14 protein-coding genes and 1 pseudogene (1 of these 15 running past the window's edge) are annotated in these 57,671 nt (G+C 68.9%); 2 read left to right on the top strand and 13 right to left on the bottom strand.

Translation table 11 applies throughout. The features are described from left to right. Positions 1–19 precede the first annotated feature (19 nt). From D456_RS0118270 to D456_RS0118340, 13 genes and pseudogenes are all read right to left on the bottom strand, one after another. The gene (locus D456_RS0118270; RefSeq protein ID WP_239643884.1) at positions 20–634 is read right to left on the bottom strand and encodes a DUF2637 domain-containing protein; all 615 of its coding nucleotides are present in this window, start codon (positions 632–634) and stop codon (positions 20–22) included. Between the two features lie 325 nt (positions 635–959). After that, positions 960–1,106: a hypothetical protein gene (locus D456_RS25830; protein WP_017577630.1), complete on the bottom strand. Its 147-nt coding sequence runs from the start codon at positions 1,104–1,106 to the stop codon at positions 960–962. A gap of 535 nt (positions 1,107–1,641) precedes the next feature. Then, positions 1,642–1,827: pseudogene (locus D456_RS27815) on the bottom strand (DUF2637 domain-containing protein); the annotation flags it as partial. Positions 1,828–2,035: 208 nt separating this feature from the next. Then, the gene (locus D456_RS0118295) at positions 2,036–3,565 is read right to left on the bottom strand and encodes a fluoroquinolone export ABC transporter permease subunit (protein WP_017577634.1); all 1,530 of its coding nucleotides are present in this window, start codon (positions 3,563–3,565) and stop codon (positions 2,036–2,038) included. Beyond that, positions 3,562–4,416 carry an ABC transporter ATP-binding protein gene (locus tag D456_RS0118300; RefSeq protein WP_017577635.1) on the bottom strand — a complete coding sequence of 285 codons (855 nt, stop codon included), beginning with the start codon at positions 4,414–4,416 and terminating at the stop codon, positions 3,562–3,564. The genes D456_RS0118295 and D456_RS0118300 overlap by 4 nt, the downstream gene beginning before the upstream one ends. Positions 4,417–4,450: 34 nt before the next feature. Further along, positions 4,451–5,029 carry a TetR/AcrR family transcriptional regulator gene (locus tag D456_RS0118305; RefSeq protein WP_017577636.1) on the bottom strand — a complete coding sequence of 193 codons (579 nt, stop codon included), beginning with the start codon at positions 5,027–5,029 and terminating at the stop codon, positions 4,451–4,453. 79 nt (positions 5,030–5,108) lie between these two features. Then, on the bottom strand, positions 5,109–16,400 hold the full coding sequence (locus D456_RS0118310; RefSeq protein WP_020480252.1) for an SDR family NAD(P)-dependent oxidoreductase: 11,292 nt from the start codon (positions 16,398–16,400) through the stop codon (positions 5,109–5,111). Further along, on the bottom strand, positions 16,393–29,403 hold the full coding sequence (locus D456_RS26675) for an SDR family NAD(P)-dependent oxidoreductase (RefSeq protein ID WP_017577637.1): 13,011 nt from the start codon (positions 29,401–29,403) through the stop codon (positions 16,393–16,395). Before D456_RS26675 ends, D456_RS0118310 begins: the two co-directional genes overlap by 8 nt. A gap of 148 nt (positions 29,404–29,551) precedes the next feature. Continuing rightward, complete coding sequence (locus D456_RS26680; protein ID WP_152442612.1) at positions 29,552–48,565, bottom strand: SDR family NAD(P)-dependent oxidoreductase; 19,014 nt, start codon at positions 48,563–48,565, stop codon at positions 29,552–29,554. Continuing rightward, on the bottom strand, positions 48,565–51,819 hold the full coding sequence (fabD, locus tag D456_RS0118325) for an ACP S-malonyltransferase (protein WP_017577639.1): 3,255 nt from the start codon (positions 51,817–51,819) through the stop codon (positions 48,565–48,567). Before fabD ends, D456_RS26680 begins: the two co-directional genes overlap by 1 nt. 1,578 nt (positions 51,820–53,397) lie before the next feature. Further along, positions 53,398–54,741 (bottom strand): DUF2252 domain-containing protein, encoded by a 1,344-nt coding sequence (locus D456_RS0118330; RefSeq protein ID WP_017577640.1) that lies wholly within the window; start codon positions 54,739–54,741, stop codon positions 53,398–53,400. A gap of 69 nt (positions 54,742–54,810) precedes the next feature. After that, positions 54,811–55,140: a branched-chain amino acid transporter permease gene (locus D456_RS0118335; RefSeq protein ID WP_017577641.1), complete on the bottom strand. Its 330-nt coding sequence runs from the start codon at positions 55,138–55,140 to the stop codon at positions 54,811–54,813. Continuing rightward, positions 55,133–55,825 carry an AzlC family ABC transporter permease gene (locus D456_RS0118340; protein WP_017577642.1) on the bottom strand — a complete coding sequence of 231 codons (693 nt, stop codon included), beginning with the start codon at positions 55,823–55,825 and terminating at the stop codon, positions 55,133–55,135. The genes D456_RS0118335 and D456_RS0118340 overlap by 8 nt, the downstream gene beginning before the upstream one ends. Positions 55,826–55,887: 62 nt before the next feature. Here D456_RS0118340 and D456_RS0118345 point away from each other — a divergent pair, with 62 nt between their 5' ends. Beyond that, positions 55,888–56,346: an Lrp/AsnC family transcriptional regulator gene (locus tag D456_RS0118345; protein WP_017577643.1), complete on the top strand. Its 459-nt coding sequence runs from the start codon at positions 55,888–55,890 to the stop codon at positions 56,344–56,346. Positions 56,347–56,512: 166 nt separating this feature from the next. Next, on the top strand, positions 56,513–57,671 hold the beginning of the coding sequence (locus D456_RS0118350) for an excinuclease ABC subunit UvrA (protein WP_017577644.1). 1,370 nt of this gene lie beyond the right edge of the window; only the first 1,159 of its 2,529 coding nucleotides appear in the window; its start codon is at positions 56,513–56,515; its stop codon lies beyond the right edge, outside the window.

Raw genomic sequence — 57,671 nt, forward strand, 5'->3', positions numbered from 1 at the left:
CGGTCAACCCTGGCATCGATCACTCACCCGGGTGAACGTTCCCGGCCACGGCACTAGGAAGCGAGCCGTCCTCTCGGCGGTTCTCCAGAGCCCACGCCCATGCTTCGCGCTGAACCTGTGGAACGAACGGATCATCATCCACCTTTTCCATGACCGCTTGGCCGGATGAGGAGTCCTGCGCAGGAACCACGTGCAGATGTGGCCGTTCCGAGCTTTCCTCCGAGGAGGCTATTGCCTGGTCTGTATCCTCTGGGCTCTCGTCGTCGTGCGTACGGTCTACGTGAGCACCGCGTACGCCCGCAGCGTTCGCGCGGAACTCACGCATGAGCAGCTCGTACGCACCGATCAGCGCGAACGAGGGCCAGGCGTGGATGATGCGCGACCACATGGTCGGATCCGCCACCGCGACGTTGGCCGCCAGGGAGGCGCCGGACCCGATGATCAACAGCGCCCAGGGCAGTACTCCGCCCTTGCGGCCGTTGCGAGCGTCGCTCAGCAGCGTCATGGAGGAGGCCACGATCATGCCGTCTACCGAGAGGGGGAACAGTGCCGCGCGCCACTCGGGTTCGCCGTGGCGCAGCGCCAGCTCATACATGTGCGAGTAGGACACGACGGCGGCAATTACAGCAAGCATGAGAACGGCGCTGATGGTTGTCCACCGGGACCAGCGGGAAGCATCCATCACCGGTCACCGCCCGTCCAAGATCAGATCGGTGGAGACCGTGAGGGGCATGTAGGTAACTGACGAGTCCGCCCTCGGACACGAACCATTTCCCCATAGGGGTGGTTGAGACTCTGGTGCGGGTCGAGGTTTACCTCGGCCCGCACAGTGTTGTGTGCAGGCTGGTAGCGCAACCGTAGACCGAGCCCCTTGTAGACCTCGGCCTTGTCGCGGGGTCGGCTCGGCGGAGTACGTCGGCGATGTGCCGAGCGCTTCGACGATGTTCATGATGTCGTCCTTACCCATCCGGCTTGATGTCTGCGGGCGCGACCAGATCGTCCAAGGAAGTCTTGCGCAGGCCGCGTGCGGTGAACAGGTCCTGCCCCGATTCCAGCAACCGGCTCCTGATGCGTTCCTTCTCCTGGTCCGAGAACCCCGGTGGCATGTGGCCCCTCTCCTCGTTCGCTGTGCTCCGGGTGGCCGAAGTGCCGCCTCGGCCGTCGCGCCCATCGAGCCCCTACGAACAAGAAAACGTATTGGATTTTTGTTTTCAACAGATGCCTTCCCCGCGTGCACTGCACACGTCTCCACGGGCCCAGCACCTCGGCCCACCTCCACGTGCGTGGGGCCTGCGCCAACATCCCCCTCAACATCCGGGGTTTCTGCAGGAGCCTCGGCCGTGACCACGCGCAAATGCGGCCCCTGGTTTTCTTCCGGAGGGTCCCGCCCTCGTCCTCTGGGCTCTCGTCGTCGTGTGTGCTCTGCGTGAACACTGCGTACGCCTGCGGCGTTCGCACGGAACTGGCGCATGAGCAACTCGTACGCACCGATCAGCGCGAAGCTCGGCCAGGCATGGATGATGCGCGACCACATGGTCGGATCCGCCACCGCGATGTTGGCCACCAAGGAAGCCCCGACCCGATGATCAACAACACCCACGGCAGTACACCGCCCTTACGGCCGCTGCGGGCGTCGCTCAGCAACGTCATGGGGGAAGCGACGAGCATGCCGTCGACCGACAGCGGGAACAGCGCAGCCCGCCACTCGGGTTCACCGTGGCACAGCACCAGCTCGTACATGTGGGAATAGCTGACGACGGCCGCGATCAGCGCCGGCATCAGAACCGGGATCATGGTGGTCCAGCGGGACCAGCGGGAAGGATCCATCGCAGGTCACCGCCCATCCAGCACCAGTTCGGTGGACAGGGTCAGGAGATTTGTCCCGTTTGGGGAATGTTCGGGTCCCCCTCGGACACCAACTTTCGGAACACGTTGTGGAGGTCCAGCTCGAGCTGGACCTCCATTTTTCGTGTTTCCGTTCGTCAGGTCAGGCGCGGCCCCGTCCGACCGTGGAGCTCAGGGCACCGGAAACGGTTCACCCGTCGCCGAGCCTGTCCACCGTGCGGCGCAGGAACGCGGCCGTTACGACAGCGGTCATCAGGAACCCCCCGAGCAGCAGCACCCACACGCCCAACGGCCCGGAGGTGTAACCGGGGAGCGCCAGAACCGGCCAAGTGGGAGGCAGCGGCAACAGCAGAAGGTTCCAGGGGGCCGGAAGGAGCCACGCAGCGACCGGGCTCAGGACCAGCAGGGCACCGATCCCCTTGACCACCACCATCGCCTCGACCTTGTTCGAGGCCAGGGCGGTCATTCCCGTCAGCAGGATCGGTGCCTGGAGCGCCGCCAGGAGCACGGCGACGGCCATTCCGGCCGACCACCCCCCGACCAGGAGACCGCTCAGAGGCAGAGCGATGGCCAGACCCAGGAGCGTGAGGACCCCGATGACGGCCATCCGGTAGGCGAGGTAGACGGGCAAGGAGAGGGGGGTGACCCGCAGGACCAGCAGGACGCTCTCGTCCATGTCCTCAACGGCACGCAATCCCCCCACCACTCCGAACATCATCGGCACGTGCAGCAGGACCAGCGCGGCCAGGATCACCGGGGAGTGCGGCTCCAGGTCGAACCCGTAGGAACTTCGGAGGAAATCCGTGGCCACGGGGAAGAAGAAACGGATGACCAGCGCCAACAGCACCGGTGCGCAGAGCATGAGCAACAGCAAGGGGTCCCGCCCCGCGCCGAAGAGGTCGATCCGTGCGAAACGCACGACCGCCGGAAGGTTGCCACGGCCCGTGACCGGGCCGACGGCGGAAGCTTCGCGCGAACCGCTGTCGGCACGTGGGGGCGCAACGGGGACCGGGCCGTTCTCGAAGGCGCGACGGGCCACGAAGACCGACGCCACCACCCATACCAGCGCGTAGATCGTGCCCAGTCCCAGCACCAGGGGATCCGCTTCCACGGACGCGGGAGCCGTGCCCAACCGGATGAGGTCGGCCCCCACCGTACTCGGCACCAGGTACAGCAGCGGGTGCTCGAAGAGCCCGGAGATGTGCACCAGGGGCATGATGATCAACGGGCCTACACCGAGAGGTGCGACCAACAGGAACCCTGAGAGGTCCCTCGTCCTGGCACCGGTGATCAGACACAGCGCGAGCAGCAACAACGAGGTCAACGCGACCCCGGCCATGACGGGGACCAGGACCTGGAGGAGGTCGCCGATCCGGTCGCGCGCGGCAACCACCGTCATGGGCAGAGCGATGAGCAGGGACAGCGCCGTGAGCATCGTGAGCTTGGCGGAGATCGCCTCGGTGTAGCGCAGCGGGGTGACGTTCAGCGCATCGCGTGCGCCCTCGGTCCGCTCGAACAACAGCAGGGCTGCCGCGAAGAGAGCACCGAAGGCCGCCGTGTCCAGGAACAGCAGATAGGGCGCCACGATCCCGGCTGTCCCCACCGGAACGGCGAACAGGAGCAGGGTCCAGACCACTCCGAGGGCCGCGGCGGCCGGGACGATGCCGTAGCGCAACTCGACCCGTGCTTCCAGAACCGTGGCGGCAAGAAGGCGGCTCACAGCTTCTCCCTGGTCACGGTGGCGAAAACATCGTCCAGGGATGCTTCTCTGGTGTGCAGGGTCTCCACCGCTCCCGCTCTGAGCAGTTCCAGCAGGTCGGTGTCGTCGGCGAGGGCTTCCATGGACAGCTCCTTGGGCTCCTCGCCCTTGACTTCGGCGACGAGTCCGGGGCTGCCGTAACGGAGCTTGAAGTCGCGCGGGGTGTCGATCGCCGAGATGCTCCCCCGGGTCACGAAGGCGAGTCGGTCGCAGAGCAGGTCGGCGGTGGACATGTCGTGTGTGGTGAGAAAGACCGTGCAGCCCGCATCGGCCGCCTCCCGGACGACCCCGCGCAGCAGTGCGGCACGTACCGGGTCCTGGCCCGAGGTGGGTTCGTCCAGGAAGAGGAGTTCGGGTCTGTTGACGAGCGCTCGTGCCAGGTTCAGCCGCATCTTCATGCCCTTGGACAGGTCGCTGACCCTACGATCGGCGGCGTCCCCCAGATCGACCCTTTCGAGCAGGGTGTCCGGGTCCTCGACCGGTCCTCGGTACAGGGAGGCGAAGGCGGCCAGGTTCTCGCGAGCGGTCAGTTTGCCGAAACCGGCCGGGAGCTCGAACCCCACTCCCACGCGCTCGAAGTATTCCGGACCCCAGTCGTGGAGAGGTCTGCCCAGTACGCTCACCTTCCCCTCGTAGCGGCGCAGGAGACGGGTGAGCACCCGCTGGGTGGTGGATTTGCCGGCCCCGCTTGGGCCGAGAAAGCCGAACACTTCTCCTTTCGCTACTGTGAAGTCCATTTCTCGGACCGCGAGGGCGTCGCTGCCCGGGTAGCGAACACAGAGTTTCTCGACGGTGATGACCGGTTCGGCCATGGGGGTCCTCAAGAGTGTCGGTGGTTTTCACATTTCATACCGCGCCCCGCAGCGCGCGGAAGGCTTCGTCGACGAGCCCGGCGAGGTCCTGTTCACCCTCGCCCTGGGCCCAGTCGACGACGGCTGCGGACAGGACGGCGGAGCAGGCGGCGGCCACCGCTCGCACGGCCAGCGAGGGCGTTCCGTCCTCCCCGTCGGCGGCCAACCCCCGTTCGAAGGCGGTCCGTGCGGAGGCGAGGTTCTCGTCGATCCGGGAACGCAGAGCGGGGATGGACAACAGCAACCCGACCCGGCGGAGGAGGGCGTACCGGTCGCTCTCGCCCAAGCGCTCCAAACCGGTCAGAACCGCTGCGTGGACCCTCTCCACACCGGAGACGGTGGCGGGCTGGCCGCGGATCAGCTCTTCGAGCAGGGGGTTGTACTCGTCCTCCAACACGACCTCTTCCTTGGACGGGAAGTGGCGGAAGAAAGTCATGTGGGAGACGCCGGCCTCCTGGGCGATCTGGGCGACGGACGTGGCTTCATACCCCTGCTCGTCGAAGAGCCGGAGAGCAATCTCCTGAAGGGTGGCACGGGTCCGCTGACTCTTCGACGGGCGCGAGCCTCCGCTCATGGCCACCTTCCTCTCACACCCAAAATGTTAGTAGATAACATTATTTCGTCAATGCCTCATGCCAGCCGTCCCTTCTCCATCATCTCTTGAGACCGACGATGACGCACTGACTGTGTTCATCGCATTCCAGGCCGGGCACTCCGTGGAACTCGACATCCGTGAAACCGGCCTCCTGGAGAGCCGCCTTCCAGCCGCTCGCCCGGAGGAGGGGCGTGCCCTGGATCCGCTCGTCCTCGAACGCCCACCAGCCGGGGGTGAGCCCGAAGGTGAGGGTGTTGTAGTCGAGTCGGTCCGTGAGCTCGTTGAGGATCAGGACGCCGCCGGTCTTGAGGAGGGCGGAGCACTGGCTCAGGGTGCGGTCGACACGCCTGGTGGTGTGCAGCACGTTGCTCGCGACCACCACGTCCATCGAACAGGGTTCGATCCCCTGGGGCTCGGGGGCCCCTTCGATGTCGTAGACGGTGAAGTCCAGGAAGCCCCCTTCGGTGCCGAACCGGTCCTCGGCCACCCGTAGGAAGGCCGGGCCGATGTCGGTGTAGAAGTACCGCAACCGCTCGGTGTCCTCGGACAAGGCCTCCAGGACCGCGGCACTGGTGGCGCCGGTTCCCGCCCCCACCTCGAAGACGTGGGCGGTGGACCGGGGGAACCTCCGCGCGAAAGAACGGACGTGTTCCCGCACCCGTTCGGCCACCAGCTTGTTGTGGTACTCGGACTGGAGGTTGCCCTTGTAGACCTCGGCAACCAGTTCCATCGATCCGTCCGGGAAGACCACGTCGGTCCCGGGGCGACTACCGGAGAGGACTTCGGGTATCGCTTCCTGGCATGCGAGGAGCAAGGGCAGGTAGTCGGCGGCCTCATGGTGCTCGGCCGCCAGCTCCTCGGCCCTTGCCCGGGCAGCGTCCCCCTCCGAGAGGCGTTCGACGGCATCGAGCTCGGGTGTGGCCATGAGCCGGTTCCCGTCGGGCCTCAGATAGCCCTCCCGCTCCAGGATGTCCACGCACGCGTGCAGCATGCCTTCGCGTTCGGGGCCCTCCACGCCGAGGTGGTCGGCCAGCTCCTCCCGGCTCGTGGAACCGCCCGCGGCGGGAAGCACGCCGGCGTCCCGCAACCGGTCGGCCAGAAGCTGGGCCCCGAACTCGGTGACCGCCTCGAACGCGCTACTGAAGTTCTCGTACCGCTCGGGGTCGAGGGCCGGCGGCTGCCTGAGAACCCCCTCGATCTGTCGGGCCGCGATCGGAAGAGTCGGGTTCTCCAGCATGTTGAGGTGATCGTTGTCCAGTTCGACGACGCGGAAATCGTCCTGGACGATCTCCTTCCAGGGTTCGAGGTAGTCGTACCCGTCGAGGATGCGGGTCGGCTCCCAGTAGAGGGCGCTGGCCCTGCCGGTGAACCCGTCGGTGGCTTGGAAGAAGAGAACGGGAGAGGCGTCGTAGGGGAGCATCTCGTACTGCTGGTAGATGCCCTCGGAGTGCGCCGAACAGGTGAGCCCGCCGCTCAGGTAGAAGTAGATGTCGTCGGCCGAGATCCTCTTCTGCCCGCGTTCCTTGGCCAGCTTGGCGAGTTCGGCTACACGCAGGCTCGCGGGCAGGTGGGCGATGTCCTCCTTGCGGATGGCCCGCTCCGGGTACCGGTCGACCTTGAGGAAGTAGTTGGTCAGGTAGGTCTGGAGGAAATCCTCGTCGTAGATCCCGACGTGGCGGTCGAAGACCTCCTGCGTCGCGGGATAGGTGTCGAACATGACCAGGTGGCGAATGGTCTCACCCTCCTCGCTGAGCTTCCGGGCCATGTTCATGGCGATGAGCCCGCCGAAGGAGTATCCGCCGAGGACGTAGGGGCCCTCCGGCTGGACCATGCGCACACACTCGACGTAGTGGTCCACCATCTCCTCCAGGGAGTGGGGCATGGAGCGGCCGTCGGTGCCCTTGGCCTGGAACGCGTACAAGGGGTAGTCCGGTCCGAGCATGTCCGACAGCTCCTGGAACCAGGTGGAGTAGCCGGTGGCTCCGTGTACCCAGAAAGAGGTCTGTCCCTCCCCCCGGGTGTTGATCGGCAAGATCTCGGGGGGCAGGGTGTTGCCCTGTTTGCGTGCGCTCGCGCCGGCCGCCCCCTGCCCGGCGGCCGCACCCGCCAGGTACTCGGGATCCCGACCTTCGAACTCCTCCTCGAAGATGTACCGGGCCAGGGAGCGAACCGTGGGATGGTCGACCAGTGCCGTCAAGGGTAGCTGTACGTCCAACTCCTCCTGAACGGTCTGCATAATCATCGCACTGAGCATGGAGTCGACGCCGAAGTCCTGGAGGTCGCGGTCGTCGTCCAGCTCTCCCTCCTCCAATTTGAGCTTTCCAACCAGGAGATTGTGCAGAACCCCTTGGACGAGTTCCTGTCCGCTGAGTCCCGGTTGGGGGACCGGCCCCTGTGCGTTGCCGGGCCCGGCGGCGCGCCCGACCTCGGCACCGGGGAATCCGTGCTTGGGGTGTTCGGGTTCGGGGAACCAGTAGCGCCGTCCCGCGAAGGGGTAGGTGGGCAGGGGGGTTCTCACCCCCGGCAGGGGAAGGACCGTGTCCCAGTCGACCTCGGCTCCCCGGACCCAGGCGCGGGCCAACGCGGGAGCGTCCTTCGCCTCCTCCGTGCCTGATGCCTCGGCGCGTCCCCTGTACACCCCGGCCCCCGGGTCCGCACCGTCGAGGAAATTCCCCAGTGCGGTCCGGAGCGAGGCCAGATCGGTTGCGACGACGGCGAGCCTCTCGGCCATCTCCTCGCGGCCGCTGCGCAGTGTGAAGGCCACGGCGCCGGCGGAAGGACGGTCTCCCTCCTCTTCCCAGCGCTCGGCTCGTTCGCGGAAACGCGTGAGGACCCCCTCCAGGGCTTCCTCGGTGTGGGCTGAGAACACGAAGACCAGATCACGGTCGTCCGGCTGCTCCTCCTCCCTCCTCTGAGGGGGAAGATGTTGTTCGACGACGGCGTGTGCGTTGACCCCGCCGAACCCGAACGAGCTCACGCCTGCACGCAGGGGCGTTCTCCCTCCGCGCCCATCCGCGAACGGTTCCCAGGGCATGGTCTCGCGAACGATCTGGAACGGGGTCCCCTCCAGATCCACATAGGGGTTGACCTGGTCGAGATGGACGATCCCCGGCAGGGTCCTGTGCCGGATGGACAGGACCAGTTTGAGTAGTCCCGCGATCCCGGAGGCCGGCTCCAGGTGCCCGATGTTGGTCTTGACCGACCCGATACCGCACGAGACGGGGCCGGCCCCGCTTCCGAAGGCGGACTTGATGCCGTTGATCTCCACTGGGTCTCCGAGCTCGGTCCCCGTTCCGTGGAGTTCGAGGTAACCGACGCTGTCGGAGGAAACACCGGCCTCCTCCCACGCCGACCGCAACAACCGTGCCTGGGCCTGGGGATTGGGGGACGTCAACGACGCGGACCGGCCGCCGTGGTTGACCGAAGTGCCGCGGATGACCGCGTGGACGTGGTCTCCGTCGGCCAGGGCCCGGGACAGGGGCTTGAGGAGAACCGTCCCCACGCCCTCGCCCTTGACGTATCCGTTGGCGCGGCTGTCCAGGGTCTTGCACCTGCCGTCGGAGGACAGCAGCCCCATCATCCCGGCCGCGACCGTGGAGTGGGATGAGAGGTTCAGCGCCACTCCTCCCGCGACCGCCATACTGCTCTCGCCGCTGCGCAGCGAACGGATCGCCCTGTGGACGGCGACCAGGGAACTGGAACAGGCAGTGTTGACGGGTTCACTCGGTCCGTGGAGGTCGAGCAGGTAGGAGATGCGGTTGACGGAGATGGAGTGCTCGTTGCCCAGGGCCGCCTGGGCGTTCAGCACACCGGCCTCGTGCATGAGGTGCTGGTAGTCGTTGAACTGGATGCCGGCGAACAGGCCGATGTCGCTCCCGCCCAATTCGGAGGGACGGTAACCGGCGTCCTCGAAGGTCGACCACACTGTTTCCAGGAGTACCCGCTGTTGGGGGTCCATCATCTCCGCTTCGGCCGGGGAGATACCGAAGAACAGGGGATCGAACCGGTCGGCCCCCTCGATGAAGGCGCCCCAGCGGAAGGGACAACGTTCCTCCGGCGGCAGCGACTCGCTGTCGAGCTCGCGCCAGTCCCAACGTTCCGAGGGGATCTCGGTGACGAGGTCGCGCTGGTCGCGAAGGTTCTCCCAGTACCGGTCGAGGCCGGGGGAACCGGGGAACCTCCCGCTCATACCGATGATGGCGATGGGTTCGGTCCCCTCGTCCTCCTGTCCCTGGTGGACGGCGAAGGTCTGCGACGGGTCGGACAGGGCCGTGCCCGCGCTCCCGGCCGATTCCGGGGGTCCGACGGGAACGGTGTCCGAGAGCCGGTCGCCGTGCTCCTCCACCAGCCACTGTGCGATCGCCTCGGGACTCGGCCGCTCGAAGAAGAGGGCGGGCGAGAAGTCGACCCCGTAGTGGTCGGAGATCCGGCCGGCGAGGTCCTTGAAGGACATGGAGTCGAACCCGTAATCGTTCAGGCCGACCGGGGCCTCCATCCGCTCCGGATCCAGGCCGATGGCCCGCGCCGCGAGCTCCACGACTTGTCGGCGTACAGAGGCCAGGAGCTCCTTCGGCGCCGGTGGAGCGGTCGGCTGCGGCGGTGTCTCGGATGTGCGCACGGATCGTTCCGTTCTCGGTGTGGAAGGGGTCTGTGGTACTGCCGGGGACTCCGAGATCCAGTGCCGGTCCGCAGTGAACGGGTAGCCGGGCAGGGAGACCGTCCTGCGGCGTCCGGAGTGCAGTGGTCGCCAGTCGATGTCCGTGCCGACCGTCCAGAGCCGGGCGAGTTCTTCCATTGCTTGCCCGTCGAGCGGTCCGGGTCCGGCCGTCGCAGGGTCACCGTTCCCGTCCGCCCCCGTCGATACGACCGGGTGAGCGGGCGCGGTACCGCGGAAGACCGGGACCGGGGCGGTACTTCCCTCCGCAAAGGCCGTGAGGGTGCGGACCGCGGTGGCGAGGTCGCGAGCCACGAAGGCCATCCTCTCCTGCATGGCCTCGCGTCCGCGTTGCAGGGTGTGGGCGATGTCCGCCAACCTCGGGCGTTCCCGCCGGAACGTCGGGGCAGGGCCCCCGTCCACGCCGAAGAAGGACCGTAGTGCGTCGCGGTGCAACTCCACCAGGTTCGCGGCGAGTTCGTCGACGGTGTCCGGAGCGGGGGGCAGGTCGTCTCCCCTCAGCCCGTAGACCGCGTCCAGCTCGGCGCCGAGGCGTGCACGCGCCACCTCGTCCAGCCCGCTCTCGGCCAAGGAGTCGTCGGAGTGGAGGTCACCGCTGCGCAGGCCCAGGATCCCGCCGATGCGCCCGGTCAGATCCTCCGCCAGCAACGGCAGCAGTTCGCGCGGTTCACCGGTGACGTGGCGCCCCAGGCGCTCGGCCGTGCGCCGCGCGGATTCCGCCAGTGCTTCTCGCGTTCTCGCCGAGAGCACCAGGATCTGGGGGCTCCCGTCCTGCTCGCTGTGCTCCTCCTGGTCGGGTCCGCCCCGGTGGTCGCTCAGGATCACGTGGGCGTTGGCTCCGCCCGCGCCGAAGGAACTCACCCCCGCAACACGCCCGTACTCCCCCTTGGGCTCCCAGGGGGAGAACTCCCGTTGCACTTGGAACGGCGAGTTCTCGAAGTCGATCTCGGGGTTGGGTCGATCGGCGTGCAGGGAAGGCACCAGTGCTCCGTGCCGCATCTGCAGGAGGACCTTGGTGACCGCCGCGATCCCCGCCGCCGACTCCAGGTGCCCGATCGAGGACTTCACGGAGCCGATCGGCACGGTGTCGACCTGCGCCCCTCCCGGGGCGAAGGCCCCGTCGAGTGCGGCGATCTCGATCGGGTCCCCGAGCGAGGTGCCCGTTCCGTGCGCCTCGACGTAACCGACCTCGGAGGGGTCGGTCCCTGAGCGCCGGAGCGCCTCGGTGACGGCGGCGCGCTGGGACCTCGGGTTCGGGACGGTGTATCCGTTCGTCCTGCCGCCGTGGTTGACCGCGCTGCCCCTGATGACCGCATGGACGGTGTCGCCGTCCGCCACCGCCGCGTCCAGGGGCTTGAGGAGGAGGGCTCCCACCCCCTCTCCCGGAACGTAACCGTCGCCGTCGGCACCGAAGCTGCGGCAGCGGCCGTCGGAGGAAGCGAAACCGGTCTGACTCAGTTGGAGGTACTTCCTCGGGTGCGGGCTGAGGTTGACCCCTCCGGCGATGGCCGTGGAGCACTCGCCCCTGCGCAGGCTCTCGCAAGCAAGGTGGATCGCCGTCAACGAGGACGAGCACATCGTGTCGAGCGCGAGACTGGGGCCGTGGAGGTCGAGGAAGTAGGAGACTCGGTTGGCCACGGAGGCGAAGGAGGAGACACCGGCTCGGCCGTCCTCGCCCTCCACGAGCTGATAGTGCCCGTACATGACGCCGACGAAGACTCCCGTGTCCCCGCCCGCTAGACGGCTGCGGGGGCAACCGGCGTCTTCGAGCAGGTGCCAGGCGCTCTCCAGGAACAGGCGTTCCTGGGGGTCCATCGCCTCGGCTTCCTTGGGGGAGATGTTGAAGAAGAGGGAATCGAACCGGTCGATCCCGTCGAGGAAACCTCCCCACTTGGAATAGCTGGTTCCAGGGCGCCCGTCCGGACTGTAGAACCCCGCCAAGGGCCAACGGTCCTCGGGAATCTCGGTCACGCCGTCACGGCCGTGTACGAGGTTGTCCCAGAAGGTGTCCAGATCGGGTGCCTGAGGATAGCGGCCACTGACCCCGATGACGGCGATCTCCCCGTTCTCGCCGGAGGACACCACCGGTACCACCGCCGTGGATGCGGAGTCCCCGGTGGCCGTACACCCGGTCGGCGGAGGCACCGCTTGCGAGGTTCCGGTGGAGGTCTCGGACACCGCTGGAGAAGGGGCCTTCGCGGCCAGGACGTCGGGGTGTCTCCTGACGAAGTACTCCGCGAGTTCTCCGATGCTCCGGTGCTCGAAGAACAGCGTCTTGGCCAGGGGGCCGAACTCCTTCTCCAGACGGCTGGTCAGGCGCACGACCATGACGGAGTCGAAACCATAGGAATCCAGGGGTTCATCGGGAGAGATCCGTTCCTCAGGGATCCGCAGGACCTCGGCGAGAACGCGTGCCAACAGACTCCGGGCCGCTTCCTGGAGTCCCCGTACGTCCTCAGCTGGTCCGGCGCCGGCCGGCTCCTTCCGGACCGTGCCTTCTCCGGACGAGGGTCCGGCCACCAGGACCGACCTGATCTCCTCGGGGTCCCCCTTGAAGAACGACAGCCGGGGGCCGTCGAAGGCCAAGGCCTCGTCGAAGAGCGAGGTCGCCTCGTCCCGGCCGAGCATCCACGCACCGGGGCCGTCCTCCGGCCTGTCCGAGGCCGTGGCCATCCCTCCGGCCCAGGCGGGCCAAGCCACAGAGACCGTACGGCCCTGGCGCTCTCCGCGTTCGCGCAGGAGTTCGCGCTCTTCGGCGAAGGCGTCCAGAGCGGCGTTGGCGTAGGCGTAGTCCACTTGGCCGACGTTGCCGACGGCCGCGGTGAGCGAGGAGCACAGGACCACGAAGTCCAGGGGGTCGCTCTCGGTGAGCCGGTCCAGGACACGGATCCCGCGGATCTTGGCACCGATCACCTCGTCCGCCTGTTCCGCGCTCTTGGCGGCCATGAGGCGGTCGCGAACGACGCCGGCCGCGTGCACGATCCCGTTGAGGGCTCCGAACTCCGCCCTGGCTCCGGCCAGGACCCGGGCCATCCCGACAGGATCGGCCGCATCGGCCCTGGCGTAGGACAGGCGCCGGTCCGAGCGGGCGGAGAGCTCCTCGCCGAATGCCCGGGACGGTTCGGATCTTCCGGTGAGCAGGACTCGCGCGCCGAGGGACAGGAGGTGGTCCGCCAGGATCCGGCCCGCGTGTCCTGCTCCACCCGTGATCAGGTAGAAGCCCGTGCTCCTGATGTCAGAACCGGCGGAGTCCCCCGGGGGCGGCAGTTCCCGGAAGGAGGGGCACAGCACCGTACCGTCCCGTAGCACCCGCAGTTCCGCCGGCTCCTCCCGGGAACCGGCCCCCAACAGGACGTCCCGGGCCACGGAGCCCGCGCCGCCGTCCCCGGGTCCCCCGGGGAGTCCGACTGCCTGGAGGTACAGGTCCGGCTCCTCCGACCGCACGGTCCTGGCGAAGGCACCCAGCGGGGAACTTGCCCCTTCGGCGCAGGCCACCCGCACGGTCAGGGGTTCCGTGCGTGCTCTCGCGCTGAACGCCTGGCACAGCGCCAAGAGCCGGTGGAAGGACCGGTCGGGATCGAGTCCCCCCGGGTCGTCTTCCCAGGCCGCCGCAGGAAGGTCCCAGAACACCAGGATGCGTTCCGGCCGGCTTCCCTGCGGCAAGGAGTCCATGAGCCGGGCATGGTCCTCCGGTGATTCAGGGTCGAGTTCGAAGTGCTCCTCGGTGATACGGCGGAGCGACCGGCCCGGTGTCACTAGGACGAACGTTCCGTCCTCCTCCGCACGCAACCGTTCGGCGTGCCCCCCGTCGGTGTCGAGCACGAGGGTGGCCCGTGCCGGCTCTCTGGCGGGGATCGTGGTCAGGGGCAGGAGTTCGGGGACGAAGCGGAGGATGCGTTCCCCGCTCTGCGGCGCGGGAAGCGGTACCGTGGTCAGACCGAGCAGGGAGACGAGGACCCTGCCCTCCTCGTCCATGATCCGGGCGTCGAACCCCCCGTCCGTTCCACGGACGAGATGGACCGCGCATGCCGCGGTCAAAGGGGCGTGGACGGTGACCTCGGCCAGCGTGTGGGGGACGCGCGGGGTCGCCGCCTCCCCGGAGTCCGGGTCGAGGCCGATCATCGCCTGTAGAGCGCCGTCCAGGAGGGCGGGGTGCAGAGGATGGCGGGTCGGGTCCGACGTGAGCCCGGTAGGGAGGCCGAGCCTGGCCACCACCTCGTCCCCGAGGCCATGGACGGATTCGAGCACCCGGAACCCGGGGCCGTAGTCGAACCCGATTTCTGAGAACCTGCGGTAACACTCGGTCGCGGACAGGCGACGGCCGGCCCCGTGGCGTTCGAGGTCAGCGCGGGGTTCCTCCGGAGGCCGGGAGCCGAAACGCAGGAGGCCGCTCACCCCGGGTGTCTGCGCGCCCGCGTCACGGATGTCGAACCGCGTCCCCTCCTCCACCGAGGTGAGTGCGATCTCGAGCCCTTCCGGGTGGTCGGCCGTCAGCGGCCGGTGCCACACCACGTTTTCCACGCGGTCGGCTGCGGTCCCACGGGAGAGGGTTCCGGCGGCTCTGGCCAACTCCAGGGAGGCCATGCCCGCCAGGATCTTCTTACCGCCGACAACGTGGTCGTCGACGAGGAACCCGGCGCCCTCGGGACGGAACAGGTAACGGGGTCCGTCGCCGTCGGAGAGGTCTTCCAGAACCAGCCCCGGCCCCTCCTCCGCGGGTGTTTCGTGGGTCTTGCCTTCTCCGTCACCATCGGCCTGCGGCTGGTCGATGCGGTAACGCTCCCGGGTGAAGGGGTAGGTCGGCAGGGGGACGCGGCTCTCGGAGCCATCGAAGAAGGACTCGGGGTCCGGGGTCAGACCCCGCTCGTAGAGACCCGCCGCCTCTTCGAGGACCCGGCGGCGCTCCCCTCCCCGGGCCGAACGTTCCAGTTCCTCGCGCAGCTTCAGTGCGCTCCGCCTCTTCTCTGCGGTGCCGAGCTTCGGCACCTCCCGGACACCTTCCCGGAGTTCGGCCTCGAGGGCTTCGGCGAGTTCGTCGGCGTCGCCGGCAACCACGGCCGCCCGGTACGGGAAGTGCATGCGTCCCGCGTGGAGGGTGAAGGCGACATCGGGCAGGTGGACCCCCGCGCCCGTGCCCCGTAGCAGGTCACGCATGTCGGTGATGCGGGCCTCCAGGGCTTCCCGAGTCTTGGCGGAGAACAGGAACAGCTGGTCGCCGGCCCCTTCCGTCCGTCGCGGAGCCACGGGCGGTTCCTCCACCACAAGGTGTGCGTTGGTGCCGCTGTAGCCGAAGGAGCTCAGTGCCGCCCTTCGCGGCGCGCCCGGTGTACGCGGCCAGGGGAGTGGTTCGGTGGGTACGTGGAAGGGGGTCTCGGAGAAGCCGATGCGCGGGTTCTCCTTGGAGAAGTGCAGGCTCGGCGGGATCGTCTCGTGCTCGAGGGCGAGCAGGACCTTGATGAGGCCGGCCACCCCCGCGGCCTGTCCGGTGTGTCCGATGTTGGTCTTTACCGAGCCGATGGCGCAGAAACCGGCGCGGTCGGTGAACCGGCGGAACGACCGGGTCAGGGCATCGACCTCGATCGGGTCGCCCAGCGGTGTGCCCGTGCCGTGCGCCTCGACCAGGGAGATGCTCTCCGGGCTGATACCGGCCCTGTGGTAGGTGGAGGCCTGCACGTCCGCCTGTGCCTTGGCGCTGGGGGCCGTGATCCCGTTGGTCTTGCCGTCCTGGTTGGTGTCCCCCGCCAGGACGACCCCGCGCACGTGGTCTCCGTCGCGCAGGGCCGCTTCCAGGTCCTTGAGTACGACGACCCCGGCCCCTTCCCCCGGGACAAAGCCGTCCGCTTCCTCGTCGAAGGTCCGGCACAGGCCTCGTGGGGAGAGCATCTGGGCCTTGCTCGCGGAGATGTAGAACCCGGGCCCGACGAACAGGCAGACCCCGCCCGCGAGCGCCATCTCGCACTGCCCGGACTCGATGGCCTGGCACGCGAGCTGGATTGCGACCAGGGACGACGAGCAGGCGGTGTTCAGAGCGATGCTCGGACCGCGCAGGTTGAGCAGGTAGGAGATCCTGGCGGGGAGGATGGCCGTGTCGTTTCCCATGAGGACCTGCGCGTCCGCATCGATCCCGGACCGTTGGGAATCGGACACGTAGTCACTCGCCGGCGCTCCGGCGAACACCCCGCAGTCGAGGCCGTCGGTCCCCCCGGTGGCGTATCCGGCGTCCTCCAGGGCCGTCCACGCCGTTTCCAGGAACAGGCGCTGCTGGGGGTCCATCCTCTCCGCCTCGTGCCCGGATATGTTGAAGAACAAGGGATCGAAGGAGTCGACGGAGTCGAGAAACCCTCCCCACCGCGAGTTGGTCCTGCCTGGCGCGGCCGGATCGGGATCGTAGTAGCGTTCGGCGTCCCACCGTTCGGCGGGGACCTCGCGGACGGAGCAGACACCCCCGCTCAGGTCGCGCCAGAACTCCCCGGGGTCCGCGGCACCGGAGAAGCGTCCGTCGAGGCCGATCACCGCCACACGCCGGACGTCCCCCTCTTCCGTGCCGCCCTCGGCGGCGGGTGTCACGGAGTGCGCCGGCGCGGAACGCAGTTCCGCCATACGCCGCCGTCCCTCCTCGGGCGAGATGCTCTTCGCCTCGACGAGTTCGAGAATGGTCCTGAGCTCGTTATTCACCGGACCGCTCCAGCCGTTCGTAGGTTTGGTCGAGCGTCAGCTCACCCGCAGCCAAGCGCTCGAGGTAGGAAAGTTCCTCCGGGACGTCCCGGTCGTCCACGGCGTCCGTGGGTGTGTCCGGCCCGTACTCGGCGCAGACGAACTCCGCCAGTTCTCCCAGAGTGGGGTGGTCGAAGAGAGCCGTCGTCCTCAGCTCGATCCCCAGTTGCCGATTGATGGTCTCCACCAGTTCGACGAGGATGATCGAATCGACCCCGTAGTCCGTGAAAGGGCGTTCCGGGTCGATGTCGGCATCCGCCCGTCCGAGCGTCCGAGCGATACTCCGGGCCAATTCGTCCTGGACACGGTCCCTGTCGCGGGTCTCGACACCGCCGGGCTCCTCCTCGCCCACCGCTCCGTCATCGGCGCGGGCAGGCACGGTCTCGGCCGTACCTGCCGAGGCCAGGTCGCTGATCAGGACCTTCTGGCCGATCTCCCGACCCGAGGACCGGGCCGGGGCGTGTGCGGAGATCCGGGTGAAGCCCTGCCGTTCCAACAACCGTGTCCACGTACGGACCGTTGCCAGGGGAGAACCCGGGATCCTCAGGTGGTCGTCGTCGAAGCGCCACCACCCTTCCAGCAGCCCGAAGGTCAGAGTGGCGAAAGGGCTGAAGGCCGTGGTCTCGCTGAGGATGAGCCGACCGTTCTCCCCGAGGAGTCGCCGAACGTGGGCCAGGGTCCGGTCCAGGTCCCGGGTGGCGTGCAGGACGTTCGCGGCCAGGACGATGTCGAAGGTTCCCGCCTCGAAACCCTGATCCGCGGGGTCCGACTCGATGTCGAGCCGGGAGAAGGCCACGAAGGGGTGTTCCTGGGCAAAGCGGCGCCGTCCGTGGCGCAAGAACCCGGCGGACAGGTCTGTGTAGACGTACTCGATGTCCGACGCATGCGGTTCCAGAGCTGCGAGGACTGCTTCGGTGGTTCCGCCCGTGCCTGCTCCCACCTCGAGGATCCGCAGGCGTCGCGGGCCACTCCGCTCGCGGGCGTAGGCCGCCACCGCATGAGCGGCGAGCGTGTTGAGGCGGTCCGCCAGGGGATCTCCCCTGTAGACGTTCTCGACCAGTTCCATCGAGGAGCCCGGGAAGAGCACCGACGTCGGATCGGTCGCGCCCCGCAGAAGATCCCGGTAGCGGGTCAGGCACGCCCTCAACAATTCTGTGTGTGCCGCGACCTCCGGGCGGTCGGCGGCCAGGGCCGCCAACCCCTCCTGCGGGTCGCCCTCCATCTCTCGCACCGATGTCAGGAGGCCGCCGTCCCTGGTCAGGAACCCCTCCCGGCACAGGATGTCGACGAGGGCAGGTACAAGACGCGCGTGCTCGCCGACCACGCCGAGTTCGGCCGGCAGACTCCGGGCCGAACGCTGCTCCCCCGGTTCCCGGAACACCCCGAGTTCACGGAACGAACGCATCAGCAGGGCCGCGCCCAGTGCGTCAAGGGCCGAATGCGCCTCGGCGAGCCTGTCTCCGTCGGGTTCGGGTCCCAACGGGCGTCCCGCGAGCGGGTCCCACCCGGATCCGGCTGAGGGCTCGGCGGAGGGTTCCGGGGCCCCGACGCGGTCCGTGGTCACACCGAACCTGTCCAGGACCCGGTCCTCGGCCTTGAGCACCAGGGTCTGGACGGTACGGCCCGAGAGGACGGTCTCCAGTGCGCGCATGCCCTCGGCGGTGTCTATGGAGTGCACACCGACCGCGCGCATCCTGCGCCGGTAGGCGGCCTTGGCCACGACGCCGACCTCACCCCAGTACCCCCAGTTGACGATACGCACTGGTACACCGGACTCGTACAGCGCCGCGGCGTAGGCGTCCTTGAAGGCGCAGCCCGCCGCATAGTTGGACTGGCCGGCGTTGCCGCTGAAGGACTGGGCGGAGGAGAAGAAGGCCAGGAAGTCCAGCTCTTCGCCGCGCAGAGCCCTGGCGAGGGTGACCGCCCCCCGGACCTTGGGCTCCAGGGCCGCCTCGAAAGCCGCCTCGTCCAGATCGGCGACACGTGCGTCGCGCAGGACCAGGGCCGAGTGGAACACGCCGTGGAGGACGCCGTGGCGCTCGCGCGCGAGCTCGACGGCCTCCCGCATCGACCGGTCGTCCGAGGCGTCGGCCTGGATGTAGAAGGCGCTGCCGCCGGCGTCGGTGACGGCTCGGATGCGCGCTTCGATGTCCGCGTCCTGCGGGCGGCGCCCCACCAGGGCGATCCTGGCCGAGAAGGAGCGAGCCAGGTGCAGGGCGAGCTCCGCGCCGATCCCTCCGGCTCCGCCGAGGACGAGGTAGCTGCCGCCCTGCCTGAGGGCCGGTCCGGAGGGCTCCTCGGTGCGGGATTCGACGAGGACCCGCTCCCACCTGTGGCCCCTGCGCAGGACGACTTCGTTGCCCAGAGGGTGTCCGGGTTCGTCCACCACCGACGCTGCCACGGTCCCGGGGTCGCGGACCAGCTGGTCGGGGCACACGTCCAGACAAGCGACGCGCCAGTCCGGGTACTCCTTCGCCAAGGACTTCGTCAGGCCTGACAGTCCGGCCGCGAAGGGGCGCCCGGGCCGCGTCCCGTCGATTGCGTGGACGCCGGCGGTCACGACCGTCAGGTGGGGCCGCAGCTCGGCCGAGCCGCGGGACAACAGCGCCTTGACCGCCCGGAAGAGGGAGCGTACCCCGCTCTCCTGGGCCCGTTCCAGGTCGGCCAGGGAATGGAGGTCGGTTCCGCCGGGACCGGCGGAACCGTCGTCGAGTCCTCCCAGGAAGTAGATCCGCTCCGGCCCGGGCAGAGGGGCGATCGCCTTCTCCAGGGCAGCGGGATCACCCGGGGCCGGCCGCACCACGTGTGTGTCGGCGTCCCGGTGCAGTTCGGCCAGTCGCCGGTCGAGGCCGTACGTCTCACCGGGTGCGATGATCAGTACGGGCCCTTCCGTGCGCCCGGCGTCCTCGACGGGGCCGAGAGCACGCCAGTGGGGTCGAAAGAGGCGCGTGGGTACTCGGGGCTTGAGCTCACGGTAGGAGAGCCCGTCGATGACGACGCAGGGGTTTCCGTCCACATCGACGATCTTCAGCGCGCACTCCCCGGGAGAAGCCTGGTGAACATGGGCGAAGCTCTTCTCCGGAACTGGGCGCAGCACGCGGATCCCGTTCATGGCGAAGGGGACGTGCGGCCGCTGGCCCGGCGTCTCGGGCTGCAACGCGGCCACCGATTGGATGGCGCCGTCCAGGACCCCGGCGGGCAGCCCTTCCTCCGGCCCCTCGTGCACGAGTGAGGCCAGAGCTTGCGACCGGTTCAGGGCGATCCCCTTCACCGTTCGGAACCTGGGCCCGTAGAGCACCCCGATCCTGGTGAAACGGTCGTAGTGTTCCCGTCCGGTGACCTCCCGGTCACAAGTTTCCTCGATGCGGGAAAGATCCACCCGTTCTCCGTGTCCGGTCCCGGCGGAGACCGTCCCCCTGCTGTGCACGGTGGGCTCCCCGGCGGAGTCGGCGGTCCGGACCTCGAAGGACAGTTCTCCCGACTCTTCCGCGCCCCTCGGGCGGAGGAGGACCTCGACCTCCTTTCCGTTCTCGACGAAGACCGGGCGCAGCCAGACACAGCGGGTGAGGGTGACCGGTTCGTCGCCGGCCAGGTCCCGCCAGGCCCGGTGGACCAGGGACAGGTGTCCGGCGGCGGGCAGGAGAGGACTCCCGTCGACGACGTGGTCACGGACGACGGGATCGTCCGCCGCGATCCAGTACTTCCTCGACGTCCCGTCCGAGGGCTCCGGGACACGTCCTCGGAGAGCCTCCGTGGGCGGTTCGGCCTCCGTGGGCGGTTCGGCCTCCGTGCCCGGAGCCCGGTACTCCTCCCGGGCGAACGGGTAGGTGGGGAGAGGCACTCTCCTGCAGGTCTGCCCCGCGAACACGGGCGACCAGTCGACGTCCTCTCCCTCCCGGTACCGCCGCACCGTGTCGGAGAAAGCCCCTTCGACGACTCTGGCGCCTCCTCGGTCCTGCCGAGAGGCGGACAGGCCGATCCGGCGGCGCAACTCCTCGGGTCCGTCGGCCGTGAACACCTCGCGGACGTCGAAGTGCGACCGTCCGACCGCCAGGGTGAAGGCGATGTCGCGCCACTCGTGGCGCGACCCGTCGGTCTCCAACCACCGGGAGAGGTCGAGCAGGCGTGCTCGCAGTGCTTCGGGGGTCTTTGCTGATACGGGGACCGGATAGGTGCGGTCCGTCCCTTCCGGTACCCGTGCCCGTGCGGCCGGGGCTTCCCGGGCGACGACGTGGACGTTGGTACCGCTGAACCCGAAGGAGCTGACGGCGGCGGTCCGCGAGCCGCCGCTCGGACGGGCCCAGGGGCGGGCTTCGGTGTTCACACGGAAGGGCCCGTCCGCGAAGGGGATGTGGCGATTGGTGTCCTCGAAGTGGAGGGAGGGGACCAGGCTGCCGTGTTCGATGCACAGCAAGGCCTTGATCAGGCCGGCCACACCCGCGGCTGTCAGTGTGTGCCCCAGGTTCGACTTGACCGACCCGATCGCGCAGAACCCCTTGCGGTCGGTGAACCGGGAGAACGCCTCGGTCAGTGCCTCGATCTCGATCGGGTCGCCCAAACGGGTGCCGGTGCCGTGGCATTCGACGTATCCGATCTGCTCGGGATCGACCCCGAAACGGCGGTAGACGTCGCTCTCCAAGGCGCTCTGCGATGGCGCGCTGGGGGCGGTGATGCCGTTGGTCCTGCCGTCCTGGTTGGCCCCGGTGGCGCTGAGGACCCCGCGGATGTGGTCCCCGTCCCGTAGTGCGGCGTCGAGGCTCTTGAGCACGACGACCCCGACGCCCTCGCCCGGGACGAAGCCGTCGGCCCCGTCGTCGAAGGGCCTGCACCGCCCGTTCGGGGAGAGCATCCCCGCCTTGCTCGCGAGGACGTGGAGTTCAGGCGTGTGCAGAACGGCGACGCCGCCCGCCAACGCGGTCTCGCACCGGCCCTCGCGGATGGCTTCGCAAGCCATGTGCACGGCCATGAGCGAGGAGGAGCAGGAGGTGTCGACCGCGGTGCTGGGGCCGCGCAGGTTGAGGTGATAGGCCGCACGGGAGGCCAGGATCGCCGGGTGCGTACCAGTGAAGGTGTAGCCCTCGGTGGGAACACCGTTCTCCCGCAGCAAGTGGTGGTAATCGCCCATGGCTGCCCCGACGAAGGAGTGGTACTCGGCGCCGTCCACGGAGCGGTCGGAGTATCCGGCGTCCTCCAGGGCCCGCCACGCCTCCATCATGTAGAGGCGCTGCTGCGGGTCCATCAAGCGTGCTTCACGGGGGGACATCCCGAAGAAGGCGGGATCGAACTCGTAGGCGTCCGCCAGCACCGACCCCCACTTGCTGTAGGTCTTTCCGGGTTCCGAACGGTCCGGGTCCCAGTAGCGCTCGGTGTCCCAGCGATCGGAGGGGATCTCGGCGACCGAGTCACGGCCGGCGACGAGGTTGTCCCAGAACTCCTCCAGGTTCCGTGCGTGGGCGAAGCGTCCGGACATACCGATCACCGCCACGTCCGTGCTCCTGGCGGCGACCTGTACACCGGACCCGGGTGAAGAAACCGGGTCGCGGCCGGCCGCCGTGGTCTCCGGGTCCGGGGCGGGTGAGGGCTCGGGCCGCACGGGTGAGGGCTCGTACCGTGAGCCACTGAACGGCTGTGCGGCCCGTTCCCCGATGATGTGTTCGCTGAGCGAACGGATATCGGTGTAGTTGAAGAAGTCCGTGGGCCTGAGCTCGGTCCCGAAGGCCTCGTTCAAACGCTCCACGATCTCCACGGCGAGAACGGAGTCCACCCCGAAGTCGGCGTGGGGGGTGTCGAGGTCGAACTCGGTCGCGGGGATCTCCAGGATCTCGGACATGGCCCCGGCGACGGTCTCGCGCACCGTTCTCGGGTCCGACTCCGGGAACCGGGAAGGCGTCTCCCCGAGGGGTTCCGGAGTCGCCTCCACGGGAGCGGACTCCTTATCACCGGGCCGCTGTCCGCCACTGCCGGCGGAGGCCGCGCCCTCGGCACCGCCATCACCGACCGGCACGCCCGGGGCCGGGGACGCCTCGCCCCATTCGGGCACCCAGTAACGCTCCCGGGCGAAGGGATAGGTGGGCAGGGAGACCCGGCGGGCCCCCGATCCGGTGAGGGGAAGGGCGTGGCCGATGTCAGCCCCGGCCGCCCAGAGCCGGGCGATGCGTTCGAGGTCTCCCCGCCTGTGCAGGGACTCCACGAAGGTACGACCCTCTTCCCCTTCCAACAGCCCGTCCATCAGCGCGGTGTCTCCCGTTGCGCTCCCGAGGACGGTGTCGGGGTCGTCGGTCCCGGCACCGAAGCGGCGCAGGCGCTCGGCCAGTTCGGCCGTGTCGCGGACGACGAACACCGCACGTTCTGCCAGGGGCTCGCGACCGATCTGTAGTGTCAGGGCGATGTCCTGGAGCCGGTACCCGTTCGTGACGGGTGCGGTGCCGCTCCGGTGGGGGGCGCTCTCCGCGATCCAGCGGGCGAACCCGGCGAGGGTGCGGCAGGCGACCAGTTCCTCCGGGGCGGGCCGGACACCGTACTCGTTGCCCGCCCACTCGGCCAGTGCCGACCGGGACACCTCGTCGAAGCCCAGATCCTCCAGGTCGTCCCCGGCATCGACCGACGCGTCGGGGACACCGAGGACGCGAGCGGCCACCGCGCACACCGCGTCCGGGTCCACCGCAGGGGCCGGCTCAGCCGTGGCAGGGGCACCGACGGCCTCGGCCAGGTCCAGAGCGATCGACCGCAGCCCCTCGGGCGTGCGTGCGGAGATGGGGACCAGCTCGGCAACGGCTCCCGGGGCGACACGGGTGTTCATGTCGGTGGCCGGTAGGTACTCCTCCAGAACGGCGTGGGCATTGGCCCCTCCCGCGCCGAAGGAGCTGACCGCGGCCGCTCTCGGGAGCTCCCGTCCGTCTTTGACCGGACGGTGCCAGGGCTCGGTGGCGCGTTGCACCGAGAAGGGCGTGTCCGCAAAGCGGATGTTGGGGTTCTCCGGCTCGGAGTGCAGGGAGGGTACGAGTGTGCCGTGCTTCATCTGGAGGAGGACCTTGGTCAGACCGGCGATCCCGGCCGCGGACTCCAGGTGTCCGATGTTGGACTTGACCGAACCGACGGCGCAGTGTGTTTCCCCGCCGGCTCCGGAAGCGGCGAAGGCCCGCGTGAGTCCGTCGACCTCGATCGGGTCGCCCAGGCTCGTACCCGTACCGTGGGCCTCGACGTAACCCACCCGTTCGGGCCCGAGACCGGACCGTTCGAGAGCGGCGCGGACGACCTCGGCCTGGGCGGCGGGGGTGGGGACGGTGAAACCGTTGCTGCGTCCCCCGTGGTTGACGGCCGTGCCGCGCACCACCGCGTAGACGTGGTCCCCCTCGGCCAGGGCCTTGCTGAGGGGTTTGAGCAGGACCGCTCCCACGCCTTCCCCGGGAACGTAGCCGTCCCCTCCCTCTCCGAAGGTGCGGCACCGTCCGTCCGTGGAGGCGAAGCGCCCCTGGGAGAGCTGTAGATAGCGGTTGGGGTGGAGGATGGTGTTGACGCCGCCCGCGATCGCCTCGTCGCAGTCGCCCAGCCGGATGCTCGCACACGCCATGTGCAGGGCGGTGAGGGAGGACGAGCACATCGTGTCGAGAGCCAGGCTCGGCCCCTGGAGGTCCAGGACGTGGGAGACGCGGTTGGCCACGGCCGCGGACAGGGAGGCGGGTACGAACCCCTGCTCCTGGGCCCTTCTGTCGGCGCCGTAGAGCTGGTACTGGGAGTACATCACCCCGACGAACACACCGACGCCGCGCCCCGCCAGACCCTCACGGGTGTGTCCGGCGTCCTCCAGAGTGTGCCACGCGGTCTCCAGGAAGAGCCGTTCCTGCGGGTCCATCCGGCGGGCTTCGCGCGGAGAGATGTTGAAGAACAACGGGTCAAAGGCGGCCACGTCCCGGAGGAAGCCGCCCCACTTGCTGTAGGAGGTGCCGGGCGCCTCGCCCCGGGGCGCGAAGAACGGGGAGTGGTCCCAGCGCCCGGACGGGACCTCGGACACGCAGTCCCGGCCCCGGAGAAGGTTCTCCCAGAGTTCTCCGGGGTTCTCCGCCATCGGGTAGCGGCCCGCCAGCCCCACGATCGCGATCGGGTCGTCCTCCACGGCCCTGCGCTGTGGCGCGGCCGCTTCCGCCGGACGGGACCGTTCCTGTACCACCCCTTCCCCGGTTTCCGGCGCAGGGCTCCGGGAAGGACCGCCGAACGCCTCTGTGACCGCCTCCGGATGGTTCTGGACCAGGTACAGGGCCAGAGCGTTGGTGTTCGAATGCTCGAAGAAGAGCGTCTTGGGCAGTTCCCCGAACACTTCCTCCAGTTCCCGGGTGATGTTCATGGCCATGACCGACTCCACACCCAGGTGCTCGAACCGCTCTCGGGGATCGAGGCGTCCACCGGGGAGCTTGAGTTCTCCGGCGAGTGCCGTGGTCAGGAATCGGGTGAGGGCGCGGGGTACTCCGGTCGAGGGGGCGGAGTCGGCCCCGGCACCGCCGGAACCAGCCGCGGTGTCGGGGACGGAGCGGCCAGAGCCTCCGAGGGAGCGGAGAATGCGTTCCCTGTGACCGTGGAAGACAGCGATGCGGGAGGGCCCCTCGGCGAGGGAACGCTCCAGGACCTCCATGGCGGTTACGGAGGGCAGGGGCACCCACCCGCGTTCCTGCTCCGCCCTTTCCTGGAGGGCCCGGCCGATGTCCATACCACCCGATCGCCAGAGCGGCCAGGCGACGGACACCGTCCTGCCGGAACGCACGCCCGCTTCCCGCAGGGTCTCTCGCCGGTCCGCGAAACCGTTCAGGAAGGAATTCGCGAACGCGTAGTCGGTCTGGCCGGCCACACCGGTGACGGAGCTGGCCGAGGAGAAAAGGGCGAAGAAGTCGAGCGGCTCCTGCCGTGTGGCCAGGTCCAGATGGTGGGCGCCCCAGATCTTGGGGGTGAGGACCTCCCGCGCCTCCGTTTCCTTCTTCCGGGCCACGAGTGCGTCCCGGGTCGTGCCCGCGAGATGGAATACACCGTCGACACGGCCGTACCGCTGCTTGGCTGCGGCGACGAGTTCCCGGGCTCCGGAACCGTCGGAACAGTCCGCGGCCACGTAGAGGCCTTCTCCCCCCGAGGAGGCCAGTTCGGAGAGGAAGGACTCACCGTTCCCGTCCAGGGGGGAACGGCCGTTCAGGACCAGCCGGGCCCGGTGGTGCCGCGCCAGGTACAGGGCGAGTTCGCGGCCGATCCCGCCGAGTCCGCCGGTGAGGAGGTAGACCCCCTCCTCGCGCAAACCCGCGGAGGACGCTCCTGCGGCCGTCGCGTGCCGCGCGTACCGGTGCTCGGCCAGGGACCGGACCCGCACACGGCCGTCGCGAAGGCACGCCTCGGCCCCGGCCCGGTCCGTCCGAGCGAGCTCCGCGGTGACCGCGGAGGCGGCTTCCCCGTCCCAGAGAGGTGTGCCATCGGGGCATGCGGGCAGGCCCAAGGTGGAGAACCGTGTCCTCGGGTCCTCCTGGGCGAGCGCGGCGAACATGGCCGCGGCCGAAGAACCGATGAGCCCTGCGTGCGAGGTGTCGTCGGGGTGTGTGAGGACCAGGCGCGGGGGCCGGGACGGCATGCCTCCGGCGATCGCCCGGGACAGAGCGAGCAGGGAGTGGGCGCCCCTGTCCAGGGATCGGCCGAGTGCGTTCTCGTCCGATTCCGGCAGGGCCTCGGACCAGTCGTGGACCATCGCGGACACCGGTCCGGAGGTCCGGGCGACCGCTTCGAGCAGCCTCGTGTAGTGGGACTCCGCTGTCGGATCGATCTCGTAGCTGTACGGGGTGTGCTCGTGGAAGCGCTGTCCCGCCCGTACTCGGACAACCGTTCCGTGGAGTCCGCTGAGGGCTTCGGCGCATGCTTGCCTGTCGGAGAACACGAGCAGCACGTCCGATGTCCGTGCGGGTAGGACGGAGGCGAGGCCGTTCTGTTCCTCCCACCGCGGTTCCAGAACCAAGGTGTCATCGCCGACTGTGGGCACGGGGCGCGCCACCAGCCCGTCGACACTCACCGCGGCGCGGCCCTCGGTGTCGGTCACCGTCAGGTCGAAGACCCCGGAGGGCCCTCCGGCCGAGGCGCCGTCGCGGGAACGGGCGTGGACACGGCATTCGGTCGGCAGCGGACCGTGCACGCGCATGCGCTCGACCGCGAAGGGGATGCGTGCGTTCCCGTCCTGGCCCTCCGTCCCCAGTGACGCCAGGACCTGGAACGCACCGTCGAGCAGCTCCGGAGGCAGAAGGTATCCGTCCTCCCGTGCGTGGGCACCCGAAAGTCGGGCGACCACCTCGCCGTCACCGGTGTGGAGGGAGCCGATGACACGGAACCCCGGCCCGTGGACGAGCCCGCCCTCCTCCATGCGCCGGTAGTGGTCGTGCGGAGGGACGCCATCGGTGCACGCCGCACCGAGCGCTTCGATGTCCAGCGTCCCGGGCGGCTCCTCGGGGGCCGAGCGTCGACGGAGTCGGCCTCGCACGTGCGTGGCCGGTTCCTTCCCGGGTTCGCCGCCACTGATGGTGAACGCCGCCTCCGTGTCGGAACGGTCGACCTCGACGGTCACTTCGTGGACGCCCTCGGCGGACACCGCCACAGGCGTCTCGAAGACGGTGTCCAGGAGATCGGGCGTCTCGCCCAGTCCTGAGCGGGCGCCCGCGGCGCGGGCCATCTCCATCAGTGCCGCAGCCGGCAGAACCCTCTGCCGGTGCACTTCGTGTCCTCGCAGGAGGGGGTGGTCCCCCCGCAGCCGTGTGTTGAGGACGCACTGCTGCGGGGTGGAAGCGTCACGGCCGATCAGGGGGTGCGTGGGCGCGTCACCGGCGGCGGGGGCCGAAACCGTCTCCGGCCAGTGGCGCTCGCGCAGGAACGGGTACCCGGGAAGCGAGACCGTGCGGGGAGAGCCTTCCTCCACGGGGGCCCAGTCCACGTCCGCACCCGCCACCCAGACCTCGGCGAGCCCGCGCAGGTCCTTGGCCTCCGTCAAGGCACCGATCCGCTCCTGGCCCACGGGTGGTACGGGGGCTCCGTCCTCGCCCCGTTCCACCCTTCCCCGGAGCGAACCCTCCGGGGTCTGGCCCCGGGACACGGACCTCAGGTCCGAGATCAGCGTGCCGCGGTCACGGGAGGTGAGTACGAGCCGTTCGTCCCAGGCGTCCCTTCCATTGCGCAGCGTGTGGGCGACGGAGGCGAGCAGGCCCGCCTCGTCGGTCCCCTCGTGCTCAGGACGTTCCAGGTGACGGGCGAGGTTCTCGGCATGAACACTCAAGCGCTCCTGACTCCTGGCGGAGAGCAGGAAGAGATGGTGTCCCCGATGGTCCTCGGCCGGGTGCGGGCGGTCGACGTATTCCTGGACGACGAGGTGGGCGTTGGCTCCCCCCGCGCCGAAGGAACTCAGTCCGGCGATCCGCGGGGAGGGTGCGGAGCCGTCACCGGGCGAGACCGGTTCCCAGGACGAGAGCTCGCGCTGGACCCTCAGCGAACCCGAGCCGAAGTCGATGGCGGGGTTCAGCTCATCCGAGTGCAGAGAGGGGACCAGGGCACGATGGCGCATCTGGAGCACGATCTTGGCCAGACCGGCTATACCGGCGGCCCCCTCCAGGTGTCCGATGTTGGACTTGACCGAACCGACCGCACGCGGTGCCGCCCCTGGGGGGAGGGGGCCCAGGGCGCGGTCCAGCGCGGCCATCTCGATGGGGTCCCCCAGGGCCGTACCCGTGCCGTGCGCCTCCACGTAACCGACCTGACCGGGGTCGACACCTGCCCGGCGGTAGGTCTCACCGATGAGGCGGGTCTGCTCCCGGGGGTTGGGGACCGTGTAGCCGTTGGTCCTCCCCCCGTGATTCAGGGCACTGGCACGGATCACGGCGTGGATGCGGTCCCCGTCCGCCTCCGCTTCGGCGAGGGGGCGCAGGACCACGGCTCCGACCCCTTCACCGGGCACGTAGCCGTCGCCCCCCTCACCGAAGCTGCGGCAGCGCCCGTCGCTGGAGGCGTAGCGTCCCTGACTGAGGTCCAGGTACTTGGCGGGGTGGAGGGTGAGGTTCACCCCGCCTGCGAGGGCCGCCTCGGTATCCCCGCGCCGTAGCGCTTCACAGGCCAGGTGGACGGCGGTCAGGGAGGAGGAGCACATGGTGTCCAGCGCCATGCTCGGGCCGCGCAGGTCGAGCGTGTACGAGACGCGGTTGGCGATCGAGGCGTAGGAGGAGCCCAGGGACAACGGGTTGCCCAGGAGCGTCTGTTCGGCCTGGAAGAGCTGGTACTGGGAGTACATGACCCCCACGTAGACCCCGATGTCGCGCCCGGAGATGCGTTGCCGTGTGTATCCGGCGTCCTCCAAGGCGTGCCAGCTCTCCTCCAGGAACAGGCGTTCCTGGGGGTCCATGCGTTCGGCTTCCCGGGGAGAGACGTGGAAGAAGGAGGCATCGAAGGCGTCGACACCGTCCAGGAAACCTCCCCACTTGCTGTAGCTCTTGCCGGGGCGGCCCTTGTCCGGATCGAAGTAGAGGTCATGGTTCCAGCGTTCTTCGGGGATCTCCGTGACGCAGTCGCGCCCGGTCCTCAGGTTGTCCCAGAAGGCGTCGAGGTCGGGGGCCGAGGGGAAACGCCCGCTGATCCCGACGATCGCGACGTCGATGTCCTCCTCACCGGACGCGGAGCGGGCCACGGGCGAGGGCGCGGAGACGCGGGGGAGCTCCGGTTCCGGAGACACCTCCTCCGGGCCGGAGGCCCGTGCCAGACGTGCGGCAACCTCGGGGCGCTCGGCGCTCAGGTGGGCTGCGAGTCCGTCGACGGTCCGGTGCTCGAAGAGCAGTGTGGGGGGCAGGTCCCCGAAGTCGTTCTCCAGGGCGCGGACCACGTTGAGCGCCATGACCGAGTCGAACCCGTACCGTTCCAGGGGTTCCTGTGGCGAGACGGGGCGGCGTACCTCGTTCTCGACGACGCGTCTCACGCGATCGAGGACGGGGGCCTCCGGTTCCTCCGTTCGTTCCCCACTGGTCGCGGGAGCCTCTGGAGCATCCCCGGTGAGGAAACGGAGCGCCTCCCGTGTGGACAGATTGCCCCGTCGAACTCCGGAGAGGACGTCTTCCCGGTTCTGATCATCGCTGAGCAAGGATGGCCTCCATGCTTTCCCGTGCCTCGGTCTCCCCGATCTCGCCCGCCTCCAGCCGACGCAGCAGCGCTCGGAGCGCCTCGTCGGTCCCGATGGCCTGCGGCACGGGGTTCGTTTCGAGTCGTCTGGTGGAGAGGTCCGTCAGGAAGACGAGGACCCTTCCCTGGTCGTCGGTAATACGTACGTCGTAATGCTTCAGCGCCCGGTCCGCTGTCCCCCGCCGCCCGACGACGTGTACGCGGCAGCGTGCGGGCAGCGTGCGGGGCCAGGCGGCCTCTCCCACCGCGAAGGGCAGTACGGGGGGGTCGGCAGGGTCTTCGAGGGCGGCCAACACCTGGAGCGCCCCGTCGAGGAGCGCGGGGTGCAAGGCAGCGTCAGGGAAACTCCCGTCCGCTGCCGTAGGCAGCTCGATCCGGGCACAGGCCTCGGTCTCTCCGGCGCGCACCTCGGTGAGGGAAGTGAGTGACGGGCCGTGGACGAGCCCGCGCTCCCGCAGTCGCCGGTAGTGCTCGACCGTGTCCACGTGACCGGTACACCTGCGCGAGAGGGCGTCCAGGTCAACCGTCTCCGTGCGGGCCCCCGTCTCGAGGACGGCGAGCTTTCCGGTGGCGTGCCTGACCGGCTCCCCGGCACCGTCCGTCGAGGAGATCTCGAATTCGGTTCCCGAGGATGCCCAGGACAACGTGACAACCAGGGTGAGGGTTCCCGTGTCGAAGGCGACCGGACTCTCCCAGACCAGGTTGCGGACGGCGTCCGCCCGCACACCGGAACGGTCGGCCGCGCGTCGGAGGAGTTCGAGGACGAGGACCCCGGGCAGGGTCCGCTGTCCCAGGACGACGTGGTCGCGGAGGAAGCTCTCCTCTCCCGTGAGGGTCACCGCCGACCTGTGTTTCCCCTCGGGGGACGGGAGAGGCTGTGGGGCGAGTGTCCCGACGGTCTCCCCTCCCCCGTACACGGTGTCCTCGCCGGTGTACCAGTAGCGGTGACCGTCGAAGGGGTAAGTGGGCAGGGGCAGTCTGGTGCCGCGCGGCCCCGTCCACAGTGCCGCCCAGTCCACTTCCTCACCGCGCAGATAGGCCTGCGCGCGGAGGAAGGGGAGGGAGGAGGGGGCACCACCGTCCGGTGCTCCCTCGGGCCGAAGATCCGTTCCCGTCAACGCCTCCCGCAGGCGCTCGGCGAACTCCTCCCTGGTCGTGGCCAGGAAGACCGTGCGTTCCCGGAAATGGTCGCGCCCGTGTTGGAGCTCGTGGGCGATCTCCGCGAGCGATGCTCGCGGGTCCGCGGTTCCCAGCCACGCCGACAGGTCTTCGAGCCGGGCCCGGAGCGCGGTCGGTGTCTGTGCCGAGACCGGCAGCACCGCTACCGGGCCGCAGTCCGGAACGTGCCGCTCGACGGGGGGAGCCTCCTCCAGGACGACATGGGCGTTGGTGCCGCTGAAGCCGAAACCGCTGACGGCCGCCCTGCGGGGGGACGAACCGTCCGTGGACCACTCCTTCGGCTCGGTGTTCACATAGAAGGGGGTGCTCTCGAAATCGATGTGCCGGTTGGCGCGCTCGAAATTCAGCGAGGCGGGGATCCTGCGGTGGCGTAGGGCAAGGAGGGTCTTGACGACCCCGGCGATGCCGGCGGCCGCAGCGGCGTGGCCGATGTTGGTCTTGACCGAACCGATCGCGCAGAACCCGTTCCGGTCGGTAGAGCGCCGGAAGGCGTTGGTCAGCGCCTCGACCTCGATGGGGTCGCCGAGCCGCGTGCCCGTGCCGTGGGCCTCCACGTAGCCGATCGTGTCCGGATCGATCCTGGCTGCGGCGTAGGCCGCCGTCTCCACGTCCGTCTGTGCACGGCCGCTGGGCGCGGTGATGCCGTTGGTCCGCCCGTCCTGGTTGATCGCCGTGCCCTTGATGACGCCGTGGACATGGTCACCGTCGGCCAGAGCCCGTTCGAGCGGTTTGAGTACCAGCACGCCCACACCCTCTCCCGGGCCGAACCCGTCGGCCGAGTCGTCGAAGGTCTTGCAGACTCCGTCGGGGGAGAGCATGTTCCCGTTGCTGGCGACGACGAAATAGTCGGGAGCCAGGGTGAGGAAGACACCGCCGGCGAGGGCCATGTCGCACTCGCCGCTGCGCAGGCTCTGGACCGCGAGGTGCAGGGCGACCAAGGAGGACGAGCAGGCGGTGTTGACGGCCATGCTCGGCCCCTTGAGGTCGAGGAAGTAGGAGATCCGGGCAGCCAGGACGGATGCTTCGTTGCCCCAGAAGGCCTGGGCCTCCTTGGTCGTCCCGGCCTTGTTCATCCGGGTCAGGTACTCGCTCGGCCCCACACCGACGAAGACGCCGCACGAGGTCCCGCCGAGCGAACCGCTGGGGTGTCCGGCGTCCTCCAGGGCCCGCCAAGACTCCTGGAGGAACAACCTCTGCTGGGGATCGGTCTGTTCGGCCTCCTTGCCCGAGACGTCGAAGAAGGGGGCGTCGAACAGGTCGATGTTCTCCAGGAAACCGCCACGGTCGCAGTAGGTGGTGTCGCGGCGTGCGGGATCGGGGTCGAAGTAGCGGGCACTGTCCCACCGTTCCGGGGGGACGGGGCGTACGGAGCTGACACCGTTCTCCAGGTTCGTCCACAGGGTGCCGAGATCGGGCGCGCCCGGGAACCGCCCGGACATGCCGACGACAGCGATGTCTCCCGGTGCACGGCGGTGACCGCTCTCGGGTCCGCCGGGCCGGGGAGCGGTGGCGGTGCGGTCGGAGGAGGAGCCGTCCCGGACCTCCGGTTCGGGCACCGTCACGACGACCCTGCCGACCGTGGCCCGGTCCTCCTTGAGGGCGTAGGCGTCGGCGACCCGGTCGAAGGGCACGACGTGGGCGACCGTGGGCCGTATCCGCCCTGTCTCCAGGTGGTCGGCCATGATCCGGAGGTAGGGAACGCGCTGTTCGGGGTGGCGGAGGAAGAACTTCTTGGTGTTGAAGCTGTGGAAGCTCTGGTTGTCGACCATCCGGGACAGGTCGACTCCGCCGGATGCCTGGAGCCCGAACACGGCGATCTCGACATAGCGTCCCTCGGGCGCCAGGAGATCGATCCCCCGTTGCAGGGCCCCGTCGGCCCGGGTGTTGACCACGACGTCCACCCCGCGGCCACCCGTTCGGCGCATCACCTGCTCGGCCACGTCGGAGCGACTGTGGTCGATGGGGTCGGTGAGCCCCAATCCGGCCAGGAAGTCGACCTTGGCAGCCGAACCGGCGGTGGCGATGACCTCGGCACCGGCGATCCCGGCCAGCTGGACCGCCATCAGCCCGTTGGTACCGGTGGCCGCCTCCACGAGTACGTGCTCACCCTCTCGGATCCCAGCCCGTTCCAGGGCGAGGTACATGGCCAGGAACCCGACGGGGAAACCACAGGCCTCCTCGTGTGTCACGTTGGAGGGTTTGCGGACGGCGAAACTCTCGTCCGTGATCACCACGGAGGCCTGTCCACCCATCTCGGGGCGGGTCAGGGCGATCACCTCGTCGCCGGGTTCCAGACGCCGTACGTCGGGACCGGTCCGTCGAACAATCCCCGAGACCTCCACCCCCGGAGTGAAGGGGAAGTCCGGCATCATCGGGTACAAGCCCCGGGCCGCGAGGAAATCCGAGAAGTTGACGGGGAATGCTCTGACCTGGATCTCGACCTCTCCGGGTCCGGGAGCGACCGGTTCCAGGGCGTGGATACGGAGGTCCTTCGGATGTCCGGGGCGTTCGAACCTGACGGCGCGGAAGCCCGTGGAACCCGATGGTGCCGCAGGAGTGGATGCCGTAGCGGCCGTTTCCGAACCGCTCACCTCCTCCCTGGCCCCGGAAGTGTGCCCGGTGGCGGCCGCCGGCGGCCCATGGGCGGTGTCTTCTCCGGAACCGTCCGCTGGCTCCGCTCCTGTGGTCTCCGGGGTGAGGCGCCCGGCCAGGGCCGTTCCGTGCTCCTCCACGACGAAGGCCGTCAAGGCGTCGACCGTCGGGTGGTCGAAGATCACGATGGTCTTGAGGACGATCCCCAGTTCGTGGTTGATCCGGTTGATCAGTTCGACCCCGACGATGGAGTCGACCCCGACGGATGTGAAGGGGGCACCGCCGTCGATCTCCTCGGGCGACATGCCCAGGCAGTCCGCCACGAGTCCGCGGATGATGCCGGACACCTGCGGGCCCAGGCCGGCCGACACGGGCCCCGTCGTCTTCACCGGAGAGACCTCCTCCTCACGTACCGGTACACCGTGGTCATCTCCTGTCGGGTCCTTCCGGACGGATCCCGGCGTTCCCGTCCCGGCCGCGATCACACGCTGCGACGGTTCACCTGGGAAGGTGGAGGTCCCCAACGCGACGGCGCGCCTGAACCCGGCCCTTTCCAACCTGCGGCGCCACGTGTGCACGTCGAGCAGCGGAGACCCCGGAAGCCTCCGGTCCCCGTCGGCGTGGTGCCACCATCCGTCGAGGAGACCGAAGGTGACCGTGTGGAAGGCCAATACTCGGGTGACTTCGGTCAACACCAGTTCCCCGTCCTCCGCCAGCAGTGAACGCACCCGGCCCAGGGCTGCGTCGAGGTCTTTGGAGGCGTGGACCGAGTTGGCCGCCACCACCACGTCGTAGTGGCCCGGCCGGATCCCCTGTTCGGCCAGGGGCAGGTCGATGTCCAACGACCGGAAACCGAGTTCGGCCCCGTGGCGGGGCAGTTCCCGCTCGGCCTGGCGCAAGAAGCGTTCGGAGACGTCCGTGAAGTCGTATGAGACGCCCCGTAGGCCTTCGAGAGCGGCGAGCACGCTGCGTGTGGTCGCCCCGGTCCCGGCCCCGATCTCCAGGACACGGACCCCGGCCGTCCTCCGGGGGTCGCGGATCCGCTGAAGCACGCGGGCGCGGACCCGGTCGGCCAGGAGGGCGTTGCAGTGGTCGACGAGTTCCTCATCGCGATAGATACCGGAGACCGGTCCAGTGTCACCCGAGGGGAACAGGACCTCCGCAGCGGTCGCCTCCCCTCTCAGGACCCGCGGCATGGCCGCCAGGCAGGTGGTCGCCAACGCGACTCTCGCCGAGAGGTTGGGGTAGTCCTCCACCAAGTGGTCAGCACTCGTGACCGGTCCGGCCGGGGAAGCCTTCGGCAGGAAGAACCGCCCCTCCTCCTCGAGGAGGTGCCCGTGACCGGCCAGAATGCCGCACAGTGTCTCCAGCAGGGGGCCGTACTTGGGCAGTGCCCCGGTGTCCCGGACCAGTTCCGTCCGGAGGTGACCCCGAATGCCGTCACGGAACAGGCCGAGCGAACGCAGCACATCCACGGCGTTCACGCGGACGAACGAGTCGAGCGCCCGTTGTTCGGTGTTGACATCCGCGCTCAGGGGCGTGAAGGGAGCTCCGGGTACGGTCACGGCCCCTTCGCCCGAGAGGTCCGCGCCGATCGCGGACAGGACGCGTTCGTCCGCACGGACGGCGACGACCTGTTGTTCGTCCCCGGAGAGGACCCGTTCGACGACCTCCATCCCCTCGGCCGGCCCGATGGAACCGTGCCCCTGGGACGCCAGGCGTTGCTGGTACTCCGGTGAGGCGACATGGCCCACCGTTCCCCAGAGCCCCCAGTTGACGGATCGGACCGGATAATCGGCGCGCGGCGCCAGCCATCGGGCCACGCCGTCCTGGGCCATGGAGGCCGCCGCGTAGTTGCTCTGCCCGGCGGAACCCGTGAACGACTGGACCGAGGACATGAAGAGCACGAAGTCGAGTGGTTCGTTCACCAGCAGGCCTGCGAGCGCCATGCTTCCCGCTGCCTTGGGGGCCATCACCTCGTCGAACCCGGTCTCGTCGAGCCTTTCGATGATGCCGTCACGCAGCACCATTGCCGTGTGGACCACCCCGTCGATCCCACCGAGGAGCGTTCTGGCCTCGGCCAGCGCCGATGCGGAACCCTCCGGGTCGGATACGTCGGCGCGAAGGTAGAAGGCCCGGCCCCCCGACGCCTCGATGGCCGCGATCTCGTCGTCGATCCCCGTGTCGTGGGGACGACGGCCGACCAGGACCATTCGGGCGGAGACGGTGCGTGCCAGGTGGCGCGCCAACGTCGACCCGATGCCGCCCGTTCCTCCGACGAGGAGGTAACGGCCGTGCTTGCGGAAGGGCGGGCCCGTCGGTCGCGCAGGGATTCCGATAGGTGCCAGCGCCTTCTCGTAGCGCTTGCCCGAGGCGTACGCCACCTCTTCTCCCCGGCGGTGGGCGGGTTCACGCGACAAGGAATCGACCAGGGCGGAGGCCGTTACCGGGGAGAGGTCCGTCCCACTCCCCACTCCCAGATCCACACAGACCGTGTCGATGTGCGGGAATTCCTTGGCGAAGGACTTCGAGAATCCGATGAGGCCCGCCGCGAGGGGATCGTCGACGCGGTTTCCGTCCACGTCCTGGACACCGCTGACAGCGATCCTGAGGGTCTTCAGGACCTGGATCAGGTCGCTGTCGGCCAAGGCCTTGACGAACCGGAACAGAACCTGCGCGCTGCGTTCGGTGGCCCCGGTTAGCGCACTCCCCGGCCCCCGGGGAGGGACGTCGCCGAGGACCCAGACGTGCCGGATCCGCCCCATTCCGCCGAGTGCGTGTGCCATCCCCGCCGAGGAACGGCTGTCGGCCTCCCAGGCGCGTTCGGCCACTTTCCCGTCGCGGTCCGTCAGGTACAGGTTCCACACCCGGTGTTCGCCCCTGTTCCGGGCGATCTTCCCGGACAGTTCCGAGGAGGCTCCCAGGTGTACGACGAGGTGGTCGTCCGTGTCGGGCTCGGCGGGCGGTCCGCTGAGCGGGCGTTCGCGCCAGTAGGGAGCGAAGAGGAGTCCGGCGGAAGGGTCCTTCACCTCTCGGACCGTCACTTCACCCAACCAGGCACAGACACGGCCCCGGTCGTCCATGAGCACCGCGTCGTGGCCCCCTCCGGGAAGGGCCTCGACGCGAGCGTAGCGTGCCGTGCGCAGGGGGCGTAGGATCCGGACCGATTCCACGGAGAACGGCAGACGGGTCGTGGCGGGGACGTCACCGTGCTCGAACTCCATGGCGGTGACGAGTTGGAGGGCGGCGTCCATCACCGGGGCGTACAGGGCGTACTCGTCCCCGGTGTCGGGCTCCGCGGCCAGGATCGGGGCGATCGCCTCGCCCTCACCGATCCGTACCTCTCCCAGCGTCCGGAAGTTGGGACCGTAGTCGATTCCGAGGCGCGAGAAGCAGCGGTAGACGGTCTCGTGGTCCACGGAGGCCGGGCAGCGCGACAACGTCTCCTCGGCGGGGAGGGGATCGGCTTCCGATGTGTCGAGAACGGCCCGGGCGTTCCCCCGGACGTGAACGGTCCGTGTGTCCCCGTCCGATGTGCTGATCTCGAACCGGGCCCCGAGCCCGTCGGCCGCGACCTCCACCGAGAGTTCGCGTCCGGGGACGGACACCTCGAACGGGACCGACCAGGACACGCGTTGGAGTTCGACCGGTTCGGCGAGGAACTTGGCGAGCACCCCCCTGGCCAACTCCAGATGGGCCACACCGGGCAGTACGGCCCGGCCCCGGATCCGGTGCTGGTCGACCAGGGCCGTTCCGGAGTCGATCCAGACCGGAACGGTCTCTTCCTCCTTCTTCTCCGGTTCTTCCCGCTGGAGGGCTGCATGCGGTGGCGCCTCGAGGGCTCCGGCCCGACGGCTCCATGGCACACCGCCTCCGGGGATCCAGTGGCGGGTGCGTGCGAAAGGGTAGGTCGGCAGTGAGATCCGCCGAGGACGTTCCCCCCGGTGGAGCGCGTCCCAGTCCACGGAGCCTCCGCTCACCCAGTGGCGGGCCAGCTCGTGGGGGTCTTCCCCGCTGGGGGGCTCGCGTCCCGGCTCCGGTCCGGCGGTTCCCGTGTACACGCCAGGGGCGGGTTCGGTGGTCTCCGCGAACCGCGAGAGCTGCTCAGCGAGCGCGGAGGGACTCTCGGCGACGACCGCCAAGCGGTGTTCCATCGCCTCCCGGCCGGTCTGGAGCGTGTGTGCGGCATCGCGCAACCACCTGCCCCCTCCACCCTCGGGGGCGTCCCCTCGTGTCGCGTCCCCGCAGACCTCCGCAGCCAGATCGGCGACGGTGTGCTCGGGGGTCGGACCATCGAACGCTGCTACCGGCTCGAAGATCTCCACGAGGCGCACGCGCAGGTCGGTGAGGCGGCCCGAGACGAGCCCGAGTTCCTCCAAGGTGTCGTCGGCGTGGATGTCCGTGGAGCGCACACCGAGCAGAGCCGCGATCTCGGCGGCGACGGCCTCCTTCACGTCTCCCTGCTCGTTCCCGGGCACCGCGGCCGAGCGGGCGGCCCTGGCCATCGTGCCGGCGTACTCCGCCAGGCGTTCGGGGGTGCGTGCGGAGAGGACGACGAGCTGTGGTCCGATGGGGTCCGCGACGGCTCCGGGGCCGGGTTCGACGTATTCTTCGAGCAGGACGTGCCCGTTGACACCACCGAAACCGAAAGAGCTGACACCTGCTCTGCGCGGCGATTCACCCTTTCCCTCGGTGCGGGGCCGCGGCCAGGGTTGCGTGGACTCCGCCAACCGTAGGGGGCCGCCTTCGAGCTTGATCTGCGGGTTGACGTTCTCGATGTGCAGGTTACCCGGGACACGGCCGTGCTTCATGGACAGGATCACTTTGAAGATCCCGGCCATGCCCGCTGCGGCCTCCAGGTGGCCGATGTTGGACTTGACCGAACCGACCAGGGTCGTGGGCTCGGTGAGCCGGGGTAGCCCGGAACGGTCCCTCAACTCCCTGAACGCCCGGTTCAGGCCGTTGATCTCGATGGGATCGCCCAGAGCGGTCCCGGTGCCGTGGACCTCCATGTACCCGACGGTCTCCGGGTCCACCCCGCCTTCCTCGAAGGCCCGCACGATGAGGTCGGACTGGGCGTTGGGGTTGGGGGTGGTCAGGGTGTTCACCCGGCCGCCGTGGTTCACAGCACTACCGCGGATGACTGCGTGGACGTGGTCCCCGTCGCGGATCGCCCGGGAGAGCGGCTTGAGCAGGAGCGCACCGGCCCCCTCCCCGCGGACGTAGCCGTTGGCACTCTCGTCGAAAGCCTTGCACCGGCCGTCAGGGCTCAGCATCCCCGCACGCGCGAAGGAGATGTAGATCATCGGCGCGAGGAGGAGGTTCACCCCGCCGGCGATCGCCGTATCGCACCCGCCGCTCCAGATCGACTCGACGGCCGATCGGATCGCCACCAGGGAACTCGAACAGGCCGTGTCGATGGGGAAACTGGGGCCCTTGAGGTTCAGAAGGTAGGACACCCGGTTGGCCAGGATGGCGTGGAACATACCCGTGGTGGTGTAGGCCTCGACGGGCACTCCCGCCTCGTTCAGGAGCTCGTAGTAGTCGTGAGTGGCGACGCCGACGAACAGGCCGGTCCGCTCCCGGGCGAGGTCCGAGGGTTTGTACCCGGCCTCCTCGATGGCCTTGTACGAGGTCTCCAGGAAGAGCCTCTGCTGCGGATCCATCAACTCGGCCTCGCGGGGCGAGATACCGAAGAAGCGCGCGTCGAAGCGGTCCACGTCCCGGAGGAAACCGCCCCACTTGCTGTTGGTGGTACCGGGCTCGTCGAGGGGGTCTCCGAAGTACTCGCGCCAGTCCCAGCGGTCGGCGGGGATCTCAGTGACCAGATCACGACCGTTGTCGAGGTGCTGCCAGTACTCGTCGAGGTCGCCGGACCCGGGCAGGACACCGTGCATACCGACGACGGCGATCGGTTCCCGTTCCGCGACAGGGGCGGCGGAAGGAACCCTCGGCGACGCGGTCTGCGGCGACGGGGCGGCGGTGCCCCCGGTCTTCTGGGGCCCGGCGGAGCGCTCCTCGCTCTCCGCGTCCGTGTCCGTGACTTCCCTCCGCGGCGCACGGAGGGCGGCGACCTCGTCGGGGAAGGACTCCTCCAGATGCAGGGCCACGGCGTCGACGGAGGTGTACTCGAAGAAAGCGGCAGGGGTGAGATCGGTTCCCAACCTCTGGTTCACCTTGTTGGCGAGCTTGCCGAAGGAGATCGAGTCGAACCCGTAGTCCCCGATGTCCGCGTCCGGCTCCACCCGTGCGGGGTCGAACCCGACCGTGTCGGCCACCTCCTCCGACAGCAGGGCGCGCAGGGCACTCCCGTCGCCACCGGCCTCTCCGGCTGGTGGAACAGGCACGACCTCAACGGGTGCGGGCACAGGTACTTCCCTCTCCGGTTCGCTCACGTCGGCCTTCAAGAGAGCGGCGACACCGGCTCCGTGTCCGGGAACGAACAGCACCTGCCCCGCCGAACGCGTGAGCAGCTGGTCCATGGCGGCGAGCCCAGGGGCGGTCTCCAGGGGCGCGATCCCCAGACGGTCGGCCAGGTACACGCGGACCTGCTCGTCCACACCCATGCCGCCCTCGGCCCAGAGGGGCCAGTTCACCGAGAGCGTCGTTCCCGAACGCGTTCCCCGCTCCTGCCGTTCGTTGCGCCATTCTGCGAAGGCGTCCAGAAAAGCGTTCGCGTAGGAGTAGCCCGCCTGCCCCGGGTTCCCGAGCGCCGAGGCGATCGAGGAGGACAGGACGAACAGGTCGAGGGGATCGTCGCGTGTGGCACTGTCCAGGTGGAGAGCGCCCCGCATCTTGGGCGAGGCGACCTCCTCGACCCTGGGCGCGCTCTCGTGCATCAGGTAGCCGTCCCTCAGGACACCCGCGCAGTGGAAGACCCCGTTGACCGCGCCGTAGGTCTCCCTGGCCGTGCGTACCGCGTGTTCGGCGCCCTCCGCCCCGGACACGTCCGCGCTGAGGTAGATCGCCTCCCCACCGGCTTCGCGGATCCGGCGGAGCAGGGCCTGCGTTCCGGTGCCGGCTTCGGAGCGTCCGACCAGTACCATCCGTGCGGAGACGGTGGAGGCCAGGTGAAGGGCGGTGAGGGCCCCCAGACCGCCGGCGCCTCCCGTGATCACGTGGACGCCGCCGCGTCGGAGCGGGGAAGGGGCGGCTGCCTCTTGGGACAGGCCGTTCTTCCAGATCCTGGCCAGACGCCGTCCCCGCTCGTACCGGACGTGTTGGCCTTCCTCCCATCCCGCGTCCAGTTCCGCCTCGATCGGTGCGAGGGAGCCGCTCGGGTCCCCCGCAGCCAGGGCGGTTATGCCGGAGACCGGAAGTTCCAGGAGGCGGTGGGACAGACGCCGGCTCTCCCTGCCCGCTGTACGCAGCATCCCGCCGAGGGCCTCGTAGGCGGGTTGGAGGTTCCCCCGTTCTCCGGGGAAGACGTACAGGAAACGGGTGGGGGTCCGGTCGCCGGCGGAGAGGACCGCGCGCGTCAGGTGCAGGAGCGGGACGAGGCCGTCGGCGAACTGGCCCTCGAACTCGTGGACAGTACCGCTGAAGACCGTCCTCGACCACAGGACCACGACGTCCCTACGGGCAGCGGTGGGGAGAGCGGACACCAGCCTGGTGAGATCCTCCGCTTCGTGGGGACGGACCTCGAACTCGCCGTTCCCCCGTTCCCTGTAGGCCTCGCCGGGGACGGCGACGACGGCCGTCCCCGTACCGGCCCTGGCACGCAGGAGCATCCGCCCCGCCTCCAGCGAGGGCGCGAGGAGGACCGTCACCGCGCGTTCCGCGTCCTGTCCCGGAGCGGAGGCGGTGGAGAGCGGGGTGTCCTCCCACACGGGGTGGAAGAAGGAGCCCGGCGTCTGCGCCTTCTCCGGGGCCGGGAGCTGTGCCTTCCAGGGCCGCAGCCAGAAGTCGCGGACGAGGACCAGGACCGTTCCCGCCTCGTCCAGGACACGTACTTCGAACTTGCCGCCGTTCTCCGTGGCAGTACGCAGGACCACGTGGGCCGAGCACCGCCGCGGCAGCGGGCCGAAAACCTCGACGGAACCGATGGTGAAGGGCAGGTGCAGGCCGGATCCCGGTCCTCTCCGTGCGATGAGTTCCAAGGAACCCTGGAGGGCCGAGTCCAGCACGCTCGGGTGCAGTGCGAAGGTTTCGGAACCGGTCTCCAGGTGTTCGGGCAGGCGGAGCTCGCTCAGGACCTCGTCCCGGCCGAAGTGGAACCGCCTGGCCCCCTGGTAGCCCGGACCCAGTTGGAGACCGCGCTCGTGGACACGCGGGTAGAACTCCCGGGCCTCGATCTGTTCGGAGCAGCGCGCACGTACCGCGTCTACGTCCACGGGCTCGGGCTCCGCACCCGGCGCCGGCGTTCCGGTCTCGGCCCTGCCCCGACCGTGGACGAGGCGTTCACCGTCGGAGCTGTGGCTGAAGACCTCGTAGGAGTACCCGCCCGTCCGCTCGGTGAGCGCGATGTGCACCCGGCGGGGTTCCTCGACGGTGACGGGTGCGTCCCAGACGTTGCTCTTCAGGGAACGGACACGCGCCCCCAAGGACCGCGCCGCCGCTCCCACCATCTCCAGGTATCCCACGGCGGGAAAGACCGGTACCCCGTCCACACGGTGGTCGTCGAGGAAGAACTCCTCCCCATTGAACAGGACGGACCCCTCCCCGTCCTCGAAGACGTCGACGAAGGGGTGCTCCGCGCCCGGGCCGCCCCCTTGCGGCCAGGAGAGGCCACGCGCCCCCTCGGGCGGGCGGGGAAGCCAATGGCGTTCCCGGGCGAAGGGGTAGCCGGGGAGCTCGACGTGCCGCAACGGCTCCGGGTACATCCGGGCCCAGGGGACGCGTGCTCCGGCGACCCAATGGGCGGCCAACGCGGGAAGGTCTCCCTCCGCGAGGGCCCGTTCCACCTCGGCGCGGGCGGTGTTCACCGGGCGCCCCCCGCCGGCCCACCGGTCCTCGTGGCGGTATTCGCCCTGTTCCTCGTCCCTCAACCGTTCGATCAGTTCGTCCACGTCGTGGACCAGGTAGGCCACGCGCCGTTGGAGGGGTTCCCTCCGGACCTGGAGTTGGTGGGCAACCTCTGAGAGCGGGGGGAGCTCGTCCATCGCCCGGAGCGCCCCGGCAAGGACCCCGCACCACGCGCGCAGGCGTTCCTCGTCCCGCGCCGAGACCACGGCCAGGTGCAGGCCCCCCGCGCTTCCTCTCGGGGGGAGGGCGCCCGTGTATTCCTCGACGACCACGTGGGCGTTGGAGCCGCCTGCGCCGAAGGCGCTGATACCGGCCCTGCGCGGGCTGTACTCGCCCGGGGCCTCCCCGGTCGGCTTCTGGTGCCATACGGCTGCTTGCCTCTGCAAGCGGAAGGGCGTCTCGGCGAAGTCGATGCGCGGGTTGTCGTGCTCAGCGTTCAGGGAGGGCACGAGGGTTCGGTGGCGCATCTGGAGCAGGACCTTGGTGAGCCCCGCGATGCCGGCGGCGGACTCCAGATGGCCGATGTTGGTCTTGACCGAACCGATCGCGACCTCGGAAGGACCCGCTCCGTCGAAGACCTGGCGCAGCCCGGCGATCTCCACTGGATCGCCCAGGGCCGTCCCCGTCCCGTGCGCTTCCACGTAATCGATGTCGTCGGGCCCGAGGCCCGCTCTCCTCAGCGCCGTGTCCACGAGTTCGGCCTGGGCACGGGGGTCGGGGACGGTGAAACCGTTGGTGCGCCCCCCGTGGTTGACGGCGGTGCCGCGGACGACACCGAGGATGCGGTCGTTGTCGGCCCTGGCCCGTCGGAGCGGCTTGAGCAGGACGGCCCCCACCCCCTCGCCGGGAACGAAACCGTCCGCTTCCGAACCGAAGGTGTGGCAGCGCCCGCTCCGGGAGAGCATCTGCATCTGGCACAGCCACTCGTACTTGCTCGGATGCAGGTAGAGGTTGACCCCTCCTACGAGCGCCATACCGCACTCGCCCCGGCTCAGGCTCTCGTACGCCAGGTGCAGGGCACTCAGCGACGACGCGCAGGCCGTGTCCACGGGCATGCTCGGTCCGTGCAGGTCCATCCAGTAGGAGACCCGGTTGGCGATCGACCACGGCATGGAGTTCGGGACGGCCCTGCCTCCTCGCCTGCGGTGGTCCGGCCCCCACAACAGGTAGGACTGGGTGGTCACCCCCACGAATACACCGACCGAACGACCACCGGCGCTGTCCGCTTCCCCCAGCCTGTACGGCGGGTAACCGGCATCCTCGAAGGTCCGCCACGCGCTCTGGAGGAAGAGCCGCTCCTGGGGGTCCATCATCTCGGCCTCACGCGGTGAAATACCGAAGAAGAACGGGTCGAAACAGTCGACGTCCCGTAGGAAGGCACCCCACTTGCAGTACATGCCGCCCTCATCGGCCGCTTCGGGGGCGTAGTGCAGGCGGTGGTCCCACCTCTCCGAGGGGATCTCCGTCACGGCGTCCCTGCCGTGGAGGAGGCCGTCCCAGAAGCCGTCCAGGTCGTCGGTGCCCGGGTAGCGGCCGTCCAGGCCGATGATCGCAACGGCACCGTCGTCGGCGTCCTCCTCGCGTTCCGGTACCGGCACGGTCGTGGGCACGGGAGGTGGAAGGGCCCCGTGGTGCTGCGTGGCGGCCTCCGGCCCCTGTGTTCCCTTCCGTGCCAGGAGCGCCGCGGGGGCCTGGGCGGCGATCCGAGAGGCCGCCTGATCCAGGGTCCTGCATTCGAACAACAGGGTGTGGGCGACCACGCCGAGGTCGTTCTCCAGGCGTGTGCTGAACTGCGTGATGAGGATGGAGTCCAGACCGTACTGGTCGAGCCCGAGATCGTGATCGATCTCCTCCTCCGGGACGGAGAGCAGGTCGGAGAGCACCGAAGCGCAGTACGAACGCGCCGCGTCCAGCGCCGCGTCCCCGTCGACCGGCTGCTCGGTGTCGACGGAAGGGGGAGCGAACGCACGCGGCTCCAGGAGGGCAGGGGCCTCGACGTTCCCGCCGTGGAGGAAGGTGTGGTTGTCGTTCGCGGAGACGAGTGCATCGTCGAACAGTGCGAGCCCGATACCGGTCGGTAGGGGGGTCAGTCCCGTCGTCGGGCCGAACACGCCCGTGGATTCCTCACCCACGCTCATCCCGCCCTCTGCCCACAGGGGCCAGTGGATGACCACCGTGCGTCCGGAACGCTCGGTTACCGAACGGCGCCGGCCTGCGAAGCCGTCCAGGAAGGAGTTGGCGAAACCGTAATCGGTCTGACCGGGGTTCCCCACAACGGCCACGGCCGAGGAGAAGAGCACGAACACCTCGATCGGATCGTCCCGAGTGGCTTCGTCGAGGTTGACGGTCCCGGTCACCTTCGGTGCCAGGACCGCCCGGACGTCCTGTTCCGTCTTCGTGGGAAGGGATCCGTCCCTCAGGACCCCGGCCGCGTGAACCACTCCGGTGATCGGCCCGTAGGCGGACCGTGCGTGTTCCACTGCGGCGGAAAGGGCGTCCGGGTCGGTGATGTCCGCGCTGAGGTAGGTGGCCCGTGTACCGCACTCGGTGATCAGATCGGCCGCGTCGGCAGGAGCGTTCGGGGAGCGTCCCAGGAGAACCACCTTGTTCCCGGGATCACGCAGGAGGTGGCGGGCTGTCAGGACACCCAGGCCCCCGCCGCCCCCGGCCACGAGGTACGTCCCGCTGCCGGGCGCGGGCCGTTCCGGGAGCGGTCGGACCGCACCGGTCTCCATGACCCGATGGCGACGCAGGAAACGGCGGCCTCCCACTCGGAGAACGGCACCGTGCCCGTCCCGTGCCGTCTCGTCGGCCAGCGCGGTCCAGAACTCTTCTCCCTGCGGCGGTCCGTCCATCGCCAGCGCGACCAGTCGGGCCGCGGCGGTCTCACGGCGCAGGCTCGCCGAGAGCCCAGCGACCGCACTCGACACCGGCCCGGGGGCTCCGTCCACGGCCCGGCCGGCGTGGACGAGCCCGAAGCGTTCCCGTTCCGCGGACAGGGCTTGGAGCAGAGGGAAGAGGACGAGCGCGGCCTCGGTGACGGAATCGCTCGTGTCCTCGTCCTTCCACTCACGTGTTCCCAGGACGACGACGGTCGTCTCCGTCCCGGAGGAAAGGCGTTCGGAGCCCACGACGCGGGACCAGTCCTCACGTTCCCGGGGCCGCACGAGCCAGCCCTCGGCGGTCTCGGTGAACGAGTCCCCCTCCCGGGCCCAGTACACCGGCCGTGGGGAGAACGCGCGGGAGGCCCTCTCCTGCTCCTGTGCACCGGCGCCGTCGGCCACCACCACGAGGACCGCGCTCTCGGGCGTGGCCTGCGGCGGGTCCTCTGTGGCCTGGCGCCAGTAGGACTCGACCCCCATGACCTCGTCCTCGCCGGTTCCGGCAGCCTCCGATTCCGCGGACCCGTGTGCGGCCACGGGTTCGGCGGGGCCGTCGAGACGGTGGTGGTGGGGGTCGAAGACACGTGTGGGCAGAGGTGTCTTCCGGAAGGTGCCTCCCGGATACCGGACGCCCCAGTCGAGCCGTGCCCCGGCGAGCCACAGCTCCGTGAGGGGGCGTACCAGCAGGCCGGTGAGCGACTCCTCGCCACCGATCTCCACGTGGGCCGCTCCGGTGTCGGCCGTTCCCGTGCACTCGCCGATGCTCAGGACCGCCGTTCCCGGCGGCGGATCGGTGAATGAGCCGTTCTCGGCCCTGCTCCGCCATTGCGCGACCGTGCCCATACCGTCGCTCGCCCATCTCCGGGCCGTCGGCGATGTACGAAGGGCCTCTCGGGGAAGGAGACGGAACCGGCCCGCCATCCGTTCGGCGACCGCATCGGCGTCCCCGTCCTCCAGGAGTTCGAGCACGTCCTCGGCGGTCAGCAACCCTTCGAGGAGCAGGTCCAGGACCTCGCCCAGGTGTGGATCGGTGAACACTCGTTCCCGGGGCAGATCCCACTTACGGTTGAGCCTGTCAAGCGCGTTCTGCACGGCGAGGGCCGTGAACAGGGACCGTTCGCCCTCCGGTTCCGAGGCGTCCTGGAGGCCGGCGGCCTCGATCGGTACCTCCCGGTCCGATCGTCCGTGCGCGTGGAGTGAACTGTTCCATTCCCGGAGGTTGTTGCGGAAGGTGTGCTGGCCCTCGACCAAGGACGCGCCCTTCGCGACGAGTCTCGCGTGTTCGTCCCCGTTCGGGGCCGTGTCGACAAGCAGGGAACGGAGATGCTGCCCGTCCGGGACCGGAGCGTTCCAAGGCTCCCCAGTGGCCGGGTCGACGAGGGGGACGGTGGGAGCGAACAGTTCTTCTCCTCCCGCGGCGACGCCTTCGGCGATCCGTACTGCGTCAGCGGGGTCCAGGGAGCCGACCGCGGCCAGGGCAGGCCAGAGACCCGGTCCGGGGGCACAGACTGCCGCGGGCTCCAGCCCGTGATCGAGCAGGAACCTGAGGAGGAGATACCCGAAGAGGCACTGTTCCCCTGGACCCTGTTCCCCCGCCCTGAGCCGCTCCACCGTCCCGGCGAGGCCGTCGGTGGCCTCCGCCGTCGTGTCGAGGACACCACGCGGTCCGGGCGAGTCGATGAACTCCCGGACGACAGGGGCCGAGGGCAGACTCACCTGTCCCACACGGAGCCACCAGTCCTCGTGCTGGGCCGGGGGCTCGGAGGGAACACCGTCACCAATGATCTGTGCGATGTCGTCCAGGTCGTGGACCACGCCCGCCAGACGGTGTCCCGAGTGCGTACGGCCGGTCGCCAGGGTGGCACAGACGTCGGGTACGGACACCGTGGATGCTCCTCCGGCGGCCAAGAACCTCTTCCACTCGTCGACACTCCTCCGCAGGGAAGCGGCCGAGTGCGCGGACAACAGGAAGGGGTGGGCACCGGGGTCCTCCCCCTCTCCGTGTGGCTCCGCCGACCGCCCGGAGGAGGGCAAGTGTTCCTCGACGACCATGTGCGCGTTGACACCTCCCATACCGAAGGAACTGACCCCGGCCCTCAGGGGCTCGTCCGGCTCCTCGGACGTCCAGTCCTCCGGGGCCAGGGCGAGCCTGAACGGGCCGTCCTCGAAATCGATGAGGGGGTTCGGTTCACTGATGTGGACGCTGGGCGGGACCACCCGGTCACGCATCATCATCAGGACCTTGATCAGTCCCGCAGCGCCGGCCGCGGCCTCCAGGTGACCGATGTTGGGTTTGACGGAGCCGATCCGGCACCAACCCGTGTCCTGTGAGGCCTCCGTGAAGACACGGCGCAGCGCTTCCACCTCCACCGGGTCGCCGAGCGATGTACCGGTCCCATGGGCCTCCACGTAACCCACGGTCCGGGGATCGGTCCCGGAACCCTCCAGCGCCGCTGTGACCACATCGACCTGGGAATCGACCGTGGGGGCCGTGATTGTGGGACGGTTGCCCCCGTGGTTGACCGCTCCTCCCCTGATGACCCCGTAGACGTGGTCGCCGTCCCGTTCGGCGTCCTCCAGTCGGCGCAGGAGGAGGACGGCCACCCCGTCACCGGGCACATAGCCGTCCGCGCTCTTGTCGAAGGTCCTGCACAGGCCCCGCGGGCTGAGCATGCGTGCTTTGGAGAAGGAGATGTACTTCCACGGGTGCAGGTTCAGGCTCACGCCGCCCGCCAACGCGAAATCGGTCTCGCCCTGAGTGAGGGAGCGCGCCGCCATGTGGACTGAGACGAGCGAGGACGCGCACGCGGCGTCCACCGAGACACTCGCCCCTCGCAGACCGAGGACGTGGGAGACCCGGTTGGCCAGAAGACAGTCGTATCCCCCCAGCCCGGAGTGGCTCTCGACGGGGACGCCCGGGTCAGTGGCGGCCTGGAGGTGGTCCCGGCCCATCACTCCCATGTGGACCGAGGTACGCGCTCGCCGGAGGTGGCCCAGGTCGATGCCGGAATCCTCCACGCAGTTCCAGGACTCCTGGAGCAGGAGTCTTTGCTGGGGATCCATCGACCGTGCCTCCCTCCGCGAGATCCGGAAGAAGAGGTGGTCGAAACCGTAAGGTTCCTCGACCATGCCGCACCACTTGCTGACGCTTCGTCCGGGCGCGGTGACGTCGGGGGAGTAGAAGCGTGAGAGGTCCCATCGGTCGGCCTCGATCTGCCCGATGGAAGAGGTTCCGGCGTTCAGGTTCGCGGCGAATTCGTGGTGGTTGCGAGCCCCGGGAAAGCGGCAGGAAAGACCCACCACCGCGACGGCGTTCCCGGCACTGTTCACGGGCGTTGTCGGCATCAGTACCGCTCCTCCCCCAACAAGACGGACATTCTCCGTTGCAGATAGGCAGCGGTCTCGGTCATCAGACGGACGCCGATCTCGTCCACGTGCCGTTCCCTCCAGGAGCGCTGGGGGGTGTCGCGGATCCACTGGTTGAAGGCTCCGAGGGCGGGGCCGCAGTGGACCTGGTAATCCACCCGGCACGAGTCGTCGCCCTCCATGGCCGCGCGCTGGCTGTGGCCGAAGTACCAGCGGAACACGAGCGCCATCTTGTGCTTGGGGTTCTGCTCGGCCTTGCGAACCTCTTCCGGATCGCGTTCCAGGAAGTAGGCCTCGGTCTCCTTCCAGACCTCTTCGAAGGTCCTCCCGAAGTAACGGGTCTCGATGCGGGAGCGCATTTCCGGGTCGATCTCGTCCAGCGATTCGTGGCTGCGGTAGAGCTCGTGGAGTTTGCGCGCCCGGGCGGGGAAGAAGACGCCCTTCTTGAGGACCTGGACCTGAGCGCCCAACTCGAACATGTCCCCAGCGGGCGCGTAATCGGTGTCCTGGACCTCGATCGCCTCGAGCATGGTCTTGACCGGCTCGCTCATACCGGCCTCCACGGTGCAGAGGTTGATCGAACCGGTGAGGACGAAGTCGGCGCCCAGGAGGAATGCGGTGGCCGCCGCCTCCGGTGTCCCGATCCCCCCGGCGGCCCCCACACCGACGGGCCGGTCGTATCCGTGTTCCCCGTGCGAGGTGTCGCGCATACTGCGTATCGCCGGAAGGAGCACCGACAGGTGGCCACCGTCGGTGTGTCCACCCGAATCGGCCTCCACGCACACGTCATCGGCCACGGGGACCCGTGAGGCCAGCGCGGCCTGTTCCTCACTGACGAGCCCCTGCTCGACGAGGCGACGGACCATCCGCTCGGGCAGGGGGGAGAAGAACGCCTCGGCGACCTCCGGCCGGGAGACCTTGGCGATGATCCTGTTCCCGGGTTCGACCCGACCGTTCCACGATCGCAACCCTTTGATCCGATAACGGGCGAGCGCCGGGGTGATCCTCATGAACGCCGACGCCTCGACGATGTCCACTCCGTGTTCGAGGAACAGGTCGACGGTCTCTTCCTCCACGGACGGAAGGGTGGGATCGTGGACGAGGTTCATCCCGAACGGCGCCCCTTCACCGACCCGGCTCCGGATGGATCGGAGAGCCCTCTCGATCCGGCCCCGGTCCAACCCGCCCGTTCCGAAGAAGGCCAGGATCCCGGCTCGGGACGCGCGGACCACGAGTTCTTCCGAGGCGATCCCGCGATACATCGAACCGCAGACGTAGGAGTACTTCGCTCCGTAGGCACGGCGGAAGGTCTCGCTTCCCAACGTCCGCGCCGTCAAGCGCCCGCCCGGACCGGTGTCGGCCGGGGCCGGCGGCACGGTCGTTCGAGAACGCTCGGTCCCCGCTTCCCGGTGGGTCTCCCGGATCTTGTCGACGAGCCCGGTGAGTACACGGCCAGGGCCGAGTTCCTCGAAATCGGTCTCTCCCAGGTCCAGCAGATACCGGACCGTCTGTGCCCAGAGGACGGGTTCGACCAACTGCTGTGTGAGGCTCCGGCGGAGGTCCCCATGGACGTGCGGTCTCGCCGTGACGTTGGCCATCACGGGCGTGTGGGGCGGTGTGAACTCGACCTCGTCGAGGAAACGCGCGAACTCACGGCTCGCGGGCCCCATGAGGCGTGAGTGGAAGGCTCCACTCGTCTTGAGGGGAAGGTACGCCCTGGCTCCGGCGTCGGTGAACGCCTGCTTCGCACCTTCGACGGCGGTTCTGTCCCCAGACACGATGATCTGCTCCGGGGAGTTGTGGTTGGCCAGCTCCACACCTTGGGCATCGGCCGTCTCCAGTACCGAGCGGACACCGTCCTCCGACAATCCGATGACGGCCGCCATGGCACCGTCGCGCATGCGTGACATCAGCTCGCCCCGGCGCTGGACCAGTCGGAGGCCTGTGCCGAAGTCGAATGCTCCGGCTGCGAAGAGCGCCGTGTACTCGCCGAGGCTGTGTCCCGCGAAGTAGTCGGGTGCGGGTGCCCCCGAACGTTCACGGCGGAGGTGGGAGAGGGCCCCCACCACGAACAGGGCCGGCTGGGTGAACCGCGTGTCGTCGAGTTCCTTGCCGGGATCATCGACGCAAAGTCGCTCGATCGAGTATCCGAGGATCTCGTCCGCCTGAGCGACGAGTTCAGGGAAGTCCGGGAAGAGATCCCTTCCCATACCCCGCTTCTGTGATCCCTGCCCGGGAAAGAGGATGGCCGTCATGCGCTGACCTCGCTGAGGGGAGTGTGAGCGGTGGGCGGGAACGCCGGGTCGGAGTTCGCCGATGCGTTTCCGGTCCCGCCCCGAGGGGGCGAAGGGGTCGAGGATCGTCGTGGCTTCCGAGCGCGAGTCCTCGGACAGGTTCTGCCGGGCGAAACCGGCGAGCGTTCCCGAAGGGCCGAGGTCGAGGCAGTGGAAGGGGCCGCCCTCGTGCTCCAAGTCGCGAATCGTGTCACGGAAGCGGACCGGGTCGCGCACCATGCGCCACAGGTGACCGGGCTCGAAACGCGTGAGCTGACCGGCGGACTCGCACGAGACCACGGGGATACGCGGGGTCCTCATCGGCAGGCCGGACAATGAACGCAGGTAATCGGGGGCCGCGGCGTCCATGCCGGCCGAGTGGAAGGCGTAGTCGACCGCCAGGCGCTGGTGGACGATCCTCCTGGCCGCCAGTTCTCGCTCCAGGCGTTCCAGGGGCTCGTCGGCACCGGAGACGACCAGGTGTCTCGGGGAATTGACTGCGGCGATCTCCACATCAGCGCCGGGCAGGAGGTCCCTCTTCAGGGTTTCGACGTCCTCGAGGATCGCGGTCATCCCGCCGGGAGGACAATGGGTCGTCACCAGTCGGACCTGCTCGGAGACGGCCGCCGCCAATTCCTCCTCGGTGATGCTCCCCGAGACGGTCGCAGCGGCGAACTCACCGAGACTGGCTCCCAGGAGCAGATCGGGTTCGATGCCTTCGGCACGCAAGGTCTCGGCCATCGCCAGCTCGATCATGAGGATGGCCGGATGGGTGTACTCCAGTCGGCTGAACGGATCGACGGCCGTGCGGTCGTCACGATGGATCTCTTCGAGAACCCCGGGCAGCCCTGCCCCCGCGAAGACACCGTCGAGGCGCTCCAAGGCACTCGCGAAGACCGGGTGGGAGGAGCGGAGTTCTCGGCCCATCCCGTAGTAGTGGGACCCCTGACCGGAGAACATGAAAACTGTCTGCCTAGACTTCAAGTCCACCTCCAGACAGGAAAGGTATAAAGACAGGCAAGGAGGACATCACCATAGGGCATAACGCCAATAAGCACCAGAAACGATTCAAGCCTGACCAGATACGGACATCACTTGCAGAGCGGCACAGGGCTCTGACATCGGCCTACTGCTCAGTAACAAGAACTAGGACCCGGATGATTTCACCCAAGACCTCATGTAACCACAGAAATCAACCACTCGCCATGGTCCGCCCGACGGGCAGTGACATTCAGAGTTCATCCATAAAATCTTGAAATAGCCCGCACCTGGAATGATCACGTGTTGTGAGTAATACGTTGCTCAGTGCCCCTGGGAAGCGCCCGCCCTCCGCCGCCTCCCGCGCCGAGAGCCGGCCGACACGCCCTCACACAGCACCACCGTCGGGCCCCAGCAGGTACAGCCAGGGGAGGAGGAGAAGGCGGAGCCAAGCATGGCCTTCTGGCTCACCTGCTGCATGACCGCCAGGGATTGCCGTTGGCCCGCGCGATCTCTGTGGCCGACCTCAACGACGAGCGAGAACTCCGATGCGCTGGAAGGGCAAGGCCTCCAGTTTCACGGCCATGCCCGGCACCACCTGCGATCGTCCGCCACAAACACCTGACCGAGCACACCGATGTTTTTCGAGCCGAACCCCAGAACTGGAACCGAGGCCAAGGAAGACCGCAAAAGGAAATCAAGCAACTCCACAGAGTCACGGATCTTGGTGCAGAGAAAGAAGGAAGGTGAAACAAAAGACGACAGGAGGCCGACAAGGTACGCGGTCACCCGGACCCTGCACAGAACTTCTGAATCCGCCCGGAAGCCTTCGCCCCCAGCTCCCCTCCTGGATGCGCGCAATCATGGCGCGAACACGGATCGTTGTTATTGCGTAACTGCACCGGTCGGACATTACCGGGGCCCGGCCGCTCACAGCGAACGGGTCCTCCCCGATCACGAGCAGACTCACCGGCACCGTAGTGAGTGACCGGAAGGCGTGCGCGATGATTACGCCCGTGGCCCTGGGCCCTCCGGTCCCGGGCGGCAGCACACGGACCATGCGGCCGAAAGAGGCCGACGACTGTGGCAGTGGGGCGCGCCTCTGGCCGCAGCGTACTGGCAGAACGTCGACCGGATCCATAGAACGCTGTGGAGAAATCATTGCGGCAAAGCAACGATCCACAGCTCGCACCCTCGGACAAGGCCGGAGCGGCAGGGACGGACGACCGCCGGATGACGGTACCGGGCTCCGCACACCGGTCCCCGGCTCCAACAACCGGTTCGCAACGCACCTTCACCCCGAGAACCCCGGGGCACGGGGGCTCTCTCCTCGCTCGCTCGACTCCGGGCGGCCGCATCGCCGCCGGGACCTGTCGGCCTGAGGACCGCGGGGGCCGGACTGTCCGCTCCCCGGCCGACAGGGAACACCGGCTTCCCGTCACACGGAGGAGGGAGAACCCAGCTCGCGAGAGCAGTAGGGACGGTCGAGGTGAGCGGGGCGAGGCACACCCCGGCCGTCCCGGACACCTGCGGGCCTTCATCCCTCGGACAAGGCGGGGATCACACCGGGTCGCTGGAGCGCACCCCGGTGATCTCGTTGTTGCGGAAGGCGTCCACGAACAGGGCATGGTCGACACGCACCTGCGCCGCGTAGCGATGTGCGAAGCCGGTGCACCAGTCGGCGAACTCCTGCTCCTTGCCGGCCAGGGAAGCGGTGATGGCGTTCTCGGTCTCACCGTCCACCAGGCTCGCGTCCGCGTGTGCATCGGAGACGCAGTGCGCCTTGGCCGTGGCCCGGCCCAGGTAGTCCAGTACCGGTGCGATGTCGGCGGGCTCGGTGAAGTCGTCCCACTCCAGGTCGTTGACGTAGGGCGAGAGTTCGCTGACCACGTATCCCTCGCCGTCGATGTCGGTGTGCCCCAGCAGCGGGTCGGCGTGGGCCTGCAGCGCACGCTGGGAGACCGCGGTGCGGTGGCCGTGGTGGTGGAACTGTTCCATGATCTTGCGGTCGGAGACCACCCGGGAGGGAGCGGCGATGTTGCCCTGCTTCACGGAGAGCACGAAGTCGTTCTCCCACGCTTCGGTGGGGCCCTCGATGAGGACGTTGTAGGCGGGCAGCCCGGCCGAGCCGATACCGAACCCGCTCTTGCCGACGATGTCCTTGATCCGGTACGCCAGCGGGTTGTACCGCTGTTCGTGCGGGATGGTCTCGACATACCTCCCGAAGGCGGCCGCCACACGCTCGTACTCATCACGGTCGAGCCGCCGAACGCCCGGACCGTTGCGGAAGACCGGCTCGTAGCCGTCCAGGGTGGTCATGGACCGCAGCATCTTGAAGCGGCTGTTCATGCGCGCTCGCTGCAGTACGTCGTGCACGGTGCCCTCGGTGTTGCCCAGACGCAGCGAGAACTCGTCGTCGTTGTTGTGCTCGGCGAAGGTGGCGACCTGGTCGACGTAGGCGTTGACGTAGCGCGGGACGAGGGCGCTGATGTCGTCGTCGGAGAGCGCCTTCTGCCAGCCCAGCAGAGCGATGCTGGCGACGAAGCGCAGCAGGTCCCAGGTGAAGTGCCCCAGGTAGGCCTCGTCGAAGTCGTTGATGTCGAAGACCAGTTGGCCCTCGGAGTTCATGTAGGTGCCGAAGTTCTCGGCGTGCAGGTCTCCCTGGATCCACACCCGGGACGTGCGCTGGTCGACCCAGGGGTCGGCCATGTCGATGGTGTCGGCGTAGAAGAGGCAGGCGCTTCCCCGGTAGAACGCGAAGGGGTCGGCGGCCATCTTGCGGAACTTGCCGCGGAAGGCCCGGGGGTCGGCCGCCATGAGGTGGGAGAAGGCGCTCTCGAGGGTCCGGACGATGTGGTCGCGCCGCTCGGGGGAGCTGTCGGGAGGGGTGTCAACGTCGAACATGGTCTCAGGATGCCTGCATAACGGGCATCGTGCACATTTATCAGCCGGCCACACGTTCCCACCCCGGCCTCAGGGGGTCGGGACCGTGCTCGACAGCACCACGTGGACGGTGGTGCCGCCCAGGATGCTCAACAGCGCGTTGCCGCGCCACAGGTGCAGGCCCACGGTGACGGCCAGGGCGGTCAGCGGTACCAGGGACTGCGGCTGCGGCAGGGGCAGGTCGCTCAGGGAGTAGACCGCCAGGATGATCATGACCCCGGCGGGCATGCGGGTACTGAAGTAGTCGACGGTGTCGACGGTGCGCATCGTGGCCAGGGCCGCGAACGGCAGGGCTCGGAGCCCCCAGGTGACGGCGGCGGCCACCAGGACCGCGGCGATGGCGGAATGGGTCTCAGACATGGCTGGGCCTCCTTCGGGATGCGAGGTGGCGGACCAGGAGTCCGGCGGCCAGGAACGCGAATGCGGCCACGAGCATCTGGTCGGGGAAGAGGAGCAGACCCGCCAGGGCGCTCCCGGCGGCGAGCACCGGGGTGGGCATGTCACTGCGGGTGTCTTTCAGGGCGTCGAGCGCCAACACGGTGAACAGGGCGGTCAGGGCGAAGTCCAGGCCCTGGACACTGTCGGGGACGAAACCTCCGACCAGGGCTCCGGCGGTCGCGCTGCCGACCCAGTACGCGTGCATGTGGAGCTGGGACCACAGGATGCGCCGACCCGGCCAGGTACGGGACCGCTCGCTGGTGGCCAGGGCATAGGCCTCGTCGCTCAGGGCGAAGGTGGCGTAGGCCTTGCCCGCCCCGCTCCTGATCCTGTGCAGCGGGAAGGAGAGCGCGTAGAACACGTGCCGGAAGTTCACCATGAACGCGCCCGCGGCGACGGCGGCCAGAGGGGCAGCTGCGGTGACCATCCCGACGAGCAGGAACTCGAAGGAGCCTCCGTAGATGAGCAGGGCCGACAGCCCGGCCCACCACCAGTCCAGGTCCGCCTGGACCACGAGGACCCCGTAGGCCAGACCGAGCGGGACGAAGCCCAGGCCCACCGGAGCGGAGTCGGTGAAGGCGACCCGCAGGTCAGGACTGATACGCATAGTGAAATTCTAAGAAATATTTTGCCTTATATGGTTACAGGAATGAGGCGTATGCTGCCGTTATGAGAAATGAATACACACTCGATGCGGTCGACCGTGAAATTCTGTTCCAACTACGTGAGGACGGCCGGCTGTCCAACGTCGAGTTGGCGCGGAGGGTCGGCCTGACCCCGCCCCCCTGCCTGCGCCGGGTCAAACGGCTGGAGGAGGCGGGCGTCATCACCGGGTACCGGGCCGTCGTCGACCCCGCACGGTTGGGAAGGGGCCTGGAAGTACTCGTCGACGTGGAGATCTACGCGACCGACCGCGCGACCATCCAGGAGTTCGAGGACACCGTCACCGGCTACGAGGAGGTCGTCGAGTTCCGCCGCATGTACGGCCGCCCCGACTTCTTCCTACGGGTGGCGGTGGCCGACCACGCCGCCTACGACGCCTTCCTGTCCGACCGGCTGAGCGGCCTGCCTGCCGTGCTGCGTGTGGAGTCGCGCCTGACGATGAAACAGATCAAGGCCGATCACTGATCGGTTCCCCGCCCGGGGGCGTTCCGGTGGCACGCGTCCAGGGGTGGGCGCTTCCACCGACCCGGCCCACGGGTATGACCCGCTGCAGGCCGTGCGGAACGGGGAGGGGCCGCGATCCGGTCCCTGTCCCGGCCGCCCCGGCCGATGCGGCTGCGAGGAGGGCGAGATGAGTCAACGGAGTGAGGGCCTTCGGGCCCCCGCCGCCATCGAGGTGCGCGGCGCGCGTGTGCACAACCTGAAGAACATCGACGTCGACGTCCCGCTGGGTGAGCTGGTCGCCGTCGCCGGCGTCTCCGGCTCGGGCAAGTCGTCGCTGGCCATGGGGGTGCTCTACGCGGAGGGCGCGCGGCGTTACATCGAGGCGTTGTCCACCTACACCCGTCGGCGCATGGCGCAAGCGGCGCGGGCCGACGTCGACCGGGTCAGACACGTCCCGGCCGCGCTGGCCCTGCGGCAGCGGCCCGGTGTGCCCGGCGTACGTTCGACCTTCGGCACCTCCACGGAGCTGCTCAACGTGGTCCGGCTGATGTTCTCCCGGCTGGGTTCCCATCTCTGCCCCAACGGCCACCGTCAGCGCCCTTCGCTGCACGTGGCGACCGAGGACCCGATGGTCTGCGGCACGTGCGGGGCCGAGTTCTACGCCCCCGAGGCCGAAGAGCTGGCGTTCAACTCAGAAGGGGCCTGCCCCACCTGCCAGGGCACCGGAACCGTCCGTGAGGTCGACGACACCTCGCTGATCCGGGACGAGTCGTCATCCATCGACGAGGGAACGGTCATCCCCTGGCAGATGTACGGCTTCAAGGTTCAGCCGCAGATCGCCCGTGAGTTCGGCGTGCGCACCGACGTGCCGTGGCGGGAGCTGGCCCGGTGGGAGAAGGGCATCGTCCTCGACGGTCCCGAGGAGAAGAAGCACATCACCGTCACCACGAAGAACGGTGTCCACGAGCTGGACTTCACCTTCCGCAACGCCCGGCTGACCGTGACCGCCGAGCTCGACCGCGCCAACGACGAGAAGCGGCTGGCGCGGGTGAGCCGGTTCCTCATCGAACGCACCTGCCCCGACTGTCACGGGACGCGGCTCTCCCCGGCTGCCCGCGCACCAGTGATCGGGGAAAGGAACCTGGCCGACGTCACCGCCATGACTCTGGAGGAGGTGCTCGACTGGGCGCCGGATGCCGTCGGCGCCGTGCCCGACGAGATGCGCTCCATGGCCCGCAGCCTGGTCGACACCCTGCTCCGGATGGCGCGGCGGCTGATCGAGCTGGGGCTGGGTTATCTCTCCCTGGACCGTGCCGGGTCGACCCTGTCCACCGGTGAACGCCAGC

This window comes from Nocardiopsis kunsanensis DSM 44524, from assembly GCF_000340965.1.
Taxonomy (GTDB): domain Bacteria; phylum Actinomycetota; class Actinomycetes; order Streptosporangiales; family Streptosporangiaceae; genus Nocardiopsis; species Nocardiopsis kunsanensis.

What these genes read in the sequence shown, in the direction of transcription:
- D456_RS0118300 (WP_017577635.1), bottom strand. Translation starts at nt 4,416, where the DNA reads ATGGCCGAACCGGTCATCACCGTCGAGAAACTCTGTGTTCGCTACCCG.
- D456_RS26680 (WP_152442612.1), bottom strand. Translation starts at nt 48,565, where the DNA reads ATGCCGACAACGCCCGTGAACAGTGCCGGGAACGCCGTCGCGGTGGTG.
- D456_RS0118345 (WP_017577643.1), top strand. Translation starts at nt 55,888, where the DNA reads ATGAGAAATGAATACACACTCGATGCGGTCGACCGTGAAATTCTGTTC.
- fabD (WP_017577639.1), bottom strand. Translation starts at nt 51,819, where the DNA reads ATGTTCTCCGGTCAGGGGTCCCACTACTACGGGATGGGCCGAGAACTC.
- D456_RS0118340 (WP_017577642.1), bottom strand. Translation starts at nt 55,825, where the DNA reads ATGCGTATCAGTCCTGACCTGCGGGTCGCCTTCACCGACTCCGCTCCG.
- D456_RS0118305 (WP_017577636.1), bottom strand. Translation starts at nt 5,029, where the DNA reads ATGAGCGGAGGCTCGCGCCCGTCGAAGAGTCAGCGGACCCGTGCCACC.
- D456_RS0118330 (WP_017577640.1), bottom strand. Translation starts at nt 54,741, where the DNA reads ATGTTCGACGTTGACACCCCTCCCGACAGCTCCCCCGAGCGGCGCGAC.
- D456_RS0118270 (WP_239643884.1), bottom strand. Translation starts at nt 634, where the DNA reads ATGCTTGCTGTAATTGCCGCCGTCGTGTCCTACTCGCACATGTATGAG.
- D456_RS0118335 (WP_017577641.1), bottom strand. Translation starts at nt 55,140, where the DNA reads ATGTCTGAGACCCATTCCGCCATCGCCGCGGTCCTGGTGGCCGCCGCC.
- D456_RS25830 (WP_017577630.1), bottom strand. Translation starts at nt 1,106, where the DNA reads ATGCCACCGGGGTTCTCGGACCAGGAGAAGGAACGCATCAGGAGCCGG.